This is a genomic window from Paractinoplanes rishiriensis (assembly GCF_016862375.1).
Taxonomy (GTDB): Bacteria; Actinomycetota; Actinomycetes; order Mycobacteriales; family Micromonosporaceae; genus Actinoplanes; species Actinoplanes rishiriensis.
The window spans coordinates 226176-283846 of the sequence record NZ_BOMV01000059.1 but is presented as its reverse complement, the minus strand read 5'-3'; the positions used below and the strand labels follow the sequence as shown (position 1 = coordinate 283846).

Annotated in this window: 50 protein-coding genes and 2 pseudogenes (2 of these 52 cut by a window edge); 30 read left to right on the top strand and 22 right to left on the bottom strand. The window is 70.7% G+C overall.

The window, feature by feature from the left end:
- The 3 genes in view from bagB to Ari01nite_RS27665 are tightly spaced (at most 29 nt apart) and all read right to left on the bottom strand, a layout consistent with a single transcriptional unit that may run on beyond the window.
- Positions 1-286, bottom strand: the start of a protein-coding gene (bagB, locus tag Ari01nite_RS27675) for an ArsA family ATPase (protein WP_203785089.1). It extends 854 nt beyond the left edge of the window; the window shows 286 of its 1140 coding nt (coding positions 1-286); it begins with the start codon at positions 284-286; its stop codon lies beyond the left edge, outside the window.
- Positions 287-315: 29 nt separating this feature from the next.
- A complete protein-coding gene (bagA, locus tag Ari01nite_RS27670) occupies positions 316-1272 on the bottom strand; it encodes an ATPase BagA (RefSeq protein WP_203785088.1) in 957 nt (318 codons plus the stop codon).
- 23 nt (positions 1273-1295) lie between these two features.
- Entirely contained in the window at positions 1296-2198 is a 903-nt protein-coding gene (locus Ari01nite_RS27665) for an Rv0361 family membrane protein (protein ID WP_203785087.1), read from the bottom strand.
- 105 nt (positions 2199-2303) lie between these two features.
- On the opposite strand from Ari01nite_RS27665, the gene sp36 reads away from it, so the two are divergent.
- From sp36 to Ari01nite_RS27640, 5 genes are all read left to right on the top strand, one after another.
- A complete protein-coding gene (gene sp36, locus Ari01nite_RS27660; RefSeq protein WP_203785086.1) occupies positions 2304-2459 on the top strand; it encodes a Sp36 family protein in 156 nt (51 codons plus the stop codon).
- Positions 2456-2941, top strand: a complete 486-nt coding sequence (locus tag Ari01nite_RS27655; protein ID WP_203785085.1) for a RidA family protein — start codon at positions 2456-2458, stop codon at positions 2939-2941. Before sp36 ends, Ari01nite_RS27655 begins: the two co-directional genes overlap by 4 nt.
- A gap of 70 nt (positions 2942-3011) precedes the next feature.
- Positions 3012-3812, top strand: coding sequence for an MBL fold metallo-hydrolase (locus tag Ari01nite_RS27650; protein WP_239163071.1), 801 nt, complete (start codon positions 3012-3014; stop codon positions 3810-3812).
- A complete protein-coding gene (locus Ari01nite_RS27645) occupies positions 3809-7441 on the top strand; it encodes an adenylate/guanylate cyclase domain-containing protein (protein WP_203785084.1) in 3633 nt (1210 codons plus the stop codon). The genes Ari01nite_RS27650 and Ari01nite_RS27645 overlap by 4 nt, the downstream gene beginning before the upstream one ends.
- Before the next feature lie 34 nt (positions 7442-7475).
- Positions 7476-8429 (top strand): serine/threonine-protein kinase, encoded by a 954-nt coding sequence (locus tag Ari01nite_RS27640; RefSeq protein WP_203785083.1) that lies wholly within the window; start codon positions 7476-7478, stop codon positions 8427-8429.
- Here Ari01nite_RS27640 and Ari01nite_RS27635 read toward each other — a convergent pair.
- The 3 genes from Ari01nite_RS27635 to Ari01nite_RS27625 all read right to left on the bottom strand — a co-directional run bounded on the left by Ari01nite_RS27635 (position 8406) and on the right by Ari01nite_RS27625 (position 12596).
- Positions 8406-10415 carry an ATP-binding protein gene (locus Ari01nite_RS27635; RefSeq protein ID WP_203785082.1) on the bottom strand — a complete coding sequence of 670 codons (2010 nt, stop codon included), beginning with the start codon at positions 10413-10415 and terminating at the stop codon, positions 8406-8408. The genes Ari01nite_RS27640 and Ari01nite_RS27635 overlap by 24 nt on opposite strands.
- Positions 10412-11722: a carboxyl transferase domain-containing protein gene (locus tag Ari01nite_RS27630; RefSeq protein ID WP_203785081.1), complete on the bottom strand. Its 1311-nt coding sequence runs from the start codon at positions 11720-11722 to the stop codon at positions 10412-10414. Before Ari01nite_RS27630 ends, Ari01nite_RS27635 begins: the two co-directional genes overlap by 4 nt.
- Positions 11723-11918: 196 nt before the next feature.
- Entirely contained in the window at positions 11919-12596 is a 678-nt protein-coding gene (locus Ari01nite_RS27625) for a Crp/Fnr family transcriptional regulator (protein ID WP_020515203.1), read from the bottom strand.
- Positions 12597-12802: 206 nt separating this feature from the next.
- Here Ari01nite_RS27625 and Ari01nite_RS27620 point away from each other — a divergent pair, with 206 nt between their 5' ends.
- The 5 genes from Ari01nite_RS27620 (at position 12803) to Ari01nite_RS27600 (ending at position 17420) form a co-directional block, all read left to right on the top strand.
- On the top strand, positions 12803-13984 hold the full coding sequence (locus Ari01nite_RS27620) for a CapA family protein (RefSeq protein WP_203785080.1): 1182 nt from the start codon (positions 12803-12805) through the stop codon (positions 13982-13984).
- 41 nt (positions 13985-14025) lie between these two features.
- Positions 14026-14823: an endonuclease III gene (nth, locus tag Ari01nite_RS27615; RefSeq protein WP_275410880.1), complete on the top strand. Its 798-nt coding sequence runs from the start codon at positions 14026-14028 to the stop codon at positions 14821-14823.
- Between the two features lie 251 nt (positions 14824-15074).
- The gene (locus tag Ari01nite_RS27610) at positions 15075-15485 is read left to right on the top strand and encodes a TlpA family protein disulfide reductase (RefSeq protein WP_438872232.1); all 411 of its coding nucleotides are present in this window, start codon (positions 15075-15077) and stop codon (positions 15483-15485) included.
- A 14-nt stretch (positions 15486-15499) separates the two neighbouring features.
- A complete protein-coding gene (locus tag Ari01nite_RS27605) occupies positions 15500-16207 on the top strand; it encodes an NUDIX hydrolase (protein WP_203785129.1) in 708 nt (235 codons plus the stop codon).
- Between the two features lie 34 nt (positions 16208-16241).
- Positions 16242-17420 (top strand): MarP family serine protease, encoded by a 1179-nt coding sequence (locus Ari01nite_RS27600; RefSeq protein ID WP_203785078.1) that lies wholly within the window; start codon positions 16242-16244, stop codon positions 17418-17420.
- A gap of 16 nt (positions 17421-17436) precedes the next feature.
- Here Ari01nite_RS27600 and Ari01nite_RS51700 read toward each other — a convergent pair.
- From Ari01nite_RS51700 to eccCa, 3 genes and pseudogenes are all read right to left on the bottom strand, one after another.
- Positions 17437-17664 (bottom strand): annotated as a pseudogene (locus Ari01nite_RS51700) (IS5 family transposase); the annotation flags it as partial.
- 145 nt (positions 17665-17809) lie between these two features.
- On the bottom strand, positions 17810-19039 hold the full coding sequence (gene mycP / locus Ari01nite_RS27595; RefSeq protein ID WP_307837788.1) for a type VII secretion-associated serine protease mycosin: 1230 nt from the start codon (positions 19037-19039) through the stop codon (positions 17810-17812).
- A 201-nt stretch (positions 19040-19240) separates the two neighbouring features.
- Complete coding sequence (gene eccCa / locus Ari01nite_RS27590) at positions 19241-23221, bottom strand: type VII secretion protein EccCa (protein WP_203785076.1); 3981 nt, start codon at positions 23219-23221, stop codon at positions 19241-19243.
- 179 nt (positions 23222-23400) lie between these two features.
- Between eccCa and eccD the strand changes: the two genes are divergently transcribed.
- Entirely contained in the window at positions 23401-24831 is a 1431-nt protein-coding gene (gene eccD, locus Ari01nite_RS27585; RefSeq protein WP_203785075.1) for a type VII secretion integral membrane protein EccD, read from the top strand.
- Positions 24832-24972: 141 nt separating this feature from the next.
- Here eccD and Ari01nite_RS27580 read toward each other — a convergent pair whose 3' ends face one another.
- On the bottom strand, positions 24973-25470 hold the full coding sequence (locus Ari01nite_RS27580; protein WP_203785074.1) for an inorganic diphosphatase: 498 nt from the start codon (positions 25468-25470) through the stop codon (positions 24973-24975).
- Positions 25471-26499: 1029 nt separating this feature from the next.
- Here Ari01nite_RS27580 and dacB point away from each other — a divergent pair.
- The 7 genes from dacB to Ari01nite_RS27545 all read left to right on the top strand — a co-directional run bounded on the left by dacB (position 26500) and on the right by Ari01nite_RS27545 (position 33954).
- Entirely contained in the window at positions 26500-27864 is a 1365-nt protein-coding gene (gene dacB / locus Ari01nite_RS27575) for a D-alanyl-D-alanine carboxypeptidase/D-alanyl-D-alanine endopeptidase (RefSeq protein ID WP_239163070.1), read from the top strand.
- 51 nt (positions 27865-27915) lie between these two features.
- Positions 27916-28977: a zinc-dependent metalloprotease gene (locus Ari01nite_RS27570; protein ID WP_203785073.1), complete on the top strand. Its 1062-nt coding sequence runs from the start codon at positions 27916-27918 to the stop codon at positions 28975-28977.
- A 3-nt stretch (positions 28978-28980) separates the two neighbouring features.
- Positions 28981-29931 carry a tRNA lysidine(34) synthetase TilS gene (tilS, locus tag Ari01nite_RS27565; protein WP_203785072.1) on the top strand — a complete coding sequence of 317 codons (951 nt, stop codon included), beginning with the start codon at positions 28981-28983 and terminating at the stop codon, positions 29929-29931.
- A 136-nt stretch (positions 29932-30067) separates the two neighbouring features.
- The gene (gene hpt / locus Ari01nite_RS27560) at positions 30068-30643 is read left to right on the top strand and encodes a hypoxanthine phosphoribosyltransferase (RefSeq protein ID WP_203785071.1); all 576 of its coding nucleotides are present in this window, start codon (positions 30068-30070) and stop codon (positions 30641-30643) included.
- 255 nt (positions 30644-30898) lie between these two features.
- Positions 30899-32914 carry an ATP-dependent zinc metalloprotease FtsH gene (gene ftsH, locus Ari01nite_RS27555; RefSeq protein ID WP_203785127.1) on the top strand — a complete coding sequence of 672 codons (2016 nt, stop codon included), beginning with the start codon at positions 30899-30901 and terminating at the stop codon, positions 32912-32914.
- Between the two features lie 3 nt (positions 32915-32917).
- The gene (gene folE, locus Ari01nite_RS27550; RefSeq protein WP_203785126.1) at positions 32918-33556 is read left to right on the top strand and encodes a GTP cyclohydrolase I FolE; all 639 of its coding nucleotides are present in this window, start codon (positions 32918-32920) and stop codon (positions 33554-33556) included.
- On the top strand, positions 33553-33954 hold the full coding sequence (locus Ari01nite_RS27545) for a RidA family protein (RefSeq protein ID WP_203785070.1): 402 nt from the start codon (positions 33553-33555) through the stop codon (positions 33952-33954). The genes folE and Ari01nite_RS27545 overlap by 4 nt, the downstream gene beginning before the upstream one ends.
- Here Ari01nite_RS27545 and Ari01nite_RS27540 read toward each other — a convergent pair.
- Genes Ari01nite_RS27540 through Ari01nite_RS27530 form a run of 3 tightly spaced genes read right to left on the bottom strand, consistent with a single transcriptional unit; the run spans position 33951 to position 37491 of the window.
- Positions 33951-34211, bottom strand: a complete 261-nt coding sequence (locus Ari01nite_RS27540) for a hypothetical protein (RefSeq protein WP_203785069.1) — start codon at positions 34209-34211, stop codon at positions 33951-33953. The two genes, Ari01nite_RS27545 and Ari01nite_RS27540, sit on opposite strands and share 4 nt — an antisense overlap.
- A 17-nt stretch (positions 34212-34228) precedes the next feature.
- Positions 34229-34921, bottom strand: a complete 693-nt coding sequence (locus Ari01nite_RS27535) for a hypothetical protein (RefSeq protein ID WP_203785068.1) — start codon at positions 34919-34921, stop codon at positions 34229-34231.
- Positions 34918-37491: an FtsK/SpoIIIE domain-containing protein gene (locus Ari01nite_RS27530; RefSeq protein WP_203785125.1), complete on the bottom strand. Its 2574-nt coding sequence runs from the start codon at positions 37489-37491 to the stop codon at positions 34918-34920. Before Ari01nite_RS27530 ends, Ari01nite_RS27535 begins: the two co-directional genes overlap by 4 nt.
- Before the next feature lie 341 nt (positions 37492-37832).
- On the opposite strand from Ari01nite_RS27530, the gene Ari01nite_RS27525 reads away from it, so the two are divergent.
- Positions 37833-38255 carry a hypothetical protein gene (locus tag Ari01nite_RS27525; RefSeq protein ID WP_239163069.1) on the top strand — a complete coding sequence of 141 codons (423 nt, stop codon included), beginning with the start codon at positions 37833-37835 and terminating at the stop codon, positions 38253-38255.
- Here Ari01nite_RS27525 and Ari01nite_RS50090 read toward each other — a convergent pair whose 3' ends face one another.
- The 7 genes and pseudogenes from Ari01nite_RS50090 to Ari01nite_RS27495 form a co-directional block, all read right to left on the bottom strand.
- Positions 38256-38864, bottom strand: a complete 609-nt coding sequence (locus Ari01nite_RS50090; protein WP_239163068.1) for a hypothetical protein — start codon at positions 38862-38864, stop codon at positions 38256-38258.
- Positions 38861-39973: a M23 family metallopeptidase gene (locus Ari01nite_RS27520; protein ID WP_203785067.1), complete on the bottom strand. Its 1113-nt coding sequence runs from the start codon at positions 39971-39973 to the stop codon at positions 38861-38863. Before Ari01nite_RS27520 ends, Ari01nite_RS50090 begins: the two co-directional genes overlap by 4 nt.
- Positions 39970-40515: a hypothetical protein gene (locus Ari01nite_RS27515; protein WP_203785123.1), complete on the bottom strand. Its 546-nt coding sequence runs from the start codon at positions 40513-40515 to the stop codon at positions 39970-39972. Before Ari01nite_RS27515 ends, Ari01nite_RS27520 begins: the two co-directional genes overlap by 4 nt.
- Before the next feature lie 5 nt (positions 40516-40520).
- Positions 40521-42485, bottom strand: coding sequence for an MFS transporter (locus tag Ari01nite_RS27510; protein ID WP_203785066.1), 1965 nt, complete (start codon positions 42483-42485; stop codon positions 40521-40523).
- A 1-nt stretch (position 42486) separates the two neighbouring features.
- Positions 42487-45051: pseudogene (locus Ari01nite_RS27505) on the bottom strand (ATP-binding protein); the annotation flags it as partial.
- Positions 45052-46432: 1381 nt separating this feature from the next.
- A complete protein-coding gene (locus tag Ari01nite_RS27500) occupies positions 46433-46795 on the bottom strand; it encodes a hypothetical protein (RefSeq protein WP_203785065.1) in 363 nt (120 codons plus the stop codon).
- 1 nt (position 46796) lies between these two features.
- Positions 46797-47090 (bottom strand): hypothetical protein, encoded by a 294-nt coding sequence (locus Ari01nite_RS27495; RefSeq protein ID WP_203785064.1) that lies wholly within the window; start codon positions 47088-47090, stop codon positions 46797-46799.
- A gap of 363 nt (positions 47091-47453) precedes the next feature.
- On the opposite strand from Ari01nite_RS27495, the gene folP reads away from it, so the two are divergent.
- The 7 genes from folP (at position 47454) to Ari01nite_RS27460 (ending at position 51909) form a co-directional block, all read left to right on the top strand.
- Entirely contained in the window at positions 47454-48263 is an 810-nt protein-coding gene (gene folP / locus Ari01nite_RS27490; protein ID WP_203785121.1) for a dihydropteroate synthase, read from the top strand.
- A gap of 47 nt (positions 48264-48310) precedes the next feature.
- Positions 48311-48673 carry a dihydroneopterin aldolase gene (folB, locus tag Ari01nite_RS27485; RefSeq protein WP_203785063.1) on the top strand — a complete coding sequence of 121 codons (363 nt, stop codon included), beginning with the start codon at positions 48311-48313 and terminating at the stop codon, positions 48671-48673.
- Complete coding sequence (gene folK, locus Ari01nite_RS27480) at positions 48670-49197, top strand: 2-amino-4-hydroxy-6-hydroxymethyldihydropteridine diphosphokinase (protein WP_203785062.1); 528 nt, start codon at positions 48670-48672, stop codon at positions 49195-49197. Before folB ends, folK begins: the two co-directional genes overlap by 4 nt.
- A 35-nt stretch (positions 49198-49232) precedes the next feature.
- Positions 49233-49712 carry a DUF3180 domain-containing protein gene (locus Ari01nite_RS27475; protein ID WP_203785120.1) on the top strand — a complete coding sequence of 160 codons (480 nt, stop codon included), beginning with the start codon at positions 49233-49235 and terminating at the stop codon, positions 49710-49712.
- A gap of 82 nt (positions 49713-49794) precedes the next feature.
- Positions 49795-51054 (top strand): ABC transporter permease, encoded by a 1260-nt coding sequence (locus Ari01nite_RS27470; protein WP_239163067.1) that lies wholly within the window; start codon positions 49795-49797, stop codon positions 51052-51054.
- Between the two features lie 27 nt (positions 51055-51081).
- A complete protein-coding gene (locus tag Ari01nite_RS27465) occupies positions 51082-51369 on the top strand; it encodes a hypothetical protein (RefSeq protein ID WP_203785061.1) in 288 nt (95 codons plus the stop codon).
- 48 nt (positions 51370-51417) lie between these two features.
- Positions 51418-51909 carry a hypothetical protein gene (locus tag Ari01nite_RS27460; protein ID WP_203785060.1) on the top strand — a complete coding sequence of 164 codons (492 nt, stop codon included), beginning with the start codon at positions 51418-51420 and terminating at the stop codon, positions 51907-51909.
- Positions 51910-51912: 3 nt separating this feature from the next.
- Here Ari01nite_RS27460 and Ari01nite_RS27455 read toward each other — a convergent pair whose 3' ends face one another.
- Entirely contained in the window at positions 51913-52911 is a 999-nt protein-coding gene (locus Ari01nite_RS27455) for an ABC transporter ATP-binding protein (protein ID WP_203785059.1), read from the bottom strand.
- Between the two features lie 2 nt (positions 52912-52913).
- Here Ari01nite_RS27455 and Ari01nite_RS27450 point away from each other — a divergent pair, with 2 nt between their 5' ends.
- The 4 genes from Ari01nite_RS27450 (at position 52914) to Ari01nite_RS27435 (ending at position 57267) form a co-directional block, all read left to right on the top strand.
- The gene (locus Ari01nite_RS27450) at positions 52914-53633 is read left to right on the top strand and encodes an ABC transporter permease (protein ID WP_203785058.1); all 720 of its coding nucleotides are present in this window, start codon (positions 52914-52916) and stop codon (positions 53631-53633) included.
- Positions 53630-54343, top strand: coding sequence for an ABC transporter permease (locus Ari01nite_RS27445; RefSeq protein ID WP_203785057.1), 714 nt, complete (start codon positions 53630-53632; stop codon positions 54341-54343). Before Ari01nite_RS27450 ends, Ari01nite_RS27445 begins: the two co-directional genes overlap by 4 nt.
- A 161-nt stretch (positions 54344-54504) precedes the next feature.
- Positions 54505-55482 (top strand): glycine betaine ABC transporter substrate-binding protein, encoded by a 978-nt coding sequence (locus Ari01nite_RS27440; protein WP_203785056.1) that lies wholly within the window; start codon positions 54505-54507, stop codon positions 55480-55482.
- A 93-nt stretch (positions 55483-55575) separates the two neighbouring features.
- On the top strand, positions 55576-57267 hold the full coding sequence (locus Ari01nite_RS27435; protein ID WP_203785055.1) for a hypothetical protein: 1692 nt from the start codon (positions 55576-55578) through the stop codon (positions 57265-57267).
- A gap of 16 nt (positions 57268-57283) precedes the next feature.
- On the opposite strand, the gene Ari01nite_RS27430 is transcribed toward Ari01nite_RS27435, so the two are convergent.
- A protein-coding gene (locus Ari01nite_RS27430; RefSeq protein ID WP_203785118.1) for an NADH-quinone oxidoreductase subunit D crosses the window boundary here: on the bottom strand, positions 57284-57671 show its 3' portion. It continues 761 nt past the right edge of the window; only the last 388 of its 1149 coding nucleotides appear in the window; its start codon lies off the right edge, out of view; it ends in the stop codon at positions 57284-57286.

Sequence of the window (57671 nt, the reverse complement as noted above, 5' to 3'; positions counted from 1 at the left end):
GCATCATGGCGTGCAGTTCGCCGCCGTTCCCGCCGTCGATGCCCTTGACCTGCCGCGGGGTGTTGTCCAGCTCGCTGAGTCCCATCGACTGCGCGAGCCGGCGCGCCGGGTCGATGGTCAGCACCACCGTGCGGCGCCCGTGCACCTCGGCGGACCGCACGCCGAGCGCGGCCGCCGTCGTCGTCTTGCCCACCCCACCGGCACCGCAGCACACGATGATCCGGGTGGTCGGGTCGGCGAGCAGAGCGTCGACGTCCAGTTGTTCAGCGGACAGTTCAGCCACCACTACTCCAGGGTAATGCGTCGGTGATCGACTCAGGCCCGCATGAGGGCGGCCGCGAGCTCGTACAGGGCGGCGCGGTCGATGCCGCCCGGCAGCAGCGGCAGTTCCACCACCGGCCGGCCGGACTCGGCCAGTTCGCCACGCAGCGACTCCTCCAGCTCGCGGCGGGTCAGGTAGGCCTTCGCCTCGGCGGCCAGCCCGTTGACCGTGGCCGCGTCGGCCGGCAGCCCGGCCTCGGTCAGACCGCGCTTGAGCTCGGCCTTGGTCACCTTGCCGCCGGTCAGCAGGGCCGGCCGGGCGCTGTTCACGATGATCCGGCCGAGCGAGATGTTGAGCGACGCGAGCTCGCCGAGGGCGTCCAGGGTCTCCTGTACGGGCATCTCCTCGAGCAGCGTGACCACGTGCACCGTGGTGATCGGGGAGCGCAGCAGCGACGCGACACTGTCGCTCTGCTTTTTGATGGGGCCGACCTTGGCCAGTTTGGCGGTCTCGGCCGTGACGTTGAGGAAGCGGCCGATCCGGCCGGTGGGCGGCGCGTCCAGCACCACCGCGTCGTACGCCCGGCGGCCCTCGTGCGCGCGGGTGGTGGCCTCCTTGACCTTGCCGGTGAGTAATACGTCACGCAGGCCCGGGGCGATCGTGGTGGCGAAGTCGATGGCGCCCACCTTGCGCAGCGCCCGCCCGGCCGCGCCCAGGTGATAGAACATGTCGAGGTATTCGAGCAGGGCCTCCTCGGGGTCCACGGCCAGCGCCCGCACCTCGCCGCCGCCCTCCACCCGGGCGATCCGCAGCTCCTGGTAGGGCAGCGGCTCGACCTCGAAGAGCTGGGCGATGCCCTGCCGGCTCTCGACCTCGACCAGCAGCGTGCGCCGGCCGCCCGCGGCCAGGCCCAGTGCCAGCGCCGCGGCCACCGTGGTCTTGCCGGTGCCGCCCTTGCCGGTCACCACGTGCAGCCGTGCCGGCCACCGGGTGTTGAACTGCTCGCCCATGACTCACACGGTACGGCGGCAAGTCAGCCGGCCACCTCACAGACCAGCCACCCGGTCTTGCGGATCACCGTGAACTCGAGCTCCTGCTGCGCCGTCTTTTCATCGGCCGTCGACAGCGTGAGCTGCACCGACACCAGCGCGCGATCCTCCCCTGAGCTGGCCACCGCGGGCTCGGCCCAGCGATAGACGGGCTCCTGATAACCATCCGAGTACGTCTTGATCTCGCGGACCCGGTCGGCCAGTTTGGTCTCGTCGCGTGCCTCGCGGCAGACGAGTTCGTCGGCGGCGGTCGCGTCCTGCTGGGTGTAGACGGCGTCGAGGAAGCGGTTGACCGCGGTGGCCGGATCGGGTGAGCCGGGGTTGTCGGCGTCCCGGAGCAGGAGGTATGCCGAAACGGCGCCGCCGCTGCACAGCAGCAGGGTGGCCACCAGCGCGAGCGAGACCCACAGCGCGTTGCGCTTGCCGGGGACGGCGGCCGGGGCCGGCGGCACCTGCACCGGCTGGCCCGCGCCCTGCCAGATCGGATCACCGCCCGGGGGAGCCTCGCCCGGCGGTGCGGCGGTGTGCTGATAGGCCAGGTGCTCGGGCGGCTGGGTCTGCCACTGGCCGGGGGCCTCGTGCTGCGCATACCAGGGCTGGGGCCCGGCCGGCGGGATGACCTGGGTGCGCTCGGGCACCTCGGTCACCGCCGGCATGTTCGCCGTGGGTGACTCGTCGGCGAAGGCTCCGGGCGGGGGAAATTCGAGGGCGTACGGGTCGGGCCCGGCATCGATGAACTCGGCCGACGACCGCGGCGGCCACTCGTGCGGGGGCTCCGGCGCGGGGATCGGATCGGCCGGCGGGATCGGCTGCGGGGGCTCCGGATCGGGCGACGGCAGCGGGGAAGGCTCCGGGTGCCCCGGCTGGCCGCCCTGCGCGTGCGTCATGTCGCCCTCCGTGATCTCCTCTGGTGGGTTTCAGCGTAACCAAACGGGCATCTCCGCGGGCCCTAAGCTGGCCCGGTACCCGACTATTAGGGAGTAGAGCAGGCCATGCAGAAGTGGGAGTACGTGACCGTGCCACTGCTGGTCCACGCGACCAAGCAGATCCTCGACAACTGGGGCGAGGACGGCTGGGAGCTCGTCCAGGTGGTGCCGGGACCTAACCCGGAGCAGCTGGTCGCGTACATGAAGCGGCAAAAGTCATGACCACGCCGATCGCGGGCGAGGGCGGCGTGGACGCGTACGCGAAACTCGCTCAGCTCGGCCTCACCCTGCCGCAGGTGGCGCCGCCGCTGGCCGCCTACGTCCCGGCGGTGCAGACCGGCAACTACGTGTACGTGTCCGGCCAGCTCCCGCTGGTCGAGGGCAAGCTGCCGGTGACCGGCAAGGTCGGCGCCGAGGTGACCGAGGAGCAGGCCGCCGAGCTGGCCCGGACCTGCGCGCTGAACGCGCTGGCCGCCATCGAGTCGCTGGTCGGCCTCGGCCGGCTCGTCAAGATCGTGAAGCTGACCGGCTTTGTGGCCTCGGCGCCGGGGTTCACCGGGCAGCCGGCGGTGCTCAACGGCGCCTCCAACCTGCTCGGCGAGGTGCTCGGCGAGCAGGGCCGGCACGCGCGCAGCGCGGTGGGCGTGGCCGAACTGCCGCTGGGCGCCCCGGTCGAAGTCGAGGTCATCGCCGAGGTGGCATGAGCTGAGTGGGGGCTGAGATCGCACATCCGGTCCTCGGCTCCACCCCCATGCGCGACGTACGATTTCGCGCATGGGGGGTGCTGCGGACGACGGCCTGCCGGCCTGGGTGTCGCTGCTGCGTGCGCCCAATCCGGGGCCGATGACGCTGGACGGCACCAATACCTGGGTGATACGCGCGCCGGGCGAGCGGCTCGGCGTGGTGATCGATCCGGGCCCGCTCGACGAGGAGCATCTGGCCCGGATCGCCGCGTCCGGCCCGTTCCGTTCGATTCTGATCACGCACGGTCACCACGATCACGTCGAGGGTGCCGACCGGCTGGCCGAACTGCTCGGCGGTGACACACCGGTGCTCGCCGCCGACGCCCGGCACGGCGCGCCGCTCGACCGGCACAGCTCGGACGACGACCTGCGCATCGAGGTGCTGGACACCCCCGGGCACACCGCCGATTCGGTGTGTTTTCTGATCGAGCATGGGAACACCCGGGCGATGTTCACCGGCGACACGATCCTCGGCCGCGGCACCACGGTGGTGGCCGCGCCCGACGGCGACCTCGGGTCTTACCTGGCCAGCCTGGAACTGCTCGCGGCGTACCCGGAGGTGGTGATGCTGCCCGGCCACGGCCCGGCGCGGGACGACGTCGCCGCGATCGCGCGCGAATATCTCGACCATCGGCGCCAGCGCCTGGCTCAGGTCGAGGCGGCCATGGCGGCCGGTGCCGAGACCCCCGAGCAGGTGGTCGATCTCGTCTACCCCGACATCGATCGGGCCGTACGCTTCGCGGCTGTCTTCTCCGCGACAGCCCAACTGGATTATCTCCGTCACAGAAATCGGGAATCAGGAACAAGGGCCGACGGGTTGGATCGGCTGTGACCTGTCCCGTGTGTGGAACCGTCGCCGTACCCGGCGCCCGTTTCTGCCACAACTGCGGCGCCGCCCTGCCGGCCGCGGCCACCCTGCCGGCGGCCGAGCGGCGCATCGTAACCGTGCTCTTCGGCGACCTCTCCGACTTCACCTCCTGGTCGGAGGACCTCGACCCGGAACGCGTCGGCGCCGTCACCGACCGGGTGCTGGCCGCGCTGGCCGGCGCGGTCAAGACGTTCGGCGGGCACGTCGACAAGCTGACCGGCGACGGCATCATGGCGGTCTTCGGCGCCCCGGTGGCCCATGAGGACGACGCCGAGCGGGCGGTCCGCGCCGCGCTGAGCATGCAGCGCGCGGTCCGCCGGGTGCTCGACGACGAACGTGGCGGCGGCGCACCGCTGGGCCTGCGGGTCGGGCTGAACACCGGCGAGGTGGTGGCCGGCATCCAGGCATCGATCGAATACACGGTCATCGGCGACACCGTGAACACCGCCGCCCGGCTGGCCGACGCGGCCGCGGTCGGCGCCGTCTACGCGGGCTCGCGCACCAGCGCCGGCACCCGGCACGTCGCCTCCTGGCGGCAGTTGCGGCCGTTGCGGCTCAAGGGCAAGCGCGAGCCGGTGCCGGCGTTCGAACTGCTCGGCCTGCACGACGCCCCCGGCACCCGGTCGGGTCTCGGCGACGAGGCACCGTTCGTGGGCCGCGAGACCGAACTGGGCCGGGTGGCCGGCCGGCTTGCCGAGGCGATCGACTCGGACACGCCGCGGGTGATGGTGATGACCGCCGAGGCCGGGATCGGCAAGTCCCGGTTCGCCGGCGAGGTCAAGCGGCTCGCCGCCGGCTACGACGTCAGCGGCGGTGGCCGGTACGCGGCACACACCGGCGCCCGGGTGCTGCGGGTGCGCTGCCGCGCGTTCGGCGAGCGCCGCCGGTTCGCGCCGCTGGCCGACCTGGTGCGCAAGTCGGTCGGCCTGCCCAAGGACGTGGTCGCCACGGTCGGCCGCACGGTGGTCGAGGAGCGGCTGCGCAAGCTGGCCGTCCGGCTGGGCGCCAGTCTCGACCTCGACCGCCTGCTGGCCCTGCTCGGCTACGGCGAGGCGCCGGCCAACCCGGTCGGTCCGGCCGCGGCCGCCGATTGGCAGCCCGCCGCCAAGCGGCTCGACGCCGAGGCCGTCTCGGCGGCGGTGGCCGACCTGCTCAGCGCGCTGGCGGCCGAGGCGCCGCTGGTGGTGATCGTGGACGACCTGCACGACGCCACCGCGTCCACCGTGGACGCGCTGGGTCGCACGCTCTCGCTCCTCGAGGGGCCGGTCGTGGTGCTGCTGCTGGGCCGGCCCGAGCTGGTGCGTACGGCCGGCGCGCTGACCCGGCTGGCCGACGCCGAGGTGCACACGCTGCCGCCGTTGCGCGGTGCGGACGCGGCCCGGCTGCTCACCTCCTATTTGAGCGGCGGCAAGCTGACCCAGCCGGACACCGACCGGCTGCTGGCCACCGCACAGGGCAACCCGTTCTATCTGGCCGAGATGGTCACCCTGCTGATGGAACGTGGCGCACTCACACCGGCGGTCGGCGCCAACGCGGCCGGCAAGTGGCAGCTCGCCGACGGGTCGCTGGGCCGCCAGTTGCTCTCCCGCGACCTGGCCGCGGTGCTGGCGGCGCGCATCGACGCGTTGCCCGCCGAGCCGCGCGCGGTGCTGCGCGACGCGGCCGTGGTGGGTGACACCGTGCCGACCGGGGTGATCGAGGCGCTGCGCGAGCGGCGGGCGACCAGCGACGCGCGGCCCGGCGCGGTGGCCGCGGTCGAGCTGGAACGGTCGGTCGACGAGCTGCTCCAGCGCCGGATGCTGCACCGGGTGCGCGGCGGTTACGCGTTCACCACGCCGCTGATGCGCGAGGCCGCATACTCCGGGATCGGCAAGGCCGACCTCGCCGACCGGCACGCCTACCTGGCCACCTGGGCCGCCCCCGAGACGATCAACCGGCTCGGCTACGACGGCGCGAGCCGGCTCAGCCTGGCCGAGAACGAGCGCGACGCGTTCGTGGCCATCCACGCCGAGTGCACGGTCGAGCTGGCCGACCAGGTGCGGCTGCGGCCCGAGGCGGCGGTACGCGACGTCGCCCCGCTGGGCGTGGCGGCGCTCGGCCGGATGGCCCGCCGGGCCCTGGCCAACATCGAACCGGCCGCCTCGATCGAGTACGCCGAGCGCGCCGCCGCGCTGGGCAAGGAGGAACTGCCGCTGCCCGACCAGCTGGTGCACGCCCGCGCGCTGCTGCGCCTGGGCCGGGCCGAGGAGGCGCTCGCGTACGGCGAAAAGATCGCCGAGAACGCCGCCGAGGATCCGGTCTGCCGGGCCGAGGCGCTGCTGGTGGTGGGCCGCGCGCACGAGGCGCTGGGCGACAGCGCCCAGGCCGTGACGGCCTGGCAGGAGGCGCTCGACGTGGCCACCGAGGCCGAGCTGCTGCCGGAGCGGGCCAACGCGATGCGCCGGCTCGGGATGGCCGACTTCCTGGCCGGCCGGCTGAGCCAGGCGAGCAGCCGGTTCGCGGCGGCCTACCAGGTGACCCTGGCGGCCGGCGATCGGCACGGGCAGGCCTGGGCGCTGCAGAACCTGGCGTGGGTGACCACCACCCGCGGCGACTTCGCCGGGACCGACGCGGTGCTCGGCCGGGCGGCGCGACTGTTCGCCGAGCTGGGCGACCCGGTCGGGCGGTCCTGGCTGCGCGGCACCACGGCGTTCGCCCGGTTGCTGGCCGGCCGGTTGCAGGAGTCGCGGCGGCTGGCCCGGATCTTCCTGCCGTTCGGCGACCGGGTGGGTGAGGCCTGGGCCGTCGGCACGCTCCGGGCGGTGGAGGCGTACGCGGCCTCCGAGCTGGGCGAACTCGGCGAGGCCGACGGTGAGGCGCGCCGGGCGTACCGGGACTTCAACGTGGTGGGCGACGACTGGGGCCGCGGCCTGGCGCTGGTGGTGCGTGGCGCGACCGCCCGCGGGCTGGGCGAGTTCGACCACGCGTACGACCTGCTCACCGACGCACTGGAGTACGCCGGTCGCACCGGTCATCCGCTGCTGCTCGGGATGGCCGGTACGCTGCGCGGCTTCGTGGCGCTGTACCGGGGTGACCTGGCCCAGGCCGAGGCCGACGCCCGCCGGGTGATCGCCGCGGTCGAGCCGCACAATCCGCTGGCACCGGCCCAGGTGGGTCCGCGGGTGCTGCTGGCCGAGGCGCGCACCCGGGCCGGCGACGCGGCCACCGGCATCGGGTTGCTGGCGCCGATCGCCGCCGACCCTGGTGCGTCGCTGCTGTTCTCCCGGCGGCACGCGCTGGCCTCGTACGCGTCGGCCCTGCTCGCCGACGGCCGGGTGGAGTCCGCGCTGACCTGGATCGAGCGGGCCCGCGAGGTGCCGGCCGAGGACGTGCGCAGCGGCGTGGTGGCGGCCATGGTGGCGGCCCGGGTGCTGGCCGCCGCCGACCGGTGCGAGGACGCGGGCCGGGCCGCCGAGGAGGCGGTGCTGCTGGCGTACAGCACCGAGCAGGTCAGCGAGCGGGCCGCGGCCGAGGAGCTGCGCGACACCCTCACGTCGGCCGTGCTGGAGTCCTCGCCGCCGGAAACTGTCGCCTACGCGTCTGACGTGCCCTGATGATCACCGCGGTCGTTGGCGTATTTTCTGTTCCATGACGGAGACCCCGCCTGGCCGGCTGCCCGTACCCTACGTACCAGGCATGTCTAGTTTGTCGGTTATGGCCCGAGGGGGTTATGCCACCGTCTATCGCGCCACCCAGGACTCGGTCGGCCGCGAGGTCGCCATCAAGATGGAAAACCGGCGCCTGGAGAGCAACCGTGACCAGGCCCGCTTCCTGCGCGAGGCGCGGGCGGCCGGCCGGATGTCGTCGCACCCGCACGTGGTCGACCTGTTCGACGTCGGCGTGACCGTCGACCAGCACCCGTACCTGATCATGGAATTGTGCGACGGCTCGTACCTGGACCGGATGCGGATCTCGCCGCTCGCCGCGACCGAGGCCCGCGACGTGGGCATCAAGATCGCCGACGCGCTGGTGCACTCGCACGCCAACGGGGTGCTGCACCGCGACGTGAAACCGGCCAACGTCCTCTACTCGCACTTCAACCCGGCGGTGCTGGCCGACTTCGGGCTGGCCGTGCTGGGCGAGATGCGCGACTCGTCGGTGACCCTCGAGGTGCTCACCCCGGCCTACGCGCCGCCCGAGATGTTCCGGCACGACGACCCGTCCGGCGCGGTCGACGTCTATGCCCTCTGCGCCACCCTGTACGCGGTCATGCACGGCCGCCCGCCGCGCTGGGAGACCGACCGCAGCCCCAGCCTGATCACCCTGATGGACCTGTTCCACCAGCCCATCCCCGACCTGCCCGGGGTGCCGCACGCGCTGATCGAGGTGCTGCGCTACGGCATGGCCAACGACCCGCGCTCCCGGCCCACCGCCGAGCAGTTGCGCGACCTGCTGACCAAACTCGACCTGGACCCGAACCAGTCGCGGTCGGTGCCGCCGCCGCGCTACTCCGCCGGCGACGACACGCCGACCGTGCGCAACGCGCACAAGCCGGCCCGCAAGAAGTGGCTGTTCGGTCTACTCGGGATCCAGGACCGCTAGCAGTTCCCCGGTGGCCACCTCGGCGCCCGGGTGCACCGGCAGCGAGGCGACCACGCCGGCGCTGGGCGCGTGCACCGGGTGCTCCAGCTTCATCGCCTCGAGGGTGAGCAGCAGTTCCCCGGCCCGCACCCGCTGACCGGGCACCACCAGCACCCGGCGGACCGCGCCGGGCAGCGGGGCGATCAGTGAGCCCTCGGCGGCCTCCGGCGCGGGCAGCGGGAAACGGGACAGCTCGCGCAGCGCCACCGAGCCCTCCGGACTGTCCACGTACGACACCTCGCCGACCCGGTGCACGTTGAAGGTCAGCCGGATGCCGTTGACGTCCAGCACCACCCGCTCGTCGCTGGCCGTCACCACCACGGTCTCCGGGTGGTCGTCCACCACCGGGGGCTGGCCCACCAGGCCGGCCAGGTCGATCTCCTCGGGGTCCACGGCCCTTACCCACCAGCCGGCCAGCTCGCCGTGCCGGTTCATCCGGTAGCCGACCTCGACCGGGCCGGCCGGGCCGTCGTACACCGCGGTCTGCGAGCCGGACGGCACGTTGCGCCAGCCCGACGGCAGCGAGCCCAGTACGGTCGCGCCGGTCCGCCGGGCGGCCGCCCCGGCCAGCGCCGCGGCCAGGCAGGAGATGCGCACCGCGTCCACTGCGGACAGCAGCGGGGCGAAGACCTCGGGCCGCTTGTCCAGGAAGTCGGTGTCCACGTCGCCGGTGCGGAACGAGTGGTGCCGCAGCACCCGCACCAGCAGGTCCCGGTTGGTGGCCACGCCGTGCAACTGGGTCCGGGTCAGCGCCGAGGCGAGCATCCGGGTCGCCTCCTGGCGGGTCGGTGCCCAGGCGATCAGCTTCGCCAGGGTCGGGTCGCGGTGCACGCCGACCTGCGAGCCGTCCTCCACCCCGGCGTCCAGCCGCAGGCCGGGCTGGGGCAGCGGGCGGAACGTGCCGGCCACGTCCGGCACCGCGAACCGGTGCAGCGTCCCGGTGGCGGGCAGCCACGCGTACGCCGGATCCTCGGCGCAGATCCGCACCTCGATGGCGTGCCCGCGGATCGGCGGCGGGCCGGGCATCGGGAGGCTGCCGCCCTCGGCCACCAGCAGCTGGAGCCGGACCAGGTCGTAACCGGAGACGCACTCGGTGACCGTGTGGTCGGCCTGCAGGGTCGGGGTGAGCTCCAAGAACCAGAAGTCGCCGTCCGAGTCGAGCAGGAACTCGACCGCGCCGGCGCCGACGTAGCCGAGCGCCCGGACCGTGATGATCGCCGCGCGGCACAGTTCCTCGCGCAGCCCCGGGTCGACCGCCGAAGACGGCGTCTCCTCGATGATCTTCTGGTAGCGGCGCTGCACCGAGCACTCACGCTCGCCGAACGGCACCACGGCGCCGTGCTCGTCGGCCAGGATCGGGATCTCGATGTGCCGGACGTCCTCGACGTACGGCTCGCAGTAGACCGGGCAGCCGGCCTCCCGCCTGGTGGCGGCCACCGCCTCGGCCAGGGTGGCCGCGTCGCGGACCACCCGCAGCCCGGCGCCGCCGGTGCCGGCGTCCGGCTTGATCAGCACCGGGTACGAGGACACCTTGGCCGGATCGGTGAACGTCGGCAGCACCGGCACCCGGGCCTCGGCCACCAGCGCCTTGGTCTCGCTCTTGCTGCGCAGCATGCCCAGCGTCTTGGCCGGCGCGCCGACCCAGATCATCCCGGCGTCGGCCACCGCGGCCGCGAAGTCGGGGTCCTCGGCCAGCAGGCCGTTGCCCGGGTGGATCGCGTTGGCGCCGGTCCGCTGCGCGGCGGTGATGATCAGATCACCGCGCAGGTACGCCGAGCCGGTCGTCTCGCCGTCCAGCCGGACCGCGTAGTCGGCCTCGCCGACGTGCGGTGCGTCCGAGTCGGCGGCGGAGTAGACGGCGACGGTCTCGATGCCGACCAGGCGGCAGGTGGCGAACACCCGGCGGGCGATCTCCCCACGGTCTGCCACCAAAAGCCGTCGGATCACTGGTCTGCCTTTCCGGGTCGGAACACGCCGACGTGCCCGGCGCCCTCGACGACCGCGCTGTGCACGGCGGAAAGGCAAAGTCCGAGGACGGTACGGGTGTCGCGGGGGTCGATGACACCGTCGTCGTCACCGCCGACCGGCTTGGCGGCCGGCCAGCTGAACACGAAGCGGGGGTCGCCGGGCCGGCCGCTGTTGACGGCCAGATGCGGCACGGTGGAGTGGGCCAGCGCCTCGACCTCGGCCGGGCCGAAAGCGGCCGACAGGAACAGCAGCGAGGTGTCGGTGGCGTTGGCGAGTTGGATCAGGTGCACGGCCTTCTGCGACTCGGCCGAGGTGTGCAGCGCGCCGGTGCCGGCCAGCACGCCGACCGGGTAGCCGTGCAGTTCGCCCCAGCCGGCCACCAGCGCGGTGCCCAGGGCCGGCTTGAACTCGTCGAAGTCGCTACCGTCCAGCAGCCGGGCGAGCAGTTCGCGCGGGTCGGCCGGGTTGTCCTCGCCGGTCACGGCGAGCAGGTCCTCCGGGTCGTACTTGGGCGGTGCCGGCGGCCAGGTGCGCGGCAGCGGGCCGCGCTTGCGCCAGTTGAGCCGGCGCACGCACTGCCGGGCCAGGCGCAGGCCGTCCCGCTCGTCCTCGGCCGGGTGGTGGGCGGTGCCGCTCGCGGCCGCGGTGCTGGACCGGCCGTTCAGCACCGGCTGCGGGCTTTTCGAGTAGCCGCGCACCGTGATCGTGTAGTCCGACATGGCCGGCAGGTAGGCGATGTCGCCGCTGGTGGCGCCGAACACGACGCAGACGCTGGGTACCCGGTCGGTGGCCAGCCGGTTGAGGTCCCGGGCCAGGCCGCCACCCGGTGGCGGTCCGCCGGCCGGGCTGTCGCCGCCCGACTCGACGAGGTTCACCAGCGGCAGGCGGTTGGTCGCGGCGATCCGGGCGGCCCGGCGGATTTTTTCGAGGGGGTACGGGTCGGCAGCGTTGCGGTCCACCGTGGGGTCGGTCGCGATGATCACGCATTCCACGCCCTCGACCGCGCCCACCCCGGTGACCACGCCCGCCCCGACCGGGAACTCGGTGCCCCAGGCCGCCACCGGTGACAGTTCGAGGAACGGGCTGTCCTGGTCGAGCAGCATCTCGACGCGTTCCCGGGGCAACAGTTTGCCTCGGGCGTGGTGCCGGGTCACGGCTTTCTCGCCGCCGCCCGCGCGAGCCTGCTCGAGCGCGGTCTCCAGCAGGGCGAGTCGCTCCAGGGCGGCCCCGCGGCTCTCCAGATAGGCGGGCGTGCGCGGGTCGATCGCCGTGTCGAGCACCGTCACGTCGGTACCCCGATGCGGTGTACGCCCCCCACCATGTTCAAAGCCGCGCCCTTCCGTGTTCGCCGGTGCCTCTCGACCACCTCCGTAACGAGTGGCTGAGCGGGTGCGACACGGATCCGAATGCGGCGGCTTTGTCGCCTTTTCGGGCGTAATTAGTGCGTTTGCGGGGTGATCCCCGCAAACGCCCTGAAATAGGTCAGACGCGAGCCCGGCGCGCCAGACGCTCCGGGTCGAGGATGATCACGCTCTTGCCGTCCAGGCGCAGCCAGGCGCGCGAGGCGAAGTCGGCCAGGGCCTTGTTGACTGTCTCGCGGGAGGCGCCGACCAGCTGGGCCAGCTCCTCCTGGGTGAGGTCGTGCGTGACGCGCAACACACCGCCGTCCCGGGTGCCGAACCGGCCGGCCATCTGGAGCAGGTTTTTGGCGACCCGGCCGGGCACGTCCGTGAAGATCAGGTCGGCCAGCGCGTCGTTGGTGCGACGCAGGCGGCGGGCGAGCACCCGCAGCAGCTGCTCGGCGATCTCGGGACGGTTGTTGAGCCAGGGGCGCAGGGACGTCTTCTTCAGACGGGCCAGCCGGGCGTCGGTCACCGCGGTCGCGGTGGCCGTGCGCGGACCGGGGTCGAACAGGGAGAGCTCGCCGACCATGTCGGACGGGCCCATGATCGAAACGAGGTTCTGCCGGCCGTCCGCGGCGCGGCGGCCCAGCTTGATCTTCCCGGACAACACGATGTACAGGCTGTCACCGGCCTCGCCCTCGTTGAACAGGACGTCGCCCTTGCGGACCTCGACCGTGTCCATCTCCTTGGCGAGCGCCTCGGCGGCTTCCGGGTCAACGCCCTGGAAGATCCCGCTGCGCGCCAGTACCTCATCCATCGCCGCACCTCCGAACACGCGCAACGCCTGCGCTCGATCAGTCTAGGCGCACGCGGGCGGGAATCGGCCAGGCACCCCTTGATCCAGATACCGCAGGGTAACCAATCCGACCATGACGGGCGGTGGTCGTCGGGACTCCGGATGAGTCACCCCAAGCCATTCGTACGGGTCACCCGCGTTGCTTTCTGACGGTATCGTCGCTGTCGATGAATGCCCACCCTCCATCCCGTGGCCAGGGGCTTTTCGGACGTCCCGTCCTCACTGTCACGATTGTTCTGGCAATCGTGATCGGGGCCGGTGTCGGAAGTGTCGCTTTTGCTGGCCGGGACTCCGCCAACAAGTCAAGTTGGCACCAGCCTGCAGCGGCCGGTCCGGCGACCACCGAGCCGCCCGCCACCGAGCCGGTGGCCAAGGAAGAGGTGCGCAGCATCACCATGTCGGCCACTGGCGACATCATGATGGCCAACGCGCCGGGCCGGCTGCCGCCGCGGGACGGTGACGGTTTCTTCGACGACGTACGCGAGGACCTCGCGGCGGATCTGGTGATGGGCAACCTCGAACAGCCGCTCACTGCCGACACCGGCACCTCGAAATGTGGCTCGCCGCCGTCGCCGAACTGCTTCGCGTTCCGGTCGCCGACGTCGTACGCGAAACACCTCAAGGACGCCGGGTTCCAACTGATGAACCTGGCCAACAACCACACCCGCGACTTCGGGACGGCGGGCGCGCGCAACACCCGGGCGGCGCTCGACGACGCCGGCATCAAATACACCGGCAACGCCGGCGAGGTCACCGTGGTGGAGATCAAGGGCGTCAAGGTCGCGGTGATCGGTTTTTCGTCGTACGCGGGCGCCAACAACCTGACCGACATCGCGGCGTCCAAGGCCGCGGTCGAGGACGCCAAGGGTCAGGCCGACCTGGTCGTGGTGCAGGTGCACATGGGTGCCGAGGGCTCCAACAAGCAGCACGTGAAGCCGGGCACCGAGCTCTTCTTCGGAGAAAATCGCGGCGACCCGGTGAAGTTCAGCCGCGCGGTGATCGACGCGGGGGCCGATCTGGTGGTCGGGCACGGTCCGCATGTGCTCCGGGGCATGGAGTTCTACAAAGGCAGGCTGATCGCGTACAGCCTCGGGAATTTCGCCGGAGGCGGTAAGACGCTGTCCGGCGCGGGGGTGCTCAAATACGGCGGCGTCCTGCGGGTCACGCTGACCGCGGACGGCACCTTCACCGGGGGCGAGATCCGGTCGACCGCGATGAGCTCGATCGGCCTGCCCACCCGCGACGCGAACAATCGCGGGCGCAAACTCGTCGCCCAGCTGAGCGAGGACGATTTCGGCGACAGTGGGGTAACGATCGGCGACGACGGGTCCATCGCCCCTCCGGCGTGACAGATCCTGTCGTACCCCCGACGTACTCTTTAGCGGTGAATCTGGTGGGGCGTTCGGTCAAGCGGTTCGCGGGGGAGACGCCGATCGGGCGCAAGCGTCGCGCCCGCAAGATGGCCAAGGTGCTGGCCGAGACCCATCCCGACGCGCACTGCGAGCTCGACTTCACCACGCCGCTCGAGCTGGCGGTCGCTACCATCCTGTCGGCGCAGACCACCGACGTCCGGGTCAATCAGGTGACACCCACCCTCTTCAAGCGGTACGTGTCCGCGGCCGACTACGCCGCCGCCGACCGCACCGAGATGGAGGAGTTGCTGCGGCCCACCGGCTTCTTTCGAGCCAAGACCGACTCGCTGATCAAACTGGGCCAGACCCTGGTCGACAAGCACGACGGCGTGCTCCCGGCCAAGCTGCCCGACCTGGTGGCCCTGCCCGGCATCGGCCGCAAGACGGCCAACGTGATCCTCGGCAACGCGTTCGGCGTCCCCGGCATCACGGTCGACACCCACTTCCGCCGCCTGACCAACCGCTTCGGCTGGGTGCAGGAGGAAGACCCGGTAAAGATCGAGTTCCTGGTCGCCGACCTGATCGAAAAGCGCGACTGGACCATGCTGTCGCACCGGGTGATCTTCCACGGCCGCCGGGTCTGCCACGCCCGCAAACCGGCCTGCGGCGCCTGCACCCTGGCCGCGATGTGCCCGTCCTACGGCGCCGGCCCGACCGAGGCGCCGGCCGCGGCCAAGCTGCTCAAGGGCCCGCGCGCCCGAGATCTCGCGGCCGCCGCCGGCGTCGACCCCGACCTGGTGCCGGTCGCCGCGGTGACGACGCCGGAGGCTCCGTGAGTCCGGCGGCCTCGCCAACGGATCGGCCCGCGCCACCCGTCTCCAGGTCGGCAGCACCCGCGCGATTCTCGTGCCCGGCCGCGCCTACCTCCCATGGCCCGGCCCTGCGGCGACACGCTGGGCCGCTTGCCCTTCTGCTGCTGGCCGCCATGACGGGATGCACCGCGTCGGCCCAGGCCCCCGCCACCCCGTCACCGTTCGCCGATTGCGCGGCATTGCAGCCCTCTGCCTCTCCCACTTCCGACAATGATTTGCCCGATTTGCGGCTGGCCTGCTTCACCGGCGGGGCTGAGGTGTCGCTGCGTGCGTTGCGCGGCCCGGCGGTGATCAACCTCTGGGGTTCGTACTGCGAGCCGTGCCGGCGGGAACTACCGGTGATGCAGCGTCTCGCCGACGTGGCCGGTGACCGGATCACCGTGCTGGGGGTCAACACGTTCGACGCGCGCGAGGCGGGTGCCTCCTTCGCCGAGGCGGTCGGTGTCAGCATGCCCACGCTGTTCGACCCGGACCGCAGGCTGAGCGACGCGCTGGGCGGCACCGCGATGCCGCTGACCGTCGTTGTCGACTCGTCCGGGCGCAGCCTCGTGCACCGGCTGCCGCTCGACGCGCCGAAACTTGCCGAACTCGTGCGCAGCCACACCGGCGTGCAGGTGACGCTGTGAGTCACGGGCGGGTGCTGTCGCGGCCCGAGGGGTTGCCGTCCTGGTTCGAGCCGCTGCTGACCCGGGCCGGCAACTGCCGCACCGAAGACTTCACGACGCTCCGCCCGCCGGCCGGTGGTGGCCGGCCCAGCGCGGTCCTGGTGCTGCTCGGCGAGAGCGACCCGGCGGCGAACACCCCGGGCGGTCCCGACCTGCTGGTGCTCCAGCGGGCGGCGACCATGCGCAACCACGCCGGGCAGCCGGCCTTCCCGGGCGGCGGCACCGACCCGGAGGACGCCGACGCGGTGGCGACCGCGCTGCGCGAGGCGCAGGAGGAGGTCGGGCTCGACCCGGAGAGCGCCGAGGTTCTGGCCCTGCTGCCCGATCTCTACATCCCGGTGAGCTCGTTCGTGGTGACGCCGGTGCTGGCGTGGTGGCGGCGCCCGCACCCGGTGAGCCCGCGGCAGCCGGAGGAAGTCGCACATGTGACTCGGCTGCCGATAAGTGAACTCGTCGACCCGGATAACCGTATCCGCGTACGGCATCGCAGCGGTTGGATCGGGCCGGCGTTTCAGGTCCGGGGACTGCTCGTCTGGGGCTTCACGGCAGGGGTGATCTCGACATTGCTGGACATGGGTGGCTGGACCCGGCCCTGGCAACCTGGCCGTCTGGTGGAACTGCCGGAAGCCGTTACGCCGGTGCCGGCGGCCCGAGGCGGGGCACCTGATGAGGTTTTGCCATGATCACGGACTGGCCTGCCGCGTCTACGCTGGATGAGTGTCCGTGGTCGATGGCGTACTGATCCTGCTTGCGCTGGTCTTTGCGATCAGCGGTTACCGCCAGGGTTTCGTGATCGGAGCCCTGTCCTTCGGCGGCTTCTTCAGCGGCGTGCTCATCGGCCTCCAGGTCGGTCCGCTCATTGCGGACCGGTTCCAGGACCCGACGGCCCGCCTCATCGTGTCTCTCGGGGTGATCTTCGCGCTGGCCGTGCTCGGCCAGACCCTGGCCGGCTGGCTGGGCACCCACCTGCGGCGGCAGATCGCCAGCAAGCCGCTCCAGCGCGCCGACGACGCCGGCGGCGCCCTCATCTCGCTGATCGCGGTGCTGCTGGTGGCGTCGCTGATCGCGGTGCCGCTGGGTTCCACCCAGTTCCCCGGCCTCAACCGCGAGGTCCGCCGCAGCGCCATCCTCAACGGCATCAACAACCTGCTGCCCGACCAGGCCCAGGCACTCTCCGGCGCGCTGCGCGACACCCTCGACACGAGCGGCTTCCCGGACGTCTTCGGCGGCCTGGCCCCCACCGAGGCCAAACAGGTGGCGGCGCCGGATCCCGCGCTGAAAAACTCACAAGTGGTGCAAAAGTCGAAACGCTCGGTCATCAAGGTGCTGGGCACCGCGCCGAGTTGCTCGCGGCGCATCGAGGGTTCCGGTTTCGTGTACGCGAACGAGCGCGTGATGACCAACGCCCACGTGGTGGCCGGCACCCGCGACGTGGTGGTCGAGGTCGACGGCGGCCGGCTGGAGGCCACCGTCGTCGTCTACGACCCCGACCGCGACCTCGCGGTGCTGTACGTGCCCGGCATGCGCGTCCCGGTCATGCCGTTCGTGGCCAAGCAGGCCCAGACCGGTGCGAGCGCGATCGTGCTCGGCTACCCCCAGGACGGCCCGTACAACGCCCAGTCCGCCCGGGTCCGCGACGTCGGCCGCATCACCGGCCCCGACATCTACGACTCCGGCGACGTGACCCGCGAGATCTACACGATTCGCTCCCTGGTCCGCAGCGGCAACTCGGGCGGCCCCCTGGTGGCCCCGAACGGCCAGGTCCTGGGCGTGATCTTCGCGGCCGCCGCCGACGACAAAAACACGGGCTTCGCCCTGACCGCGAACGAGGCGGCCCCGGTAGCCCGCGAAGGAGTCCGCCGCACCCGAGGCGCCCCCACCGGCGACTGCGCCTGAACCCGGCGGCCCGCATCGGCTCGCAGCGCGTCCGGCCCGTCCGTCCCGCAATGACGGCAACCCGCCGGGAACGTTGCCCTGCGGTGATCACCACCGCGAGGGATTTCCGGCCCTGTTCGCAGGCTAGGTGGGTCTTGCTGGTCAGCCCGCCCCTCGAGCGGCCCAGCCCGTGATCGGCCGGCTCGGGCTGGCACCCGCCGGGAGGCTGCTTCTGCAGGTGGCCGTCGCGGCGGGCACCGGCGGCTCCACTGCACCACGAAGAAGACTCCCGGCCGAACACGAAACCTTCGAAGGTCTACCGGGTCGCGGGCTTATGGGCGCGTCTGAGGCTTTTGCTCGCGTAGGAGCCACTCGGTGGGATGGTCGTCCACTTTGGCGGGACGGCGCGGTCAGGTCGTGTGGGCGAAGCGGCGGACTGTCAGCAGCGCGGCCAGCGTGGAGATCAGGAACAGGGCGCCGGCCAGCCAGCGGGCGCGGTGGGACGGCTCGGGGGTGGACGGCGGGGGTGCGGCCGCCTGGCCTGAGTCGTTGGTGGTGTCGCGGGGGGCGGGGGCGCTGCCGGACTCCTCGGGGGCCGACTGGGCCTGGCCGGGGGCGGGGGCGCTGCCGAAGCGGGCTATGCCGGGGGACGGGGACGTGTCCAGCGGGTTGTCGAAGACGGCGGGGACTTCGGCGGTCAGGGCCGCGGTGGGGTCGAGCACGCCGAAGCCGAAGGTGGCGTCGCGGCCGGCTGGGCCCCGGTCTTTTGCGGTCTTGATGATGCGGTTGATCACCTCGCCGGCGGGCATCGTGGGCCAGCGGGAGCGGATCAGGGCGGCGGTGCCGGCGACCATGGGGGCCGCGAAGCTGGTGCCCTGCACTCGCCAGTATCCGCCGCCGGCTCGGGCGCCGACCAGCTGGGTGGCGGGGGCGGTGATCACCGTTTCCTTGCCGGTGATCGAGCCGGACCACAGGCGTTCGCCGTCGCGTTCCATGCCGGCCACGGCCAGCACGCCCGGTTCGCGGGCCGGGTACCAGACCTCGGTGTCGGAGGAGGCGCTGGTGTTGCCGGTGCAGGCGACAACCACCACGTCTTTCGCGAACGCGTAGTCGAGCGCGGCGGCCAGTGCGGCGCTGGTGCCGTTGCCGCCCAGGGAGAGGTTGATGACGCGGGCGCCGTGGTCGACGGCCCAGCGGACTCCCTTCGCCACCACGATCGCGTCGTCGTAGCGGTTTTCGGCGTCCAGGACGCGTACCGGGAGAATTTTTGCTTTTGGTGCAATGCCTATGACGCCCACCTGGTCGTCGCCCCGGCCCGCGATGATCGCCGAGACCGACGTGCCGTGGCCCACCTGATCGCTGTCGCCGTTGCCCTTGGGGTCGACCAGATCGCGGCCGGGGAGCACCTGGCCCACCAGGTCGGGGTGGGTGGCGTCGACGCCGGAGTCGATGACCGCGACCGTGATGCCGGCGCCGGTCGAATAGGTCCACGCCTCGGCGATGTTCAGCGCCGTCAACTGCCACTCGTCCTGGCGGAACTGGTCGCCGGTGAGTGGGCTCGGCGGTTCGGCGAAGGGGGTGGCAACGGCCGACGCCGCGGGGACGCCGACGGCCACGAAACCGGCTAGCGCGGCGGCCACGAGCCGCACCGGGCTCAGCAAGGCACACCGCCGCCGGGCATGGTCAAAGGCGGCCTGCCGGGCCGGGAACTCACGCTCGCAGCACTCACGGGTCGCACCCAATCCGATCCTGGACGGTCGATGCAGATTACTCCGAAACCGCGTCAAGTTGGTGGGGTCGGTCAATGGATATCGCACGCGTAGTCTGCCGAATCCGGAGAGTTACGCGTACGGCTGGAGGTGTCCCAGCTGAACCAGGCGCACTCCCTCACGCCTGGTGAGCAGGCGACCACGGCCCGGCGGCATCAGCGTGGGCCGGACCGCGCCGATGAGCGCACCCTCGTCGGACGGGCCGGACATCACCATGCCGGGCGCCGACAGCTCGCGCAGCCGCTGGATCACCGGCTCGAACAGCGCCCGGCTCGCGCCGCCGGCCCGCCGGGTCAGCACCAGGTGCAGGCCGACGTCGCGGGCCTGCGGCAGGTATTCGAGCAGCGGCGTGAGCGGATTGGTCGGGCCGGCCACCACCAGGTCGTAGTCGTCGACCAGGACGAAGAGTTCCGGGCCGGTCCACCAGGAACGTTCGCGCAACTGCTGGGCGGTCACGTCGGGGCCGGGCAGCCGGCGTTCCATGTAACCGGCCACCGACTGCATCAGCTCGAGCGTCTTCGCCGCCTGGATGCCGTACCCGATCCGGTGTTCCGACTCCGGCAGGTCCATCAGGCTGCGCCGGTAGTCGACCAGGATGATCCGGGCCTCCTCCGGCGAGAACCGGCGGATCACCGAGGTGGCCAGCGCGCGGAGGAACGACGACTTGCCGCACTCGGCGTCGCCGAACAGCAGGAAGTGCGGGTCGGTGGCGAAGTCGATCTCGACCTGCTGCAGGTCGGATTCGGAGATGCCGATCGGCAGGCGCAGGCCCGAGCTGCGGTCCAAATCCATTTCCGTGTACGGGACCGAGGACGGCAACAGGCGCACGCGCGGCGCGAGCGGGCCGTGCCAGTTGGTGGCGACGGCCTTGACCAGTGCGTTGGTGTCGGCCATTGTGCTCAACTCGGGCCGCACCACGAGCAGGTGCAGGAACTTGTTCTTGTCCGTGGGGTGTTCGAGGATGCCGCGGCCCGGCTTCTCCGGCACGGTGAGCGCGGCCCGGCGGTTGACCGTCGAGTCGCTCGGGTCGCCCAGCCGCAGCTCCAGCCGCGAACCGAACAGGTCGCGGATGGCCGGCCGGAAGTCCATCCAGCGCGTCGACGCGGCCACCACGTGGATGCCGTAGGAGAGACCCCGGGTGGCGATGTCGGTGATCACCGGCTCGAGTTCCTCGTATTCCTTGCGGAGCGTGGCCCAGCCGTCCACCACCAGGAACACGTCGCCGAACGGGTCGCCGTCGGCGGCGCCGCCGGGCAGCCCGGCCGCGGTGGCCCGGCGCCGCCGGTAGGACGCCATCGACTCGATGCCGCTCGCCGCGAACCGCGCCTCGCGCTCGCTGAGCAGGGTCGAGATCTCGCCGACCGTACGCCGGACACCCACCGTGTCGAGCCGGCCCGAGACGCCGCCGACGTGCGGCAGATCCTTGACCGTGGCCAGCGAGCCACCACCGAAGTCGAGGCAGTAGACCTGCACCTCGGCCGGCGTGTGGGTGAGCGCCAGCCCGCAGATCATCGACCGCAGCGCGGTGGACTTGCCGGACAGCGTCGCGCCGACCACCGCCACGTGTCCGCCGGCGCCGGCCAGCTGCAGCCACATCACGTCGCGCAGCTGCTCGCGCGGCTTGTCGACCATCGCGATCGGCACCTGGAGCGCGCCGTGCAGCTCGGGGTTGGCGAACGCCAGGCCGCGGTTCGCGTCGGCGACCACCGGGCCGAGCAGCTCGTCGAGTGCCGGCGACTGGTTGAGCGGCGGCAGCCACACCTGGTGGGCCGGCGGGCCCTGGCCGTTGAGCCGGTCGACCATCACGTCGAGCACGCTCTCGCCGGCGGCAGTCTCCTCGGGCTTCGGTTCGACCGGCTTGACCGGTTTTGGCGCCGGGACGTACCGGGTGGAGTATTCGAGGACCTGCGGCACGGCTCCGGTGCCGCCGGCCGCGGTGCGGGCGCCGGCCTTGCGCATCGGGCCGGACACGTACGCGGCCTTGAAGCGCAGGAGCGGCTCGGTGCCGAACTTGAGGTAGCCGTGACCGGGTGCGCGCGGCAGCTCGTAGGCGTCCGGAACGCCCAGCACGGCCCGTGACTCGAGCGCCGAGAAGGTCCGCAGGCCGACCCGGTAGGACAGGTGGGTGTCGAGCCCGCGCAGCCGGCCCTCCTCCAGGCGCTGGCTGGCCAGCAGCAGGTGCACGCCGAGCGACCGGCCCAGCCGTCCGATCTGGACGAACAGGTCGATGAAGTCGGGCTTCGCGGTGAGCAGCTCGGAGAACTCGTCACAGATCACCAGCAGCGACGGCAGCGGCGGCAACGCGGCGCCGCCGGCCCGGGCCTTTTCGTAGTCGCGCAGGCTCGCGTAGTTGCCCGCCTTGCGCAGCAGCTCCTGCCGCCGGATCAGCTCGCCGTCGATCGCGTCCACCATCCGGTCGACCAGCACCAGCTCGTCGGCCAGGTTGGTGATCACGGCCGCGGTGTGCGGCAGCCGGTCGAGCGACGAGAACGTCGCGCCACCCTTGAAGTCGATCAGGACGAAGTTGAGCGTTTCCGACGAATGCGTGGTGGCGAGCGCCATCACCATGGTGCGCAGGGCTTCCGACTTACCGGAACCGGTCGCGCCGATGAGCAGCCCGTGCGGGCCCATACCGTCCTGAGCGGACTCCTTGAAGTCGAGCTCGATCGGGCTGCCGTCGACGCCCACGCCGATCGGGACGCGCAGCTTGTCGCGGTTGGGCCGGGGCGCCCAGCTCTGCTGCACGCTGAACGTCTCCGGGTCGCCGATGCCGAGCAGCTCGGGCAGGCCCATCTCGGTGGCCAGCGGGGTGTCCGACGACTTGGACATGGCGGCCAGGCGCAGCGGCGACAGCCGGCGGGCCACCGCCTCGGCCTGCGGCACGCTGAGCTGGTCGGGCACGCCGACCTCGGCCTCGTGGTCCATCGCGTACGTGTTCAGCGCGCGCCGGCCGGCCGCGTTGGCCACCTCGAGCACCAGCAGCGACCGGTCCAGCAGGCGCGGCGGCTGCTCGTCGAGGTCGAGCACGGTGACCCCGTCGATGCCGTCGTCGAGCTGGGTGGCGCCCTGCAGGTTGATGCCGTCCAGCACGATCACCACGTGCGGCGACCCGCTGCTGATCCCCGCCGGGTTGAACCGGGGCCGGTTGCCGATCACGTCCTCGAGGAGTTTTTCCAGGTCCGGGCCGGTGCTGGCGACCAGCCGGACGTGACCCAGCGCGTCGGTCCGGGACGGGTGCAGGTTGTGCGGGAGCCACTTGACCCACTCCCAGTCGGCCCGTCGCTCGGGGCCGGCACAGATCGCCACGATCAGGTCGTCCGGCGCGTGGAAGGTGGCCAGCTGGCAGACCACGGCGCGGGTCAGCGCGCGGGCGTCGGCCTCGCCGGTCGCGCCGGTGCCGCGCAGGAAGACCCGCGCGAAGCCGCGCAGCGACGCCGCCACCGGCAGATCGGGGACGACCGAGTACGCGTCCAGGAAGCGGCGCAGCGCACCCGCGGTCATCGGCTCGAGCTCGTCGAGCGGCCGGGTCACCGGCGGGACCAGCGGGGTGGCCAGGGTCTGCGGACCGACCGCGAGCCGCACCACGCCGAAGTCGGGGTCGGACGGCCGCCGCTCCCAGACCCGGTGGCTGCTCGCGGTGGACCAGAGCTGGCCCGGGTCGGGGTGCCGGTAGAGCAGGCCGACCCGCTGCTTGCCGGCGGTCTCCCGGACCCGGCGGCGCAGACCGGCCAGGTGCCGCAGATATTCCCGGCGGGCGGCCATCATCTCGGCCTTCTTGGGCGAGCCGTTGGAGCCGAAACTCGTGGCGAGCATGGCGATCGAGGAGACGCCGAACAGGCCACCGATCACATAGGCGTACGGCCCGCTGCGGCCCTGGCCCATCATCATGGCCATGGCCACCGAGCCGCCCAGCATCGGCAACGCCATCATCGCCTGCTGCCAGCGTCCGCCCGTGTTCTGCGGGATCTCCGGCGGCGGCTCGACGGCGATCTCACCGGTCGGAATCTCCGGTGCGGGCCGGCGGGCGGACCGTTTGATCACCACCGTGCTCATGCGAGATTTGTCCCCTTCGTCCACAAGGGTGTGTGGTCACCCCCCGTGCGCGCGCCGGTAACCGGACATCGCGACGCGCCCATGGTAGGTAAAGTCCCCTCCGTTCCGCGCCCCCATCCAACCACCCCGCCCACCGCCCTTGAATCGATAGAGGCTTTTACCTCGATGGGAAGAGAGTCATGAGCGTCGGTCTAGCCCGGGTCACGATCAGCGCGCCGACCCGGCGCATCGACGTCGCGCTGCCCGAGCACGTTCCGCTCGCCGAACTGCTGCCCGAGGTGCTGCGGCACGCCGGTGAGGGTCTCGCCGACGACGGCGAGAAACATGGCGGGTGGGTGCTGCGGCGCACCGACGGGGTCGCGCTCACCACGACTCAAGGTCTTTTCCCCCAGGGCGTACGCGACGGCGAAGTGCTCCACCTCGTGCCGGCGCGCAACGAGTGGCCCGAACTCGAGTACGACGACGTGGTCGAGGCCATCGCCGAGGGCGCCCGGCGCCGGGGCAGCGCCTGGACACCGGCGTCGACCCGGACCGCCACGCTGGCCGCCGCCGGGGTGCTGCTGCTACTCGGACTCATCGCGGTGCTGCTGGCCGGTCCGGCCTGGACCGGATCGGCGTTCGTGGGGCTCGGCGTCGCCGTGGTGCTCGCGCTGGCCGGCGTCACCGCGTCGCGGGCGTACGGTGATTCGCGCGCCGGTGCGGCCCTGGGTGCCTACGCGATGCCGTACGCGTTCGCCGGCGGCGCGGTGCTGGTCGCCACCAACGACCGGGTCGGCGTGCTGTCCCCGCTGCCCTGGCTCGGCGGTTCCGAGCTGCTGGCCGGTTCGGTCGCGCTGCTGCTGGTGGCCGCACTCGGCGGGGTCGGTGTGGCCGGTTCGCTGCGGCTGTTCACGGCCGGGTCGGTGGTCGGCCTGCTCGGTGCGGTCACGGCCCTGACCAGCTGGCTCACCACGGCCGCCGGTGCCGCCGCGGTGCTGCTGTCGATCCTGGTCTGCGGGATCGGCGCGCTGCCGCTGCTGGCGATCCGGTTCGGCAAGATGCCCACGCCGCCGGTCACGCTGCCCACCGGGGTCGACGCCTCGGCCGGGTTCACCGGCGTGAGCGTGGCCAGCGCCCTGGACGCGGCCCGGGAACGCCCCGACCGCGCCACCATCTTCGCCGCCGTGACCCGCACCGAGGAACTGCTCGCCGGCATGCTGCTCGGGCACGCGGTGCTGGCCGCCGGAGCTTTCCTGGTGCTGGCCACCTCGGGCTCACTGTCCGCCCGGCTGCTGATGGCCGTCTCGGCCGCGGCCCTGCTGCTGCGGTCCCGGCTCTTCGTCACGCTGCGCCAGCGGGTGCCGCTGGTGGTGGGCGGCCTGACCGGGACCTTCGCGCTCGGCGCCGACCTGCTCACCCGGGCCGATGCCACGCTGCTGCTGGTGGTCACCGCGGCGGTCCTGGTGCTGGCCATCATCACGGTGGTCGCCGGTGCCACCTATTCGCGCAAGCCGCCGTCGCCGTATCTGGGTCGCGCCGCCGACCTGCTCGACACGCTCGTGGTGGTGTCGGTTATTCCGGTGGCGTGTGCGGTGGTCGGCCTCTACGCCGCGGTCGGCAACATCAGGTAAGCGCCGATTCCACTTTGGGGTAACACCCATTCATCCGTACGGACCAAATAATTGCTCCATAAAGCCACATGGGCGGCCGCATCTGCGGCCACCCATGAAAAGGCGGGGATATTCGGGAGTGCGGGACGGCGGCGGTGTGGATCAGTGTTCGTCGTGGTCGGAAACCGTCGCGCGCTTGAACGAGGCGCGGATCTCGTCCTCGGCCTCGACCCGGCCGACCCAGGTGGCGCCCTCGACCGACTTGCCCGGCTCCAGGTCCTTGTAGACGGTGAAGAAGTGCTGGATCTCCATCCGGTCGAACTCGCCGAGGTGGTGGATGTCGCGCAGGTGCTCCTGGCGCGGGTCCTCGTAGGGCACGCAGAGGACCTTGTCGTCGCGGCCCTTCTCGTCGGTCATCCGGTACATGCCGATCGCCCGCGCCCGCACCAGGCAGCCCGGGAAGGTCGGCTCCTGGATCAGGACCAGGGCATCCAGCGGGTCGCCGTCCTGACCGAGGGTGCCCTCGATGAAGCCGTAGTCCGCCGGGTACTGCGTGGCGGTGAAGAGGGTCCGGTCCAGCCGGATGCGGCCCGTCTTGTGGTCGACCTCGTACTTGTTCCGCTGGCCCTTGGGGATCTCAACCAGAACGTCGAAATCCATCGTTTGCTCCCTTGACTCGCCCGCTAAATTGCCGGTCACGACGGGCGGGGAACCGAGGCGAAATCATGCCCACAGGATCCGCGCGCAACGATGTGCCGGATGTCGCTAGTCTCCCCTAAGTCCGTCGCGGAGGACGAGGAGGGGCGCGTGGGGAGGCAAGGTTCACACAACGGGCCCGTTTACGACGGTGTGCCCGAGCCCCGTCATCTCCCCGGCAACGGTAACGCATCCGCGGGCCGGGCAAGGGTTCCTTCGCCGGACTCTGCCACTCACCGGGGATCACCGTGGACTGATCCGCCAGCACCACGCGCGCAATCGGACAGCACGTCTGCCGCCACCCCGCGGCCCGAAACGCAGAATGGCGAACAGCCGGATCGATCGGCGGAGACTTCCCCGCAAGACCAGCGCGGCGGCGCGGAATGGGCAGAAGATCAACAAATGCAACCCCGCGACACCGCCGACGGCCGCCCGCTGCCGGACGACCACCCGAGGCTGCCGACCCCGGAGGAAGCCGGCCGCGCGCCGTTGCCGGCTGATCGGCGCGGCGCTGCCGGGCGAGCAACGTCGGGACGGGCGGCATCGGGGCGGGCTACATCGGGACGGGCGGCTGCTGGGCCGGCGGCTGCTGGGCTGGCGGCTGCTGGGCCGGCGGTGCCGCAACGGCCGGGCTTGAGCAACACGGCGGGCGGAAAATCGGCGGAGCGTGCGCAGGGTGCCTGGGCGACCGCTCCGGGGGATGCGCCGGGCGGAACCTATGGGCGGGCCTCGGTGCCGCTTAACACGGTCCGGCCGGCTGCGGACGGCCCTGCCGTCGGTGGCGTCCAGGTGCCGGGGCGGGCTGCGGTGTCTGGCGCTGCTCAGGTGCCTGGTGCAGCGGTTGATCACGGCGGGGACGGGGTGGGCGCGGCGGAGCCGCGTGGGGAGGGTGACCATGCAGGACAGCCCGCAGCTGGTGCAGGGGGCGGGACCAACGACGGCGGCCGTCTCGAGCTCCAGGAGGCCGGTCGGCCGACTCGTACCATATGGGTTTTGGCTTCTGTTCTTGTTCTGATCGTTGGTATTGCGGTGGTGGGGCTGATCCGGCCGGGGCCGGTGCGGGAGTGGCTGGGCGCGGAAGGCAGTCCGGAGCCGACGGTGGTGCCTCCGACGGTCGAGCCGGTGCCGACTCCGGTACTGGTGGCGGCCTCGGCGGGTGGGGTGGCACCCAGCTCGGCCAAGGTCAAGGCGGCGCTCGATCCGCTGGTGAAATCGTCGTCGATCGGCAGCACGGTGCACGTCTCGGTGGTCGATGTGGCCTCGGGCGACGTGCTCTACGCGCGGAACGCGGACGTGCCGACCACGCCGGCGTCGACCACCAAGCTGCTGACCGCGGCGGCCGTGCTGTCCGCGCGTGGGCCGGCCCATCGGATCAGCACCCGGGTGGTGGCGGGCAGCGTGCCGGGTGAGGTGGTGCTGGTCGGTGGCGGTGATCCGACGCTGTCGGTGAACGGGAAGGCGCTGTTCCCGGGGGCGGCCCGGCTCGACCAGCTGGCGGCGCAGGTCAAGAAGTCGCTCGGTGGCACCGAACCGACCCGGGTGCTGGTGGACACCTCGCTGTTCAGCGGGCCGGAGACGGCCAAAGGGTGGTCGCCGGATGACATCTCGTTCGGGCAGGTGTCGCGGATCCAGGCGCTGATGACCAACGGTGGGCGGGTCAAGCCGATCCACAACGAGTTCGGCGGGGACCCGCGGTCGGGCGATCCGGCGATCGCGGCGGGCAAGGCCTTCGCGAAGTTGCTGAGTGCGCCGCAGTCGACCGTGCGCCGCGGGAAGGCGCCGGCCGCCGCGACCGAGCTGGGTGTCGTGCAGTCGCCGCCGATGGTGCAGCTCAGCGACTGGATGCTCGAGGAGAGCGACAACACCGTGGCCGAGTTGCTCGGGCGGCAGGTGGCGCTGGCCCGGAAGCGGCCGGCGACGTTCGGCGGGACCACCGACGCGATCGTCGGGCAGCTCAAGGACCTCGGGCTGGGCACCGCCGACCTCGACCTGTCCGACGCCAGCGGGCTGTCCCGGAACAACGCGATCAGTCCGGAACTGCTCACCCGACTGCTCGGGCTGGCCGCGTCGGGCGAGCAGCCGGCGCTCAGCGGGATCTTCGGCGGGCTGCCGGTGGCAGGCTGGTCGGGGACCATGGAGAAGCGCTTCAAATCGCCCAAGCCCAACCAGGTCGGACAAGGGGTGGTGCGGGCCAAGACCGGCACGCTGAGCGGGGTCAACACGATGGCCGGGCAGCTGATCACCGAGGACGGCCGGTTGCTGGTCTTCGCGGTGATGGCGAAGGGGTCGCCGAACGCGGTCACCGGCAAGGCGGCGGTCGACAAGGTGCCGGCCCGGCTGGTGAGCTGCGGCTGTTAGGTCAGGGTTTCACCCGAGGGCGGGCTGGATATCCGCGGGTACGGTGGGGGCATGGCGCAGTTCGTTGACTGGGATCTGGCCGCCGCTACCGCGGGCGCGCTGTCAAAATCCGGCCCCGCGGTGTCGTACGACGAGGCGATGCAGGTGGTCGCCGAGTTACGGACGCTCACCGACGAGGCGGCCGGGCACGTCGCGGCATATACCGGCCTGACCTCGCAGATCGAGGTGCCGCCGGTGCGCGTGGTGGATCGCAAGGACTGGGCCGCGATCAACATCCAGGGCCTCAAGCAGGTGATCATCCCGCTGGTCACCCGGCTGTCCGGCGACAAGCCGCCGGGCGGGTTCGCCGACGCGATCGGCTCCCGGGTCACCGGCGTGCAGGCCGGCACCATCCTGGCCTACCTGTCCGGCCGGGTCCTGGGACAATACGAGGTGTTCTCCGGCAACCCCGGCCAGTTGCTGCTGAACGCGCCCAACATCGTCGACGTGGAGCGCAAGCTCGGCGCCGACCCGCGCGACTTCCGGCTGTGGGTCTGCCTGCACGAGGTCACCCACCGCACGCAGTTCACCGCGGTGCCGTGGATGCGGGGCTACTTCCTGGGCGAGGTGCAGGCGTTCGTCGACGCCTCGCAGAGCGGCGAGCACATCCTCGAGCGGCTGCGCCGCGGCGTGGCGTCACTGTCCGACGCGCTGCGTGACCCGGAGAGCCGCTCCTCGGTCCTCGACCTGGTGCAGACCCCCGGGCAGAAGGCGGTGCTCGACCGTCTCACCGCGCTGATGACGCTGCTCGAGGGCCACGCCGAGTTCGTGATGGACGGCGTCGGCCCCGAGGTGATCCCGACCGTCGAGTCGATCCGGGCCAAGTTCAACCGCCGCCGCGAAAGCGGCAACCCGCTGGAAAAGGCCATCCGCCGCCTGCTGGGCATCGAGGTCAAAATGCGCCAGTACGCCGAGGGCCGCAAGTTCGTGCACGGTGTGGTCGAGCGGGTCGGCATGGACGGGTTCAACAAGGTCTTCGACTCGCCGCTCACCCTGCCCCGCCTCGACGAACTGGGTGACCCGGACGCCTGGGTGACCCGGGTGCACGGGCCGCAGCCCGCGATCGGCGGGTAGTAGTTGGCCCGCATCCCGGCGGCGGTCGCGGCGGTGCGGCAGGCCGTCCGCCGCTCGCTCCCGGACGGCCTGGTGCTGGTGGCGTGCTCGGGTGGGGCGGATTCGCTGGCCCTGGCGGCCGCGGCCCGGTTCGTGGGGCGGCACGTCGGTCTGGTCACGGTCGACCACGGGTTGCAGGAGGGGTCTGCGCAGCGGGCCTCGGATGTGGCGTCGTGGGGTCGTGGTGCCGGGTTCTCGCCGGTAGAGGTGGCTACGGTCGACGTTTCGGGGCTGCCCGGGGGGCCGGAAGCGGCGGCTCGGACGGCTCGGTATGCGGCGCTGACCGCGGTGGCCTCCCGGGTGGGGGCCGCGGCGGTGCTGCTCGGGCACACCCGGGACGACCAGGCGGAGACTGTCTTACTCGCGTTGGCTCGGGGGGCCGGGCCTCGGGGGCTGGCGGGGATGCCGGCTCGGCGGGGGATCTTTGTGCGGCCGCTGCTCGATGTGGGGCGGGCCGATACCCGGAAGGCGTGCGCGGCCCTGGGGCTGGTGCCCTGGGAGGACCCGCACAACTCGGATCCGGCGTTTGCGCGGGCGCGGGTTCGGGGGGAGGCGCTGCCGGCGCTGGTGGCTGCGCTCGGGCCGGCGGTGGTGAGCAATTTGGCGCGGTCTGCGGGGCAGATCGCGGCTGATAATGCGGCGTTGGATGAGCTGGCTGCTGCGGCGTTGGCCCGGGCCGGCTCGGCCGCTGGGCTGGACATTTCCGATTTATACCTGCTTAGCACCGCCATCCGGACGCGGGTGCTGCATGCCTGGGCCAAGCAGCTCGGCGCCGCCGGCGGCGCCCTCTCGCACCGCCACGTCGCCGCCCTGGACGCGTTGATCACCGACTGGCGTGGTCAGGGCCCGGCCTCGCTCCCCGGCGGCATTGTGGTCACCCGACGGCGGGGGCTACTCGTTCGGGTATCCGCATGAGTTGTGAGAACGGTCACTATCATTGTCCGATTCGCCGGTAACGCCGGGCCGAACCCGTCAAATTCCAGCGGATCGCCACCCGACCGGGCCGGACCCGTGCGACCGGACGCAACCTTGATACGGCAGTCTTACCCCCATGGCTGACGGCTCCTGGTACGACGCCGACATCGACCGCGTGATCATCTCCGAGGAGCAGATCCGAGAAAAGACCGCCGAGCTGGCGAAGCAGGTCTCCGCCGACCATGCCGACGTGGCCGGGGGTGTGCTGCTGGTCTGCGTGCTCAAGGGTGCGGTCATGTTCATGGCCGACTTCGCCCGCGCGCTGGGCGCCCACGGCCCGTCCACCGAGATGGAGTTCATGGCCGTCTCGTCCTACGGCCAGGGCACCACGTCCTCCGGGGTGGTGCGCATCCTCAAAGACCTGGACCGCGACATCACCGGCCGGCACGTGATCATCGTCGAGGACATCGTCGACTCCGGCCTGACCCTGTCCTGGCTGATGAAATACTTGCAGTCCCGGTCGCCGGCCAGCATCGAGGTGGTCGCTCTGTTCCGCAAGCCGGACGCGGTCACGGTGCAGGTCCCGGTCAAGTACGTAGGCTTCGACATCCCGAACGAGTTCGTGGTCGGTTACGGTCTGGACTTCGCCGAGCGCTACCGTGAGCTGCCTTACGTAGGCGTACTCAAGCCGGAGGTCTACGCCCGTAGCTGAACCACTTTCTCAGCCTCTTCTCAGAATTCGCCTTTATGGGTGGATTTGTTCCAAAAGACGGCTGAAGGGATGGGGGCTGAGGGGTGTCCGGCCGACGGGCTCACGGGTTCGCGAACGGCACCCACGGTGTACGGTCGAGTGACCGATGGCGCAGTGTGTCACTTGCGCAGGAGGGGCGAGCCGCCGATGGCGGCGACGTTGAGGTGACCAGGACGCCGATCAGGAGGGTCCGGGCGCTTGGCGCCCGACAACAGCATGGAGCGTACGCGTTTCTTCCGCCGCCCGGTGGTCTGGATCATTCTGGTGATCATCGGTGTGATTGCGCTGAGCTCGTTCTTCACGAGTGGACCGAGCTATCAGCGAGTTGACACTTCGGTTGCGCTCGAGCGCCTGAACCAGCCCGGCATCAAGAAGGTCGTCCAGAAGGACAAGGAGCAGACGCTCCAGATCGACCTCGCGACGCCCGGGCAGTTCGAGGGCAAGACGACCGACAAGATCGAGACTCAATACCCGTACGAGGTAACGAGGGAGATCTGGGAGGACGTCCAGCAGGCGAAGGCCGCCGGCCGCATCACCGGAAATATCAACACCACCGTCTCCGGCGACAACATCCTCTTCAGCCTGCTGATCAACCTGCTGCCGATCGCCATCCTGGTGATCCTGCTGCTGCTGTTCATGTCGCAGATGCAGGGCGGCGGTTCGCGGGTGCTCAACTTCGGCAAGTCCAAGGCCAAGATGATCACCAAGGACACGCCGAAGACGACGTTCGCCGACGTGGCCGGCGCCGAGGAGGCGGTCCAGGAACTCCACGAGATCAAGGACTTCCTGCAGAACCCGGCGAAATACCAGGCCCTCGGCGCCAAGATCCCCAAGGGCGTGCTGCTGTTCGGCCCGCCCGGCACCGGTAAGACGCTGCTGGCCCGCGCGGTCGCCGGCGAGGCCGGGGTGCCGTTCTACTCCATCTCGGGTTCCGACTTCGTCGAGATGTTCGTGGGCGTCGGCGCCAGCCGGGTCCGCGACCTGTTCGAGCAGGCCAAGTCGAACGCGCCCGCGATCGTCTTCGTGGACGAGATCGACGCGGTCGGCCGGCACCGTGGCGCCGGCATGGGCGGTGGCCACGACGAGCGCGAGCAGACCCTCAACCAGCTGCTGGTCGAGATGGACGGCTTCGACACCAAGGGCGGGGTCATCCTGATCGCGGCCACCAACCGGCCCGACATCCTCGACCCCGCGCTGCTGCGTCCCGGCCGGTTCGACCGCCAGATCCCGGTCGACAACCCCGACATGGAGGGCCGCAAGGCGATCCTGCGGGTGCACGCCAAGGGCAAGCCGTTCACGCCCGACGTCGACCTCGACTCGGTGGCCCGTCGCACGCCCGGCTTCTCCGGCGCCGACCTGGCCAACGTCATCAACGAGGCGGCCCTGCTCACCGCGCGGAACGAGAAGCGGGCGATCTCCAACGAGTTCCTCGAGGAGTCGATCGACCGGGTGATCGCCGGTCCCGAGCGCCGCACCCGGGCGATGAGCGACAAGGAAAAGAAGATCACCGCGTACCACGAGGGCGGGCACGCGCTGGTGGCCTACGCGCTGCCACACTCCGCCCCGGTGCACAAGGTGACGATCCTGCCGCGTGGCCGCTCGCTCGGGCACACGCTGGTGCTCCCCACCGAGGACAAGTACACCCAGACCCGGGCCGAGATGATCGACACCCTGGCGTACGCGCTGGGTGGCCGGGCCGCCGAGGAGCTCGTCTTCCACGAGCCCACCACCGGCGCCGGCAACGACATCGAGAAGGCATCCGGCCTGGCCCGCGCCATGGTCACCCAGTACGGCATGAGCTCCAAGCTCGGCGCCGTGAAGTACGGCACGAGCGGTGATGAGCCGTTCATGGGCCGCAACATGGGTCACGAGCGCGATTACTCCGACTCGGTGGCCGCCGACATCGACGCCGAGGTCCGCGCACTCATCGAGCTGGCCCACGACGAGGCCTGGGAGATCCTGGTCGAGTACCGCGACGTCCTCGACACCATGGTTCTCGAGCTGATGGAGAAGGAAACCATCACCCGCGAGGACATGGACCGGATCTGCGCACGGGTGGCCAAGCGCCCGCCGATGTCGCCGTTCAACGGCTTCGGCAAGCGACTGCCCTCCGAGGCGCCGCCGGTGCTCACCCCGGCCGAGAAGGACAAGCTGAAGGCTCAGGCCGAGGCGGACGGCCAGGTTGCGGTGGGCCCCAGCTCCGGTGCGAACGGCTCGGTGGAAGGGCAGTAACCGATCAGCGAGGACCTCGACTATCTCGCCGCGCGCCTGGTCGACGGCAAGCTCACCGGCACCCCGGTGGAGCAGGCCGTCGACCTGGCCCGGATCGAGAAGGCGATCCGGGAGATCCTCATCGCGGTCGGTGAGGATCCGGACCGGGACGGCCTGGTACGCACGCCGACCCGGGTGGCCCGCGCGTACGCCGAGCTCTTCGCCGGTCTCCGGGTCGACCCGGCCACGGTGCTGACCACCACGTTCGAGGCCAACCACGAAGAGCTCGTGCTGGTCCGGGACATCGAGGTGATGAGCATGTGCGAGCATCACCTGCTCCCGTTCAAGGGCGTCGCGCACATCGGCTACATCCCGGGCACGCACGGCCGGATCACCGGCCTGTCCAAGCTGGCCCGCCTCGTCGAGGTCTTCGCCCGCCGCCCGCAGGTGCAGGAGCGGCTCACCTCGCAGATCGCCGACCTGCTGCTCCATCAGCTCGAGGCGCGCGGCGTGATAGTGGTGCTGGAGTGCGAGCACCTCTGCATGGAGATGCGCGGCATCCGCAAGGTGGGCGCCCGCACGGTCACCAGCGCGGTCCGCGGCGCGTTCCAAACCGACGGAAAGGTACGCGCCGAGGCCATGGCGCTGATAAACGCCCGATGATCGAGAAACTCAACCCGCCCGGCGTGCACGAGACCGCCGGCTACAGCCACGTGACCATCTCGCCCGCCGGCCGGCTCGCCCACCTGGCCGGGCAGTGCCCGCTCGACCTGGCCGGCACCGTGGTCGGCCCGGGCGACTTCGACGCGCAGACCGACCAGGTCATCGCCAACTGCCTCACGGTGCTGGCCGCGGCCGGCGCCAAGCCCGCCGACGTGGTCCGCTCGATCATCTACGTGGTGAGCCCGGACAGCGCGGTGCTGGGCGGCGTCTGGCAGCGGCTGATGGACTCCGACCTGGCCCCCGCGTTCGGGACGGCCAGCACACTGCTCGGGGTGGCGTCGCTGGGCTACCGCGGCCAGCTCATCGAGATCGACCTGACCGCCGCCCTGCCCGACTAGATCACCGTACGGAAGGTGTCGGCCGCGTCCATTGCGGCGCGGGTCAGCTGGGCGGCCTCGTCCAGCCGGGTGCGGGCCTGTTCGAGGTGGGCGATCGCGGACGCCACCGACGGGTGGAACGAACCCACCGCGGTCATCCGCAGCAGGGCCAGCGCGTCCTCCAGCTGGTCGCTGATCTGCTGGATGCCGGTCGCGGCCCGGCCCGCCCCGTCCACCGAGGCGGCCACGTGCGCCTTCACCTCTTCGACACTCGCCACGCTGGAATCGCCCTCCTTTACCGGAAGAACGCCGTCAATCCGACGCCCATGCAGGTGAGCAGCACCGGAACAAGGCAGGCGACCGCACCGAGGATCGGGGTGCGGTCGACCGGTCCCTGGTCGCTCCCGCCGTACACGAATCCGATCGTGACCCAGCCCAGCCCGAACGCCAGCACCGGCAGGCTGAGCCCGCACAGCAGCGCGTAGGTCGGCACCGAGCCCTGCGGCGCCACCAGGTAGAGCACGATCTGTACGACCAGCACCGCAGCCGCGAACGGACCGTAGATCAGCAGGTTGCGGACCATCGGGCGCAGCGGTCGCGCCGGTCCCGGACCGATGATGGTGGCGTCCGCGGCGTCCGCGGTGCGCCGGGCCTGCTGCAGCGCCGCCAGCACGGCGGCCGGGCCTCCGGCGACAGCCTGCCGCGCCGCCTCCAGCTCCGCGGGGCCCGGGGTGAGATCAGATTCCGGTACGCCGAAATCGCGCATCATCCGAGCCTGCTGGGGCGCGAGCCGCGCGCGTACCGCCAAAAGCTCTTGATTTGCCGCCGCGAGTGCCGCCTGTTGCTCGCCCGCCGCCGCGCTCGCGGCCCGGCGAACCGCGTCGAGACGCTGCGCCGCCGCCAGATAGTCGTCCCACGGGCCGGGCGCGGGCGGCGTCGGCTGCGCCGGGATGCCGCCGGTCGTCTCCTGCTCCTGCTGGTCGGTCATAGCTCGTCGCTCTCCGGCCGCAGGAACGGCACCACGGTCACCGTGCGGTCGGCGTGCCGGTCGTGCAGCAGCGCGCGGTTGGGCCGCGGATGCCAGTCGACCGGCCGGCCCAGCATCAGGCCCACTTCGGACTGTGGCACGTTGAGGAACAGCAGGCCCGCCACGTCCTCGCGGCCCGCGCTGCCCCCGGTCTCCTCGTTGAACCGGCGCAGCCCGCGCCACCAGGACAGCAGGTGCACGCCCCGGCCCGGTCCCTCGCGCAACAGTTGGCGCAGGCCGGGCAGGCTGCCGGGGCTGGCCGCGTCCATCCCGAACACCACGCGGTAGCCGGGCGAGTCCAGCGTCATCTCGGCCGCCAGGCCGGCCGCGTCGACCAGCGCGACCTCCTGCCGGTGGCCGATCTCCGCGGCGAGTTCCTGGGCGATTTGGTCACCCTCAGCGACCAGAGAGGCAATGACAAATCGAGCCGTACGCGGGGCGTGGCACGCGGCGACGCTGCGCGCGGCGGCGTCGAGCACCTCGGAACCGGACGCCTGCGACCCGAAGATGGCCAGGTGCCGGCCCGGCGAGGCGTCCAGCGAGAACGTGGCCGACGAGAGGTTGACGTCGATGACCCGGCCGACCAGCGCGGCGGGGCGACCAGCGCGCCCAGCCATCGCGGCCCGGTAGGTCGGGTCGTCGGCCAGGTGTTGATGCGCGTACCCCGCGAAGATCCGCGGCGGCAGCGCCTCCGGGTCGCGGGCCGCCCACAGCCGGTGCCGCAGGTCGCTGAGCAGCTCACGGTCGGCGTGCGGGTCGGGGAAGCGGACCGTGCGCTCGTGCCCGCGGGTGGCGCCGCGCGGGCCGCCCAGACCACCGGCGGTGTTGACCACCGCGGTGCCCAGCGGCAGGCCGGCCGCGGCGTCGTTGGTGGGCTCCAGCACGTCACCGCCACCCGGCAGCGCGATCCGCACCGGGAACTGGCCGAAGATCGAGTCGCGCTTCGCGTAGAGGGCTTCGACGCCGAGCACCGTCTGACTGGCCAAAATCAAATGGATGCCGTACGAGCGACCCTTGCGCGCCAGCGACTCCAGCAGCCCGACGGCCTCGGTGGCGGTCGGGTCGCTGCCGGCCAGCAGCACCTGGAACTCGTCGATGACGCAGAGGACGCGCGGCATCGGCTTGCGCTGCCCCTCCTCGGCCGCCACCGCGCGCAGGTCGGCGAACTTGGTGACGCCGGCCCGCTTGTAGGCAACCGAGCGCCGGGTCATCTCGGCGTCCAGTTCGCGCAGCACGGCCAGCCCGTACTCCCGGTCGGACTCGACGCCGACCGCCCGCGCGTGCGGCAGCCAGGTGCGGTCCCGGCGGGTCGGCACGAACTCGGCGAAGGACACGCCCTCCTTGAAGTCGAGCAGGTACAACGCCATCTCGGCGGCGCTGTAGCGCGCGCCCAACCCGTACAGGACATTGATCAGGAACGCGGTCTTGCCGGCGCCGGACCGGCCGCCCACCAGCCAGTGCGGCGTCAGGTCGTTGAACTGGAGCACCAGCGGGGTGTCGCCGTCGTGCCCGAGGATGGCGCTGAGCCCGTCGGAGGCGTCGCCGGTGCACAACTCCTCACCCGGCTCGGGAAGCAGGTCGGCCAGCTTGACCTGGGAGGCCACCGCCGAGTGCGCGGCCAGCTCACGGCACACCGCGTCGATCAGGTGTGGCGGCGGGTCCTCGTCGAGGAAAACCGGTGCGTTCAGCCAGAGCGCGGAGGGGATGGAGCCGTACGTGGCGCCGGGCGGGTCACCGATGACCGCGTACGGGTTACGGACCGAGATCGATGTGGTGCGGGGCAGCGGCGGCTGAGTCGTCTCGGCGGTCAGCGGCGGCGGCGGCCACCCCGCGACGATCAGATGCAGCCCCGAATCGGGCCCCTGCTGGGCAAGAGCCGCGATCCGCCGCAGTTCCTCACCCTCGGTCAGCTCCGGAAGACTCGCGATGACCAGCAGCATCATCCGGTCCCGCCGACTGCGCCGCGGCGCCGCCCCCCGCCCCGGCCGCAGCCACTTGTCGGCCTCGGCGAGCACATCCCGAAGCCCCTGCCGATCGGTGGCCGGCGGCGACATCAGCCCCGCATCGGCCAGATCGGCAAACGGCGCGAACACGGCACCGCCCCCGATCCCGTCCACGGCCCGGATGAGCAGCGAACCGGGCGGTGCGGCCGCCAGCAACCGCAGCAGAAGACACCGGATCAACCCGAAAACCCGGGCATCGGTGGCCGTGGCGTCAACGGTCAGGTGCCCCGTCCCGAGCAGCGGAACAACAGCCGGAAACCGAACATCATCGAGCGGCTGAGCCACCCCGATCCGCACGAACTGCGGCGGAAACACCCCACCGAGCGGAGCCGTGTCGGACTGGGCGTCAAGGTTGGCCCCCAGCCACCCCGGAGCCAGCGCCCGCCCGGCCTCCCGCAACTGCTCGGCAATAGAGTGCTGCTCCATCGAGTCGACCCCTTGGGGCAAATCAGACTCAAGAGCCACCACCGCAGCCTCAACAACCGCAGCCGCCTGCCGGTGCAGGGCAGCAGCCTGCTGGACCCGCATTCCCGAATCCGCCACCGCCCTCACCTCCCTGTGTGCGGATAAAACTTATCCCAGACCGGCGGCCACATCGCGTTCCCGCCCCCCACCACCTTGCGCGCCGCGACATTCACACCCGTGCGCGGCTTGGCACGGTCTGTGCGCCGAGAGGCACTACTGTCGTATGTGTGCAGCCGCAAGAGCCCGTGACCGGCCCAACGCCACAACCCCCAGCGGCCCGAGGCCCATCACCCGTGTCAGGCGCGCCGCCCCCACCTCCGGCCGGCGCACCACCACCACCACCACCACCGGCGGCCGCCCGCCCCCCAAGGCTTCGCAACCGCCGAGCACGCTTAATAGTCGCGATGGTGCTGGGCTTGTCAGCGCTGCTGTGCTTGGGCGGCGTAGGCGTAGTGGTTTCCTTATACGACGAGGCAACCGAAATCAAACGAACAGCACCCGACGCAGTTACTGATAGCTTCATCCGCGCCTACTTAGTAAACAGAAATGATCAGGAGGCGTCGCTCTATCAATGCAAGTCGGGCGGGGATTTTGGTGAGATTGCGGCCTTTCGGGACGACATAGTCGGTCGGGAGCAGCAGTATTCAATTGGCATCAGAGTGACGTGGACCAGCCTCGCTGTCTCCAATGAGGGTGGGCAAACGGTGGTCACCACCGATCTTCGCCGCGCGATTACCGACGGCAGCGAGCGAACGACCGATAAGTGGAGGTTTATCCTCGTCGATCAAAATGGTTGGCGAGTGTGCGGCGCAGCCAAGGTCTCATGACTACTCGACCCACAACAGATGAACGGGAACCTCCAAAGTGCGAGGTGAGCGCCCGCTCCATCCCCATCGGTACCAGTCCAATTCTGCGGTCACTCGCGCGCAGACATCGCCACTTTCACTCGCGTGTAACTCCGTAACAGCGCGCAGATCGCGACGTTCGCTGCCATCGTCCGCGATTTGAATTACGCGTTTGCCCATTAGATTCGATGCATCGAGCGCGGCTGTAGGAACTTGGCGTGAGGGCTCGTCCAGCGAGACGAGCCGGGATCCCACATCAAGCCCCCGCCCGGAGGCACCAAATGCGACGCCGTATTCTTCGACCCAAACCCGTTCGACTGGCACGAGTGGCGCAAAAACTTCCGTTTGCTCCGATTCAGCGCGGTACCACTCCGACTCCGGCATGACTGGAACGTAGGTCCGGCTTCCCTGGACGACCTTTTCGTCGGCTCTCAGGTCTGCGCGCCATCCGTGACCAGGCATACCGATAAGTACCCGGCGACCTCGTAGGTTGCCACACATGCTGGCCGGCGTCGGAACTATCGGGCGCGGTGGATCGAGAGACCAGTCGGGATGACCGGCGAACGGATCGGGCACGGAGTCTCCGGTCATCCTTCACCCCCTAGCGGCGCGCCCTGCTCGCGCATGAAACGCACAGGATCGACAGCTCCTGCGCTCGAGCGATCGTTGTTGAGGTGGACTTCGAAATGTAGATGCGGGCCCGAGGAGTTGCCGCTGCTTCCTACGCGGCCGATAACGTCACCCGCTGTGACCTCTTGGCCCTCCCGGACAAACGGCCGCTGGATCATGTGGCAATAACGAGTCATGACATCACCAGCATGATGGATCTCGACCATCCAACCGCACCCGCCCTTGCCCGGATAACCGTCCACGTTGCAGCTCAGCCTGCCGCGACGGTCCTCATCGCACTTAACCATCGAGACGATTCCACTTGCGGCCGCAGCAATGGGGGTATACCTGCCTGAACTCAAGTCGACGCCCTGGTGGCTGGGGCGCGACACGGTTCGAAATGCGCTACCGACAACATCCTTCACCGGAATCGTCCAGCCAGAAGCTGCGATCTGGCCAGCCGACGCACAAACCATCTCGAGTGAGCTACCCACCGCGTTGGCCGCGCCGTCGGCCAGCATGTTGACGATCTGGGTGGCGAGGGGCTCGTGCTTGGCATAAGCGTCCGGATAGGCGCTGATCTGTACCCGCTGTGCGGCATTTGTGAGCGGCAGGTTTTCCCAGCCTTCGATGGTCTTGAGCTTCTCGTAGAACTTCGTGCTCGCGTACACCGGATCTCTGATTTGCTCGGGTGTCCCCCAGCCGGAGCTTGGCCGCTGCTGGAACAGGCCGAGCGAGTCGTGGTCGTTTCGGGCGCCGAGGTTGCCCAGGTTGGTGAGTCGCGACTCCTGCATGGCCGTGGCCACCGCGATGACCCAGGCGCGGGGTGGCAGCTTCTGGTCGGCACCGACGTTGATGATGATGGCCGCATTCCGGATCTGCGTGGCGCCGTACGGCCGAATCCGTGGCAACTTCGAGTCCGGGTCGACGGGACCGCCCTTGCCGCAGCCGAGAGCTGCGTTCAGATTGTTGTTCTCGTCGGTTAGGCCGCCGAGCAACACCGCGCTGATACTTCCGCCGCAGCACAGGAGCGCGAGGGTCGCGACCAGCGCGATCAAGAGCACGATCTTGCGCGGGCGCGGGATGTTCATCCCTGTTCCCAGTCGATTCCGTCGACCAGCCAGGTGCCGTCCGGTGCGACCAGGCGCAGGTTGAGTTTTCCAGAGTTCATCGTGACGACCGCGTTGACGACGGTCTCGCTCACCGGTATCAGACTTGGCCGGCCAACTACCCGGTCGGCCGGGACGCCGACCGGGTCCACGCCGGTGAGTTCGTCGGCAAGGTTCTTGGTCGAGTTCGGCAGGAGCCGGTCACGCCAGGTCTTAGAAGTCGTGTTCTTGTGGTTCGCCCAAGCCGAGGCGAAGGCGTAGGCCACCGCCTCGGGTTGAGCTTTTCCGGGGCCGGTCGTCGGGCTCGGCGGTGGGCCGGAGTCGATGACGCTGTCATCGTCCTTCGGGTCAATGCTGACAGCCGGGGCCGGTGACACGCTGCCGAGCGAAGGTCCGGTGTTGCTGCCATCGGACAGCAGTCGCCCAATGCCCACCACGGCCACCACGATGCCGACGATGACGATCGCGACGCCCCAGCGGGACCGGAATATGCGGTTGAGACCCAGTTCGAGAATTCGGGGCATACCGATCACTTAGCCTCGGAGCGCACCCGAGGGCTGGCGGGCTCCTGGGTGGTGCTTCCGGTCTCTGGTCGATAGATCGCATAGGACGCCGGCTGCTCGGCCACATCCGGTTCGGTCCAGGTCGACGCGCGACGGGGACGTGCCGGGCCGCCGGGATCGCGACGTGCGGGCGGCGGAGAAGCGTCGTGCACGGACTCGTTGCCGTCGGGGCGGGTCGTGGAGGAGCCGTCGGGTCGACCGCCCGCGCCGGGCGGCTCGGTTCCGCCACGGTTGACGGCCGCATGAGCCGGGTCCTCCAGCCGGGCCTCGGGGCGAAGGTTGCTCTGGTCGGCGTAGACGGTTCGACCGCGGCCCTTGCCGATCACCGGCTCGTTGGTTCCGCCGCCCTCGGAGATTTCGAGCTTGGCTGCCTCCCGCATGTCACGGAAGAACCGGCGGTGCCACGAACCGGCCGAGGCGATCGCGCGGGTGCCGTCCTTACCTCCGAGCTGAGTAATTCGGCGATATGGCCTCAAGAGCAGCCAGCCAACCACCCCACACAGCCAAACCAAAACGACTTGCAGCCATCCAGCAAGACTGGCTGTGTTCATGATCAGATCAACGGCGAAAAGGTAGATCGCCGCCCCCGTGCCGAAGATCGCAATGTTGAAGACGGCGGCGACGACTGCGTTACCCAGACGCCGGATGCCGGAGCTGGCGGGGCGTAGTAGGCCAACGGTTCCGAGGATCGGTGCCGCAATGACCGCCCACCTGAAAATCAGGAAACCGAGCAAGACTAGGATCGAGGCCGTTAGGTCAAACATTGCGAACATGATTGACGCAAGTACCGCGATAAAGCCGGCGCCGATGCGGTCCATCCCATTTATGCCCTGTAGGTATTCGTAGGCCTCAGGGTCTTCTTGCTTGATTTGCTCCGCGACCTTCTGCCACTGCGTCTTCTTTCCGTCAAGAACGCCTTCGCGGGTTTCCGGGTTATCCCTGATACGTTGAGCTTCGTCCCAGGTCAGCGATCGGGCGTCGTAGAGTGCTTGACCATACTTCTTTGCAGTTTCGCTATCCGCTGATCCAAGAATGCCGCGGAGCCAGTTTCGATAAAGCATAGTTTCGGCTGCGGTGTCGCTGGCGCGAACTGCTGGGGGTCGTTGGTCCTGGCAGGCATCGGGTTTGCCAAGGCGGCACTCCGCGCTCGCCCCGCTCTCAGGTCGGGGGCCCACGGCGTCATGTACGACTCCGAGCGTGGTGATCAAGCTTTGATCGGCGAGGTTCGCAGACCGGACTGGCCATGCTGCAATTGCCGTGACTGCGACCATGACCAGGATCGCCCATCCGGCAGTTGTTGTGGCAGCTCCCATGTCGGCCTGGCGGGATCGCCAAAGAAGATATATTCCAACGATCGCGAGCGTGATCACACCGAAAACGCTGAAGACCTTCTCGTAGACTGCCTTGGTGGCCTGATCGACGAGCGGGTCGGCCCAGCCCCAAAGTGTCTGCGGATCCCAGGCCCGCTCACGCAGTGCGTTGGAAGCGCCGATTACGGCGGTGGCCACCATGAATTCGCCGTTGGCAATTGTGGTCTCGAACTTGAAGTCTGGATCTATGAGCGTTGACGCGCAGCCGCTGTCAAGGTCGTATGTGGTGTAGCTGTAACCCGCATAGCCATATTCACTATAGATTCCTTGCGGGCCTGGCTTCGTAGAAGATTCCGGCCTTTCGACGAACCATCCAGCGAGACCTGCGTCGGGAGTGCTTGGGGTCGGCGGAAGGAGGCACTGAGCCCGGTTTGCGCTGACGTCGGCCAGGCGGCTCACGCACGCCTTAAAATCGTTCTGCCACTCCTCGGTGCTGCAGGCGCCCCCCGGTGCCCTCTCCGGCGCCGCCAGTGCGGCATTAGGCGTTGCCACCGCCCACACGATCGACGCCACCACCGTGACGAACATCGTCATGGCCAGCGCCAACGCTCGCCGCACCATCTCAAACCTCCAGGTCGGACGGCGACATCGGAATTGCCGTCGGCGCTGCCTTGGCCGCTGACGGCGTGGTGTCCAGGTGCTCCAGCAAGCCTTCAACGTACGACACGTCGACACGTACCTTCTGGACGCGTCCGTCCACGTCTCGCATCACGAACTCGCGGAAGCCGAGGCGGTGTTGCGAGGACGCGTCGACCTGGGACAACGATGCCAGCGTGGCCTCGTAACCGTCGTGTACGGGGACCCGCAGCAGGCGCAGGGCCTCGGACGCGATCTCCTGGTCTTCGGCGATGCGGCCTACGAAGACCGTGGACACCAGGTTTTGCACGTCAAGGCCCAGGATGTCGCGCGGGTTCTGGGACGCCACCAGGGCCGCCAGGTTCCACTTTCGGGAGTCTCGGGCCAGGCGCACCAGGAAGGACCGGCCGGAACGCCAGCCCTCCATGAAGTGTGCCTCGTCCAGGCCGACCATTTTGCGGGAGCTCATCGAGCCGCCGTAGCAGCGCCGGACCGCCAGGCGGTGGGCCGTGTGCAGCATGGGCAGGGCCAGCGACTCCTCGGCCGACCAGTACTCGCGTTCGATCTTCAGGTCGGGCAGGCGGAGACCGGCCATGGTGATGACCGTGAGGGCCGCGTCGGCGCCCAGCAGGTGCTGCGGCGGTGAGCCGAAGAACAGCAGCGCCAGCGGCATCTCGGCGGTGTCCAGCAGCAGGTTGGCGAGTTCCTTGCCCTCCTCGTCGTCCAGGCCCTGCAGAGTGCGGACCACGTCGTCGAGGGTGGACGACTCCTCGGCCGGCACCTGCCGCACCGCGTGGCGGAGCAGGGTTGCCGTGGTCGCTTCCTTGGCCACCTGGGGCGGCACCAGCATCGAGCAGATGTCCTGGACCAGCATGCGGCGTTCGGCCCGGGCGTTGGAGACGGCGATCTCGAACTCGCGGTCGCCGCCCGGACCCGTCGCGAACTCGGAGCGCACCGGGGTCGGGATCAACGCGTAGGGCGCCAGTGTGCCCTGTTCCGAACCGGTCAAATTCAAAACACGGCTGTACGGGCGCAGCTCCGGCATCTGGCACAGGCGCGCCAGCGGGCCCGACGGGTCGAGCAGGGTCACCTGGACACCACGCCGGGCGTTCAGGTAGCCGAGCGCACCCATCAGCGTCGACTTGCCGCCGCCCGGCTCGGCCACGAACACCCCGAGACCGGACCTCTCCCGCACCTCCATCGGAAAATGCAGGTCGAGGAAGACCGGGCGCCGGCAGGTCCCCGAGGTGCGCCCGATCAGGTCGCCGCGCCGGTCGCCCACCGTGGAGGCCGCCTGGGGCAGTGCTGCGGCCAGCAGCTTGACCGGCATGCGACGCACGTAGCCGGTGTTCGCGATCGGCTCGCCGGGGATGAACTCGCGGGCCAGCTGGTCCTGATTTTTCGGGTGCTGCAGCGAGATGCGCAGCTCCCGGGAGTACAGCTGGATGAGCCGGCGCGCGCGTTCCAGGCATTCCTCGCGACTGGAGCCGCCGACCGCGATCCGGTGCCAGCCGTGCGCCCGGGCCGACTCGACCGGCAGGCCGGTGGTCATCTCGTCGCCGATCACCAGGGCCCGCTTGGCGAGTCGTTCCAGCTCGGGCGGTGCGTCGATGCCGTGCTCGGCGTAGTCCAGCTGCTGCGAGCGGATCATCCGGAGCCGGTGTTCGAGGTTCTTGAACGAGCTGTTGGAGCCGAGGATGTCGAGCCGCGAGGACAGCTCCATGGGCCACGGCAGCCGCTCGTGGAAGTGCAGCCACGGCTCGTGCTTCTCGGGGATCTCCAGCGGCTCCATCCGGCCCACCGAGAGCACCGCGACGTGGCGTTCCTCGCCGCTCATCCGGTTGACCAGCTTGACCGTGGAGCCGTACGGGGTGCGGTAGCGCTCCACCTGCTCGGTCAGCGCCAGCAGGTCACCGGTCTCCCAGTGCCCGTTGGTGATCGGCGAGAGCAGCGCGGGCGGCGCCATGCACAGCGCCACCGAGCGGTACATCAGCCATTCCAGTTCGGCCGGGGCGACCCGGCGCCCGCGCATGCCGAACGCGTTCAGCACCTCGTCGAACTGTTCGACCGTGCGGCCCAGCTTGCGCCGCTCGTTGTCGGAGGTGCCCCGGCCGAAGGCGCGCAGCACCCGCTCGGCGAACGTGTCCCCCAGGGACCGTCGGGCGAACGTCACGCCGAGGTAGGTCTGCCCCTCGGCGTGGTTGACCGACAGCAGGTGCCGCTGCGCCGCGACCAGGTGGTCCGACCAGGAGGTGGCATTGTGCACGTCGGGCAGCGGCTTCGCGGTGAACGAGTCGACCGTCCGCGCCCACTCGTCGGCCGGGAACGGCCGGTTGGTGCGGCGCAGGTGCAGGCGGAACCCGGCCAGCCCCGCGTACTGCTCGGAGATCGCGGAGAGCAGCGCCTCGCGCTCGGCGTCGGGCCGGAAGGCCCAGCGCACCTCGGGCAGGTAATACCAGGCAGTGACCGTGCTCTGGGTGAAGGTCAGGTGCCCCGCGATCTCACTGATGGCCAGCTCGAGGACGGGGTCGCGGTCGCCGAACTTGAGCTTGTGCGGCCGCAGCGGCGCCGGCTTGACGTCCTTGCCGCGCTGCCGTGCCGGCAGATTTTCCTTGGACTTGCGCTTGGCCGGCGACTTCTCCTTGCGCTTGGCGGGTGCTTTTTCCGTGGCCGGTACGGGTAGAGCAGCCGCCTCCGCTTCGGTCTCCTGCGGTGGCGCGGCGTACGGCTGGACGGCCGACTGCCCGGGATGGCGGGTGCCGACGGTCTGCCACAGCGGCGGGGTCGCCACCGGTGGCGTCGGCTCGGGTGCGCCGGTCACCGGGGGAGTCACCGACGACGTCCCCGGCCAGTCGTCGAAGTCCGGCCAGGCCTCCGCCGGCGCCGGATTGTCCTGGTAGAAGTCGGCCTTCGGCCCGACCGGGGCGCGGTTGTACGGCGAGGACGCGGGCGGCCCGGACGCGGGCGGCCCGGACGCGGGCGGCCCAGATGCGGGCGGCCCAGATGCGGGCGGCCCAGATGCGGGCGGCCCAGATGCGGGCCGAGCCGAACCGGGCGGTGCCGAGGCAGGCCGGACGGAGGCGGGTGGTCCGGAGGCAGGTGGTCCGGAGGCGGACGACCCGACTGGTGGCCCGAATGCGGCCGGCCCAGATGCGGGCGGTCCGAAAGCGGCCGGTCCAGAAGCGGGTGGCCCGGAGGCGGGTGGCTCGAAGGCGGCTGGACCGGGGGCGGGCGGCCCGGAGGCGGGCCCGTAGGCAGGCGGCCCGGAGGTGGGCCCGTAGGCAGGCGGCCCGGAGGTGGGCCCGTAGGCAGGCGGCCCGTAGGCAGGCGGCCCGGAGGCGGACGACCCGAAGGCGGCTGGTCCGGATGCCGGCGGTGCGGACGCGGGCGGTCCCGATGCGGGCGGTGCCGACATCGGGCGCGCCGGAGCCGGCGCCGGGCCCGCCGAAGCGGGCGGTGCTGATGCCGGCGGTGCTGATGCCGGGGCGGCCGGGGGCGTGGAGGACTGCGGTGCGGAGGTCGGTGCGGATTTCTGGGGCGGCAGGTCCGCGTCGAAGTCGAAGCCGAAGTCGAAGTCCGGATCGCAATCGGTCTCGGGCGGGTAGGGGCCGTTCGCCGGGGGAGCCGGCGTGCCCGCGGGTGCGGCGGTGCCGCCGAAGAGGTCCAGGAAGGGGGAGTCGATGTCCAAGGTGGCGTCCACCGAGCCGCCGCGCGGGCGGACCGGCTGCGGCGCCTGGAAAACACCCACCGCGCCGTGGCTCGGCGCGGCGACGAATTCCTCGGCGGCGCCGTCCAGGGAATCGGGCGAAGAGTAGTTGTCCGAACGCATTCCGTTACTCTGCCTGCCCGGCGTCGTCGCGTCCGCGCGGGGATGCCCGTGCGGTGAGGTTCCGCTCATGCGCATGCTCCGGGGGAAAGTACGGCAAAACTGGTCATACCAACTCCTCCCGAACCCGGATGCGAGTGGCGACAAGTCTCGGATCGCGTTGCTCGACGGCCGGCTCGCGGGTGCGGCGCCAGTCGGTGAGCGCGGTGCGGATGACGACCCGGGCCGGACGGTCGGGGTCGACATGCCGGAACACGTACGACGTGGTCACCATGGCCAGGGCGATCTCCCAGGCCGGGAACGCGTCGAAGTCGAACGTGATCAGGTAGTGCAGGAACATGAACAGGGGAACCAGCGCGACGAACATCCCGTACTGCGCGTACGGCAGATGGATGGGCAGCGTGTATCCGGGCGGACCCAGATAGACCAAGCGCGCCCGATAGATGTCGTCGTCGGTACGAAGCCGCATCTCAGCTGAAGATCAGATCGATGAGGTAGTCGCCGACGAAGAACAGGGTCGCCGCGCCCGCGATGAAGGCCAAGCCCACGATGGCAATGGCCGAGCTGGTCAGCACCTTGGAGATCTCACCGCGGCTGGCTCGTCCGATGAAGATCACGCCGAGCACCGCGAGCAGGATGGGTGCGATGTTGCTGGCGAAGAAAGTGACGATGCCTTCGGTGTTGATGCCCTTGGGCTCGGGCGCGGCCAGCGTTCCCTCGTGGAACGCCGTCACGACCTGCGTGGCGAGCTCGGTGGCGATCATTGGTAAACCTCCCCGTATCCGGTTAGGGGGATCCGGACACGTCGCAGTGGTGAAGCCGCACGGCAACGCCCATATCGTGCTACTTCCAGCTCAGCGCGTCGAGTGAGCCGTTCGGGCACTGCCATCCTCATCTGCTCTCTTCGGTTCCTTAATGATGCCCAGATCCGAAGAGTACGGCCCGCACTTCTTAGCTACAAGCGCCTGATTCGTTACGCAAGGTAAGGGTGCGTATGAAGATGAGTTACCACCCATCGTACGCACGTGCGACAAGTAGCCGGGCCGTACCCTCGTCCCGTGACGGATAAGCCGAGAGACGCGCAGCTCACGGGTGGGGAACTTATTCGCCGAGATCACCCGGTCGTGATGGGAATCCTGAACGTCACGCCGGACTCCTTCTCGGACGGCGGCCGGTACACCGACGTGGATGCCGCGATCGAACATGGCATGGATCTGTACCGCGCCGGCGCGGACATCGTGGACATCGGGGGCGAGTCGACCCGGCCCGGAGCCGCCCGGGTGGACGCCGCCACCGAGGTGAGCCGGGTGGTTCCGGTGATCTCCGGGCTGGCCGCGGCCGGCGTGCCGATGAGCATCGACACCACCCGGGCCGCGGTGGCGTCCGCGGCGCTGGCGGCGGGGGCCTCGGTGATCAACGACGTGTCCGGCGGCCTGGCCGACCCGGCGATGGCCGGGGTGGCCCGGGACGCCGGGTGCCCATGGATCCTCATGCACTGGCGCGGCCACTCCCGCGACATGGCCCAGCTGGCCGTCTACCGCGACGTGGTGGCCGAGGTGTGCACTGAGCTGCTGGCCCGGGTCGAGAACGCGACCGCCGGCGGCGTCGACCCCGGACAGATCATTCTCGACCCCGGCCTGGGCTTCGCCAAGACCGCCGAGCACAACTGGGCGCTCAGCCGGCGCCTCGACGTCCTCGTCGATCTCGGCTTTCCGGTCCTCTTCGGCGCCAGCCTCAAGACGTACCTGGGCCGCCTGCTGGCCGGCCCGGACGGCACTCCGCGCCCGGTCGACCGGCGCGCGGACGCCACCCTGGCGACCTCGGTGCTCGCGGTTGCCGCCGGCGCCTGGGGGGTACGTGTGCACGACGTCGCCGCCACGGTCGACGCGCTGGCCGTGTGGCGCGCCACGGGTTCGCCGAGACTCGCGAAACCCTGACCGTCCGGTGGCAGGCTGTAACGGGTGAATGAGAGAGAAGGAACCTCGTGAACGGGCGGATCACGCTGGCCGGACTCCGCGCCAAGGGCCATCACGGCGTCTACGACTTCGAGCGGACCGCCGGCCAGGATTTCGTGGTCGACGTACGCCTGGACCTCAACGTCAGCAAGGCCGCGGCCAGCGACGACGTGTCCGACACGGTGCACTACGGGGAACTGGCCGAGCGGCTGGTGGCGGTGCTCACCGGCGAGCCGGTCAACCTGCTCGAGACGCTCGCCGTACGCCTGCTCGATGTTTGCCTTGCCGACGATCGGGTCATGGCCGCCGAGGTGACCGTCCACAAGCCGCAGGCACCCATCGCGCACGAGTTCGCCGACGTCTCGGTCACCCTGGCCCGGAGCCGGTCGTGACCCGGGCGGTGCTCGCCCTGGGCAGCAACCAGGGCGACCGCTACCGGCACCTCCAGCAGGCGGTCCGGCTCCTCGGCGAGAGCGTGGCGGTGGTGTCCGGCGTCTACGAGACCCCGCCGTGGGGCGACGCCGACCAGCCGGCGTACCTCAATGCCGTGCTCCTCGCCGTGGATCCGAGGGCCGCGCCGCACGACTGGCTGGCCCGGGCCCGGGCCTGCGAGGCCGCCGCCGGCCGGGTGCGCGACCCGGAACGCCGGTACGGCCCGCGCACCCTCGACGTCGACGTGATCGAGGTGTGGGACGCCGACGACCAGCCGGTGCTCAGCGAGGACCCGGAACTGACCCTGCCGCACCCGCGGGCGCACGAGCGGGCGTTCGTCCTGCGCCCGTGGATCGACATTCAGCCGTACGGGCAACTGCCCGGTCACGGGTGGCTCACCGACCTGCTGAACGAGCCGGCCCTCGCCGACGACCTCGCGGCGATGAGCCCCCGCCCGGACCTGCCGCTAGAGTCGGTTGGGTGAGCAGTAACCCGCAGGCGCCCAAATCGGACCCGTCGATGCGGCCGACGAGCATCTCGGTGCTGGTCGTCGCGGGTCTTGCGGCGGCGGCGCTGGGCTGGCTGCTGCTCAGCTTCTCCTACTCGCGGCTGCCCGACCTGCCCTGGTCGCCGGTGATCGTGCTGGTGGTGCTGGCGATTGCCGAGGGCATGCTGGCGCAGAACACCGCCAACCGGATCCAGCGCCGGCCCCGCACCATCCCGGTCGATCCGCTGGCGGTCGCCCGCTACGTCGCGCTCGCCAAGGCGTCGTCCCTGGTCGGCGCGATCTCCGCCGGGTTCTCGGCCGGCCTGCTCTCGTGGCTCGCGATGGAGCCGACCCAGGCCGCGCGCGACGACCTGCCGACCGCCGTGGTTGGCCTGGTGGCTGCCCTCGCGCTGATCGGCGCGGCGCTCTGGCTGGAGCGTTCGTGCCGGATTCCGAAGCAACCGAAGTCGAAGGACGAGAACGACAGCGGTCGACCGACGGGTCTACGCTGATCCAGCACGACTTCGGCCTTGAACTGAGACCGACTCGTATCCGTATGCTCTGGGCGCGGGCCATGCGCCCGGTGATTTCGGCGTGCGTCTCGACCGCACGGGAGACGCACACGAGGAGGCGCTGACCATGGCGTACGAGGACACGACGACATACCGTCGGACTGACGAGCCAACCGAACCGTCCGCCTACCGGGCCAGTTCGCTCGCCGCGGCCGAGCAGCGCCGCCGGGCCGACGAGATGGAAGCCATCGAGGCGGCCGACGCGCAGCGCGTCGACGACGGCCGGGACCGGCTCGGCATCCACCTCGGCTGGGAGGTGGTACTGCTGCTCGCCGCGGCGGCGTTTGGCTTCCTCCTCTGGCAACAGGATCCGGACAGCCTGCAACGACCAGGCCTGGACAACCTGCTGGTGAACGGCGCCGCGATCGGCCTGCTCACGCTCGGCGCCGGGCTCACCCTGCGGGCCGGCGTCCCCAACCTCGCGCTCGGCCCGATCGCGCTGGCCGCCGCCCTGCAATACGCCGAACAGGGCGACCAGGGCCTGGTCAAGGCCGCGGTACCGGCCCTGATCGTGGCGGCCGCCGGCGCGGTGGCGATCGGCCTGCTCGTCCTCGTGCTGCACATCCCCGGCTGGGCGGCCACGCTGGCCGCCGCGCTCGGCGCCATCGTCTACATCCAGCTGCGCCTCGAACCGGTCGACGTGCAGGGCGGCTACGACCCCACCGACCAGGCGTTCTTCCTGTTCGGCGGCTTCGCCCTGCTGGCCGTGATCGGCGGCGCGCTGGGCACCATCACGCCGGTCCGACGCTGGCTGGGCCGGATGCGCCCGGTCGGCGACCCGGCCCACCGCCGGGGTGGTGCCGCGGTCGCGCCGGTGCTGATCGCGCTGATCCTGTCGTCGGTCTTCGCGGTGGCGGCCGGCTTCCTGCTCGCCGCCCAGTCGGCCGACCCGATCGTGCCGGGCACCGGCCTGGAGTGGACCGGCATCGCGCTCGGCCTCGCCATGGTCGCGGGCACCAGCGCGTACGGGCGACGGGGTGGGATTTTTGGCACTTTGTTCGCGGTGGTCGCGTTGACCCTGTTCCTGGACTGGTCGGACCGCAAGGACCTGGAGATCGCGCTGTTCGCCACGGCGGCGGCGGTCTTCGGCGCCGGCTTGATCGTGACCCGCCTGGTGGAGACGTACGGGAAACCGCTCACCCCGGCCACCACGGTCGACGACTGGAACGCGGCGCCCACCACGGCGACGAACTGGACCCCCGACCTGGAGAGCTGGTCGCCGACCACCACCACGACCACGCCGAACCGCTGGGATGCCGGCCCGTGGGGTTCCAACCGCTGATCGGGCGGCCCGCATAGACTTTCCGCCATGACCACCCCGAGCTTCGCCGAGCTGGACGCCCTGCCCACCGACGAGCTGCGCGAGCGCGCCTTCGCCCTGGCCCGCCGGCACATGGACATCGGGTTCTTCTGGTCGGTGGTCAAGCACCTGCCCAACGCCGACGACGCCGCCGAACTGGACGGCGCGCCCAACTCGATCGGCCCGGCCATCGACGAGGCAGTCGCGCTCTGGCGTGAACTCGAGGGCCACAGCGGGTACGGGGAGCAGGAGCCGCTGCTGCGGGCCGCGTTCATCGATTACCTGCAAAAGCACTGATTTACGGGCGTCGTTTGAAAAGAGCGCCGCGCTGGGAACTAGCGGCGCATGGCTCTCGGTAACCGTTACAAGTCCGCTCCCGGTGCGGGCACGCTTGCCGCACTGATACTGGTTCTCGTCTTCGGCAGCCCCTGGTATGCCGACTGGGCGAACGAGAACACCAACCCGAACACGGCCGGCGGCTGGTGGCTGCGACTGCTCACCTGGCCGCGCTGGTCGTTCGACTCCAGCGACTCGCTGCGCGAGATCATCGTCGGCGACCTCAAGGCGATCCTGCTGGTCGTCCTGACCCTGCTCTTCCTGTTCCTGCTGCCCGGCTCGCAGTTGGCCCGGGCCCGCGGCACGATCAGCCAGTTCTTCGCCGGCTGGGCCTCCTACATCTTCGCCGGTGGCTTCGCGGCGCTCCTCACCACGCTGTTCCTGGCCAACCCGTCGCTGCTCGGCGCGTTCCAGGCGGCCGGCAACGGCGCCTCGTACGGCCTCTTCGTGGGTTGGATCGTGGGTCTTGCCACCCTCGGCGGCTATCGCGGCACGCGGTAGCTTTCACACCGGATCCGGTACGCCGAACACGGCGGTCCGCGGAATCACGCCAACCGGCCGGCCGTCCTCGAGCACCAGCACCTCGGGGGCGCCGGCCGCCAGCATGACCGCCAGCGCGTCGTAGAGCGTGCCGGACACGTCGACGGTCGGCCGGTCCGCGGTCGGTTGATCACCGTTCAGCGGGCGGGCCGCCGCCCGGGCCGGCGTCACGGCCAGCCGCCGGATGCCCCGGTCGGCACCGACGAAATCGGCCACCGTGTCCGAGACGGGCCGGCTGAGCAGGTCGGCCGGCGGCGCGTACTGGAGCAGTTTGCCGCCCTCGGCCAGCACCGCGATCCGGTCGCCCAGCCGGACCGCCTCATCGATGTCGTGGGTGACCAGCACGATCGTCTTGCGGACCGTGGCCTGGAGCCGGAGGAACTCCTCCTGGAGCCGGCCCCGGGCGATCGGGTCGACGGCCGAGAACGGCTCGTCCATCAGCAGCACTAGCGGGTCGGCGGCCAGCGCCCGGGCCACCCCGACGCGCTGCCGCTGGCCGCCGGAGAGCTCGTGCGGGTAGCGCTTGGCGAACCGGGCCGGGTCGAGGCCGACCAGTTCGAGCAGCTCGTCGGAGCGGGTCGCGATCCTGGCCCGGTCCCAGCCGAGCAGCCGCGGCACCGTCCCGACGTTGGTCCGGATGTTCTGGTGCGGGAACAGTCCCACATTCTGGATCACGTAACCGATGTGCCGGCGCAGTTCGACCGGGTCGCGTTCCAGGATGTTCTGGCCGTCGATCAGGATCCGGCCGCCGGTCGGCTCGATCAGTCGATTGATCATCCGGAGGATCGTGGACTTGCCGCAGCCGGACGGTCCGATCAGTACGGCCAGTTCGCCCGCGCCCACCTCGAGGCCGAAGTCGCCGACCGCGACGGTGCCGTCCGGGTAGGTCTTGCCGACGTTCTCCAGCGTGATCGACGCCGCGCTCCGGGCCTGCCGGGATTCGTTGATCGCGGTAGCGTCCACGTATGTCCTTCCTGTTGGGTGGCCTGGCGGCCGTGCCGCTGGCCGCACCCGCCTCCGACGGGCCGGGAAATCCGTGGTTCTCCTGGCACTACGTGCAGAACAACGCGGAAACCTTGCGCAGCGCCGTCGAGTTCCACGCGAGTCTCACCGCCCGGGCGGTCATCCTCGCACTCGTCGTCGCCGTTCCGCTCGCCGTCCTCGCGTACTGGGTCAGGCCGTTGACCGGCCCCATCCTCGCACTCTCCGGCGTGCTCTACACGATTCCGTCGCTGGCACTGCTCGCCCTGCTGGCCCCCCTGGTGGGCACCACCACGGACACGGCGGTGCTCATCGCCCTGGTGCTCTATGCGCTGCTGGTCCTGGTGCGCAATGCGTTGACGGGCCTAATTCAAGTGCCTGACGAGGTACGCGACGCAGCCACCGGGATGGGCTACGGCCGGCTGGGCCGGTTGCTGCGGGTCGAACTGCCGCTGGCCCTGCCCGGCATCCTGACCGGCCTGCGGCTGGCTACCGTCTCGACCGTGGCCCTGGTCACCGTCGGTGCGCTGATCGGCAAGGGCGGCCTCGGCGACCTGATCCTCGGCGGTTTCCGCAACAACTTCTACAAGGCCGAGATCCTCACCGGGACGATCCTCTGCCTGGTGCTGGCGCTGGTGCTCGACCTGCTGCTGGCCGGGCTGGGCCGGCTGCTGACGCCGTGGAGCCGGGGGCGGGCGGCGTGAACTACTTCAACGAAGCCGTGCTCTGGCTCAACGACCCGCTCAACTGGACCAACCCCGGCGGCCTGGTGGACCGGCTCACCGAGCACCTGGTGATCAGTTTCTGGGCGGTCCTGCTGGCCTGCCTGGTCGGCTGGCCGATCGGCATCTGGCTGGGGCATCGCGGCCGGGGCGGGGCCGCCGTGGTGACCCTGGCCAACGTCACGCTGGCGCTGCCCACGCTGGCGCTGCTCACCATCCTGCCGCTCACCCCGCTCGGCTTCGGCAAACCGCCGGTGGTGGTGGCGCTCGCGGTCTTCGCGGTGCCGCCACTGCTGGCGAACGCGTACACCGGCTTGCGGGCGGTCGACCCGGAGGTGCGGGACGCGGCCAAGGGCATGGGTCTGTCCGGCCGGCAACTGCTGACCCGGGTGGAACTGCCGCTGGCGGTGCCCTACCTGGCGGCCGGCCTGCGGACCGCGACCGTCCAGGTGGTGGCGACCGCAACCCTGGCCACCTTCGTGGACGGCGGCGGGCTCGGCGAGATCATCAGCGCCGGGTTCGGGCTCGGCATCAGCGTCGGCGGCGGTCAGATCGTCGCGGGCGGGATCTTTGTGGTCCTCCTCGCACTGATCGTCGAGGGCCTGCTGGCCGGGGTACAACGCCTGGTCACGCCCCGTCCACTGCGCTCCGTGCGGAGCCGCCGGCCGACCGCCGCGGCGCCGGCCGGGTAACGGACTCGCATCGTTCCTCCGAAGTTGTCATACCCACCGGGTAGACCTGGCTGGAGACCCAACGGGCAACGCTTCCTGGCTGCCCGTCCGGACACGCGGTGCGACCACCCCGGTCGCACCGGGACACAGAAGGCGGCAGTATGCGTCGACAATTTGTTGTGATGGTCGCCACCGCTGCGGCGGCCGTCGTTTCCCTGGCCGGCTGCGGTGAGGCCGGCTCGTCCGGCACCGAGGCGCCGCCGTCCGCCGCGGCGGGTGCCGGCTGCGCACCGGCCGCGGGCGAGACCCTGGTCGTCCTCGAGGACGACAAGAAACTTCAGAACACCGACAACGTCCTGCCCGCGCTCAACAAGAAGTCCTCCTCGCCGGAGCTGATCGCCGCGCTCGACAAGGCCTCCGCGGCCCTCGACACCGCCAAGCTGATCGACCTCAACAAGGCGGTCTCGGTCGACCGCAAGTCGTCCAAGCAGGCCGCTCAGGAGTTCGCCACGGCCAGCAACCTGACCGCCGGCATCACCAAGGGCGCCGGCGGTGAGCTGACCATCGGCACCGCCGACTTCCCGGAGAGTGCCACGCTGGCCGAGCTCTACGGCGTCGCGGCGACCGCGGCTGGCTACACGGTCAAGGTGCAAAAGATCGGCAACCGTGAGCTGTACGAGCCCGCGCTGGAGAAGGGCGACATCGACGTCGTCCCGGAGTACGCGGCGACCTTCGCCACGTTCCTGGCCGGCAAGGTCGACGGCAAGGGCTTCAAGGACCCGTCCTCGCCCGACCTGGCCACCACGATGACCAACCTCAAGACGTACACGGACAAGGTTGGTCTGGTTGTCGGCGAGCCCTCGCAGGCACAGGACCAGAACGCGTTCGCGGTCACCACGGCCTTCGCCGACAAGAACGGCCTCAAGACGCTGTCCGACCTGGCCGCCAAGTGCTCCGGTGCGGCGACCGTGCTGGGCGGCCCGGCCGAGTGCCCGCAGCGTCCGAAGTGCCAGCAGGGCCTGGTCGACACGTACGGGTTCCAGGCCGGCAAGTTCAGCAGCCTGGACACCGGCGGCCCGCTCACGCTGACCGCGATCAAGCAGGGCACGGTCAGCGTCGGCCTGGTGTTCAGCTCCGATCCGGCACTGGCCAGCAGCTGACCCGGGCGACGGTCGAGCGCCGGGCCGGTTTTGTCACGTCGCCCGGCGCTTGACCGTTTCGCCCCTGGCCCAGTCTCGGTAGTATCGGCGCCCATGCCGGACCGGGATCCCGAGGCTGGACACAGCTCACGCCTGCTCCGCGGCCTCACCTGGGCGGGCGTCGTGCTGGCCCCGCTGGCCGCGGTCATTGTGCTGCTCGGCCAGAGCTCCGGCTCGGTGCGCTTCGCGGTCCTGCTGATAGCCGTCAGCGTCGTCCTGATCGGCGCATCGGTCCTGATCCGCAGCGACCCGGTCCTGAGCCGCATGGACGTCGAAGACCGCGTCGCCGACGAGGTCGCCGCCCTGCGCTCCGAACTGAGAGCCGAATTCGCCGGCGCCGGCGCCCGGCCCGAGCCGGCCGCGCCGCCGCCGCGCTCCCAGCCCGCGGCCCCGTCGCGCTCCCAGCCCGCCGGTCCCTCGCGCTCCCAGCCCGCCTCCGGCTTCTTCGCCGACGACGAGCCGTCCGGGTTCTTCCACGACGAGCCTTCCGGTGATCCGTTCGCCGGCCAGCATCCCGGCCCGCATTCCGGCCCGCATCCTGGCTCGCATTCCGGCCCGCACCCCGGCCCGCATCCTGGCTCGCATTCCGGCCCGCACCCCGGCCCGCATCCTGGCTCGCATCCCGGCTCGCACTCCGGCCAGCACTCCGGCCCGGCCGGCGTGCGCCGGCCGTCTGCGCCGCCCAGCCCGAACGGCGGCCGCGCCAGCGTGCCCGCGGCGGTGGCGGCGGCCGCGGTCCGCCCACCCGCCGCCGTGGGTCCGCACCGCGAGCCGGGCATGGTGACCGGCGATCGCGCGCCCGGCCGGTCGACCGGCGCCCGCGCACCGGGCCGACCAACCGGCGACCGGGAGGCAGACCGCCGCGAACCCGGCTTGTCGACCGGCAACCGCCCACCTGGCCGGCCGGTGGGCGACCGTGAGCCCGGGATGGCGACCGGGGACCGCGCCCCGGGCAGGTCCACCGGTGGCCGGGAGCCCGGTGGCTCGACCACCGGGCGGGTGGCGGCGGCTTCGGCCTCCGTTCCGCCGCAGCGGGGCTCGGCGTCGGTTCCCACGCCCGCGCGTGCGGCGGCCTCGGTGCGTCCCGGTGCCCAGTACGGCCATCCGGAATCGCTCGACAGCGACTTCGGTGCCAGCGACGGCTACGCCACCGTGAACGGAAGCACGCCGGGAGCCCACGGATCGGTGCGGGGCGGTACCTACGGGTCCTCCGCGGTGAGTGGTGGCTACACCGCCGCGGGCGTCGACTACCACCCGGCGGACAACGGTTACGGCCCGGCGGATGGCCTCGGTTATGGCTCGGCCAACGGCTACGGCGCGGCGAGCGGCAATGGTTACGGCCACGCCTATGGTTCGGCGAACGGAAACGCCTACGACGCGGCCAGCGCGAACAGCTACGGTGCGGCGAGCGCGGGCGGCGGTGGGAACAGCTACGGCGCGGCGGGTGCCGGTGGCAACGGCTACGTCGCGGACGGCTACAGCTCCGGGGAATACGGATCCGCGGGCGACTACGGCCAGGCCGGCGGCGGCTACTACGACCAGCAAGCCGACTCCTACGGCCTCGACGGCGGCTATGACGCCGCCGAGGTGCACTCCTCGGGCGACCCCAACTACAAGGCGCGCCGGCACCGGCCGTCGGCCAACGACACCAACATCGGCACCATGGAGGACTTCTCGTCCTACGGCGGCGGGGGCTGGTCGGATGAGCGCTACGTCCAGGGCTACGGCCCCACCCGGCGGCGCTGAAACAAGGCGCTGAACGCTACTTGTCGATGTCGCCGACCACGAAGAACATCGAGCCCAGGATCGCGATCAGGTCCGGCACCAGGCAGCCGGGCATCAGCGTGGCCAGGGCCTGCACGTTCGCGTAGGAGGCCGTGCGCAGCTTGAGCCGCCACGGGGTCTTCTCGCCCCGGGACACCAGGTAGTAGCCGTTGATGCCGAGCGGGTTCTCGGTCCAGGCGTACGTGTGACCCTCGGGCGCCTTGACCACCTTGGGCAGCCGCACGTTGACCGGGCCGCCGATGCGGTCCACCCGGTCCAGGCACTCGTCGGCCAGGTCGAGGGAGACATACACCTGGTCGAGCAGGACCTCGAACCTCGAGTGGCAGTCGCCGGCGGTCTTGGTGATCACCGGGACGTCCAGTTGG

Bases quoted from the DNA above. Each gene is read 5' to 3' on its own strand.
- Ari01nite_RS27435 (WP_203785055.1), top strand. From the start codon at position 55,576: ATGCCGGACCGGGATCCCGAGGCTGGACACAGCTCACGCCTGCTCCGC.
- Ari01nite_RS27640 (WP_203785083.1), top strand. From the start codon at position 7,476: ATGACGGAGACCCCGCCTGGCCGGCTGCCCGTACCCTACGTACCAGGC.
- Ari01nite_RS27510 (WP_203785066.1), bottom strand. From the start codon at position 42,485: ATGGTGCGGCGAGCGTTGGCGCTGGCCATGACGATGTTCGTCACGGTG.
- Ari01nite_RS27525 (WP_239163069.1), top strand. From the start codon at position 37,833: ATGGTGCTGGGCTTGTCAGCGCTGCTGTGCTTGGGCGGCGTAGGCGTA.
- Ari01nite_RS27580 (WP_203785074.1), bottom strand. From the start codon at position 25,470: ATGGATTTCGACGTTCTGGTTGAGATCCCCAAGGGCCAGCGGAACAAG.
- Ari01nite_RS27650 (WP_239163071.1), top strand. From the start codon at position 3,012: ATGGGGGGTGCTGCGGACGACGGCCTGCCGGCCTGGGTGTCGCTGCTG.
- Ari01nite_RS27665 (WP_203785087.1), bottom strand. From the start codon at position 2,198: ATGACGCACGCGCAGGGCGGCCAGCCGGGGCACCCGGAGCCTTCCCCG.
- eccD (WP_203785075.1), top strand. From the start codon at position 23,401: ATGAGCGTCGGTCTAGCCCGGGTCACGATCAGCGCGCCGACCCGGCGC.
- Ari01nite_RS27570 (WP_203785073.1), top strand. From the start codon at position 27,916: ATGGCGCAGTTCGTTGACTGGGATCTGGCCGCCGCTACCGCGGGCGCG.
- eccCa (WP_203785076.1), bottom strand. From the start codon at position 23,221: ATGAGCACGGTGGTGATCAAACGGTCCGCCCGCCGGCCCGCACCGGAG.
- Ari01nite_RS50090 (WP_239163068.1), bottom strand. From the start codon at position 38,864: ATGACCGGAGACTCCGTGCCCGATCCGTTCGCCGGTCATCCCGACTGG.
- Ari01nite_RS27475 (WP_203785120.1), top strand. From the start codon at position 49,233: ATGCGGCCGACGAGCATCTCGGTGCTGGTCGTCGCGGGTCTTGCGGCG.
- bagA (WP_203785088.1), bottom strand. From the start codon at position 1,272: ATGGGCGAGCAGTTCAACACCCGGTGGCCGGCACGGCTGCACGTGGTG.
- Ari01nite_RS27620 (WP_203785080.1), top strand. From the start codon at position 12,803: ATGAATGCCCACCCTCCATCCCGTGGCCAGGGGCTTTTCGGACGTCCC.
- sp36 (WP_203785086.1), top strand. From the start codon at position 2,304: ATGCAGAAGTGGGAGTACGTGACCGTGCCACTGCTGGTCCACGCGACC.
- Ari01nite_RS27450 (WP_203785058.1), top strand. From the start codon at position 52,914: ATGTCCTTCCTGTTGGGTGGCCTGGCGGCCGTGCCGCTGGCCGCACCC.
- Ari01nite_RS27530 (WP_203785125.1), bottom strand. From the start codon at position 37,491: ATGCGGGTCCAGCAGGCTGCTGCCCTGCACCGGCAGGCGGCTGCGGTT.
- folP (WP_203785121.1), top strand. From the start codon at position 47,454: ATGGGAATCCTGAACGTCACGCCGGACTCCTTCTCGGACGGCGGCCGG.
- Ari01nite_RS27545 (WP_203785070.1), top strand. From the start codon at position 33,553: ATGATCGAGAAACTCAACCCGCCCGGCGTGCACGAGACCGCCGGCTAC.
- hpt (WP_203785071.1), top strand. From the start codon at position 30,068: ATGGCTGACGGCTCCTGGTACGACGCCGACATCGACCGCGTGATCATC.
- Ari01nite_RS27465 (WP_203785061.1), top strand. From the start codon at position 51,082: ATGACCACCCCGAGCTTCGCCGAGCTGGACGCCCTGCCCACCGACGAG.
- Ari01nite_RS27625 (WP_020515203.1), bottom strand. From the start codon at position 12,596: ATGGATGAGGTACTGGCGCGCAGCGGGATCTTCCAGGGCGTTGACCCG.
- Ari01nite_RS27460 (WP_203785060.1), top strand. From the start codon at position 51,418: ATGGCTCTCGGTAACCGTTACAAGTCCGCTCCCGGTGCGGGCACGCTT.
- Ari01nite_RS27495 (WP_203785064.1), bottom strand. From the start codon at position 47,090: ATGATCGCCACCGAGCTCGCCACGCAGGTCGTGACGGCGTTCCACGAG.
- Ari01nite_RS27535 (WP_203785068.1), bottom strand. From the start codon at position 34,921: ATGACCGACCAGCAGGAGCAGGAGACGACCGGCGGCATCCCGGCGCAG.
- Ari01nite_RS27500 (WP_203785065.1), bottom strand. From the start codon at position 46,795: ATGCGGCTTCGTACCGACGACGACATCTATCGGGCGCGCTTGGTCTAT.
- Ari01nite_RS27440 (WP_203785056.1), top strand. From the start codon at position 54,505: ATGGTCGCCACCGCTGCGGCGGCCGTCGTTTCCCTGGCCGGCTGCGGT.
- Ari01nite_RS27520 (WP_203785067.1), bottom strand. From the start codon at position 39,973: ATGAACATCCCGCGCCCGCGCAAGATCGTGCTCTTGATCGCGCTGGTC.
- ftsH (WP_203785127.1), top strand. From the start codon at position 30,899: ATGGAGCGTACGCGTTTCTTCCGCCGCCCGGTGGTCTGGATCATTCTG.
- Ari01nite_RS27655 (WP_203785085.1), top strand. From the start codon at position 2,456: ATGACCACGCCGATCGCGGGCGAGGGCGGCGTGGACGCGTACGCGAAA.
- Ari01nite_RS27515 (WP_203785123.1), bottom strand. From the start codon at position 40,515: ATGCCCCGAATTCTCGAACTGGGTCTCAACCGCATATTCCGGTCCCGC.